Below are 54,749 nucleotides of genomic sequence, written 5' to 3' on the forward strand. Positions count from 1 at the left end.
CCTCGTGGGTCATGGTGGCGCCGGGCGACTGCTCGCCGTCGCGGAGCGTGGTGTCGAAGATCTTGACGCGGTCGGTCTGGGTCATGACGTGCTAATCCTTGGGGTTTCTCCTGATCCGGCGCCGATGACCCCCCTGAGCGGCGCGCCGGAAAGGCCCGCTCAGAGGCGGCTAAGGAGAAGGAGGAGGGCGCGCGTCGTCATGGAGGCGGACCATAACGGCATCTTCCGTGGGGGGAAAGGGGGCTCGGCCCGTTCCGTCCGATCATCGCTCGCCTTGCGTCGGCCCTTGCCGGCCCGGTCCGGAATTGTAGCCTGAGGGCATGGAAAAAGGACTGGTGATCGGGGCGTCGGGGGGTGTCGGGGCCGCACTGGCGGAGGCTCTTGAGGCGCAGGGGACCGATGTCGTTCGGCTCTCGAGGTCAAGCCACGGCCTCGACCTTCGGGACGCCGATTCGATCGAACGAGTCATGGGGCAGGTTCAGGGGCCGTTCGAGGCCGTCCTGATCGCGACCGGCCTCCTGGCCCCGCCGGGCGAGGGACCCGAAAAGGCGCTGGCCACCATCGATGCGCGCAGCATGGCCGAGGTCATCCAAGTGAACGCCATCGGGCCGTCCCTCCTGTTGCGCCATGCTCCGCGACTTCTGCCGCGGGGGCGGCGCTCGGTGCTGGGGGTGCTCTCGGCCCGGGTGGGATCGATCGGAGACAACCGGCTGGGCGGCTGGCACAGCTACCGCGCCTCGAAGGCGGCGCTGAACCAGATCGTCCGGGGCGCGGCCATCGAGCTGGCGCGGACCCACCGGGAGGCGGTTGTCGCGGCCCTTCACCCCGGAACGGTCGCGACCCCCTTCACCTCGGCCTATGAGCCGCCGCGAGGCAAGCTGTCGCCGGACGAGGCGGCGCGGCGGCTGCTGGCCGTGCTGACCCGGTTGACCCCGGCCGAGACCGGCCGCTTCTGGGACCACGAGGGGCGGGAGGTGCCCTGGTGAGGGCGCTCAGGGTGCGGGGTTCGTGGGGGCAGGGACCGGACTGGCGGGCGCGTCCGGCGACTCGGCGGGGACCGGGGCCGGCGGGGCCGATCCGTCCGAGGGAACCGTGGTGGCCTGGGCGGGAGCGGCCCCTGCGGGAACATAGACGCCGTCCTGCCAGCGGCCCTGTTCCACCTGGCCCGAGGCGTAGCGCATGGTGCCCTGGCCCTGGCGGCGGCCGCCCGCGAACTCGCCCTCGTAGACATCGCCATTCGCGTAGGTGGCGATCCCGCGTCCGCTGATCGCGCCGTCGGCCCAGTCGCCTTCGTAGCTGAAGCCGTCGCGCATCGTGATCCGTCCATGGCCGTGGCGCTGGCCGTCCTTGAACCCGCCCGTGTAGACGGTGCCGTCCGCGTAGGTCGCCGTGCCCTCGCCGTTGCGCTGGCCATCGGTCCACTGGCCGTCGTAGGTGTAGCCGTCCGGGTAGGTCATCTTGCCCTGGCCATGGTTGCGGGCTTGCCGGAACTCGCCTTCGTAGACCATGCCGTTGGCGTAGGTCGCCTTGCCGCGCCCGTCGATCTGGCCGTCCTTCCATTCGCCTTCGTAGGTCGAGCCGTCGGCGTAGGTGATGCGGCCGGGGACGACCGGGCAATCGGCGCCCCCGGGCGCAGAGGCGGCGGTGGCCGGCTGGTCCGTCGCGGCGTCGCAGGACGGGGTGGTGTCCGCCAGGTCGTTGCGGAACGGCCCGACATAGACCGAGCCGTCGGGATAGGTCGCGGTGCCCTGGCCTTCGATCCGGCCCTCGACCCAGGCCCCCTCGTAGCGGTAGCCGTCGGCGCCGGTGAACAGGCCGCGGCCGTGGCGGAGGTCGCCGTGGAACTCGCCCTCGTAGCGGTCGCCGTTGGCGTAGGTCGCGACGCCCTGGCCTTCGCGCTTGCCGTTCACGAACCCGCCTTCGTAGGTGTCGCCGTTGGGCTGGGTGAGCTTGCCCCGGCCTTCGATCCGGCCGTCCACCCAGTCGCCCGTGTAGGTGAGCCCGCCGGGCACGGTCAGCGTGCCCTGGCCCTCGCGGTCGCCGCCGGTGAACTGACCCTCGTAGGCCGAGCCGTCGGGATAGGTGATCCGGCCCTGGCCTTCCTTGACGCCGTTGACCCAGTCGCCCTCGAAGACCGTTCCGTCGGGCGAGGTCATCTTGCCCTGGCCATGGTGCATCGCGTTCTGGAAGGTGCCTTCGTAGCGGACGCCGTTGGCATAGACGGCGACGCCCTGGCCGTTGATCTTGCCGTCGTGCCATTCGCCTTCGTAGGTGCCGCCGTCGGCGAAGGCGATCCGGCCCTGGCCCTCGGGCTTGCCGCGGGCGAACTGGCCTTCGTAGACCGAGCCGTTGGGGAAGGTCGCCCGGCCCTGGCCGCGGATCTCGCCCTCGAACCATTCGCCGGTGTATTCGTAGCCGTTGGGCAGGCGGTAGGTGCCCTGGCCATGCTGGCGGCCGTTGAGGAACTGGCCCTCGTAGATGCCGCCATCCTCGTACTGCTTGGTCTCGACCGACTGCGCCGCCACGGAGCTTCCGAGCAACGCCAAGGCCAAAGTGAGTCCGATGCCCCGCATGGTCGATCCGTGTTTCGCTGTTCCTGCCCGAGGCGGGACACTACCCGCAGCGGACAGGGGTGACAACAACGGGCCAAACGCATTGCCGCGAGCCGTGGCGGCGAAGCCCGGGCCGTCACGCCGGGTCCGGATCGGACCCGGGTCGCGCCCGGAGAGCCGCAGGGCCGGCCGCCACGCCGGTCCCCGCGGGGGGCGTGTCCCGACACGCGGCGGCTGGGTCTTTGCGGGGGCGGGACGCCCCCTCCCAGTGGGACGCGGCACCCGTGCGTCCCCCAAAGAGCATCCCCGGCGGGACCAAAGGGCGGGCGCGGATCCACAAGATGCCTGCGCCGGCCGGACCGGGGTGATGGGCGGCAGGATGCGGCGGAAAGGTTAACCGGGCCTGAGACCACCGCGCGCCCCACGCAACGGCGGGCGGGCAGCCCCCGCGGTCAGATCGGGAGGGTGGGGCAGAGGAGCAGGAGCCGCTCCACGTCCTCGCGGCGGCAGAGGGCCGTGCCTTCGGTCATCACGGCCGCCGAGGCCCCGGCCACCCCCCGCTTCAGAGCCTCTTCCAGGGGCTCGCCGCGCGCGAGGGCCAAGGTGAAGGAGCCCACGAAGGTGTCGCCCGCCCCCACCTTGCTGCGGACGGGCACGTCCGCCGCCCGCGAGTGGAGCCGCTGGCTGTCGGTGGCCAGGACCGACCCTTCGGGCCCGCGCGCGACGATGACCAGCCGCGCCACGCCGCGCCGCACGAGGGACTGCGCGAAATCGGCGCTGTCCTGGAGGTCGAGGAGCCGGCGCCCCGCGAGGTCGTCGGCCTCCTCCTGGTTCATGCGGAGAAAGTCGGGCTGGGCGGGACCCCGGGCGCGGGCCAGCAGGTGGAGCGCGGGGCCGGAGGTGTCCACGACCACCTCGCAGCCCCTGGCCTGGAGCTTGCCGCAGAGGTCGGGGATCAGGTCCGGCAGCACCCCCGGCGGCATGGTGCCGGAGATGACCACGAGCCCGCCGGGCTGGGCCGATTCCACGATGGTCTGTTCCGCCGCGATCACGTCGAGGGGACCCCAGGGCGGGCCGGGGAGCATGAAGCGATACTGCTCGCCCCGCTTCTCGTCGCGGACGGACAGGGAGGAGCGGGTCTCGCCGGGGGCCTTGTGGACGATGAGCTCGATCCCGGCGGCGCGGAGGAGCTCGGCCAGCGCCTCGCCGTTGCGTCCGGCCAGGGCCACGAGGCAGCGGGAGGTGCCCCCCAGCAGGGCGATGGCGCGGCTGACGTTGATGCCCCCGCCGCCCGGGTCGGTGCGCGCCGGGGCGCAGCGGAGCTTGACCCCTGGCATGACGCTGTCCACGGCGGTCGCGAAGTCCAGGGCCGGGTTCAGGGTGACGGTGAGGATGTCGCGCATGGCAAGCCCCTTTGAGGTCGCGCGGACCATGCCGGGCGCGGTCCCGGGATGCAATGGGCGGGGAGGGCGGAGGGCGGGCCGGCCCCCCGATGGGCGGGGAGGGCGGGCGCCCCCCGGCCGGGGTCACATGAACTGGTAGGTGGCCGGCACCCAGCGGAAGCCGTCGTCCCTGGCTTCGACGAAGCCCACGCCCGGGGCGGGCATGTGGTAGCCCATCATGGGGATGCGGTCCTGCGCCAGCATCCCGAGGACGCGGCGGCGGGTTTCGGCGGCCATGGGCTTGTCCATGTCGTAGGCCACCTCCCAGTCGGGATGCTGCATCGACCAGACGTAGTGGTTCACGATGTCGCCGGTCATCAGGAGCCGCCGGTCGCCGCTGGACAGCATGAAGGCCATGTGGCCGGGCGTGTGACCGAAGGTTTCCATGGCGGTGATGCCGGGCGCGACCTCGTCGCCCTCGGCGACGAAGGTCATGCGGTCCTCGAAGGGGCGCACCTTGGATTCGAACATCTCGTCGTTCATGGCGGCCCAGGCGTCGAACTCCTGCCGGCCCGCGACATAGGCGGCCTCGGGGAAGGTCGGGGCGCCGGAGTCGTCCGTCAGCCCGCCGATATGGTCGGGGTGCATGTGGGTGAGCACGACATGGGTGACGTCGGCGGGGGCGAGGCCCGCCTCCTCCATGGCCGCGAGGAGGCCGCCCGCCATCATCCCGCTGTCGAACAGGATGCGGTTGTCCCCGGCCGTGACCAGCGTCGGCTGCATGAAGCCCACGGTGCGGTCGGCGGGGATGAAGTTCTCCTGGCTGGCCTGCTCGAAGGTGGCGTCGTCGACGTTGAGGCCGAAGATCTCGTGCGGGTTGTCCTGCTGGCCCGCCCCGGCCAGGAGGACGGTCATCTGCAGGTCGCCCAGGTTGAACACGCGGTGCAGGGGGAAGGGCACGGCGGCGGAGGCCCCGTGATCGTCCTGCGCGGCGGCGGGCGTGGCCCGCAGCGCAAGGTAGGGCGTGGCGAGCGGCAGCGCCGCCCCGGCGATCATCAGCCGGCGTCGTGACAGCTTCATGGTGGAGCCTCCCTGGCGTCGTGGATGGCCGGGAGCCTAGGGCGCGCCAAGCCGCAGGCCAGCGGGGGCGGCGCGCAGGGGTCTGTTCACCCCCGCACGGCGCGCGGCGGGGCCGGGGACCTCAGTGCCACCACTGGTCGATGGCGGCGATGTCGTCGTCGGACCAGCCGAAGTGGTGGGCGAATTCGTGGATCGTGACATGGTGCACGAGGTCGGCGATCGTGACGTTCCCCCGCTCGGCCCATTCGTCGAGGATCGGGCGGCGGAACAGCCAGACCGTGTCGGGACCGTTGGGCTGGTCCCAGTTCGATTTCTCGGTCATGGGGATGCCGTCATAAAGCCCGGTGAGGTCAAAGGGGTCCATCTCCATCTCGGCCAGCATCTCGTCCGAGGCGAAGTCGGTGACGCGGATGACCACCGCCTGCGCGGCCTCGCGGAAGGCGGGCGGGAGATTCGCGACGGTGTCGCGGGCGAGCTCCTCGATCTCGTCAAGGCTGGGTGCGATATGGTCCATGGCGCTTCATATGGACAAAGCAGGGCGTCTGTGGAAGGGCTCGGCCACCTTCGAAGGACCGTGCCCATGACCGTCACCCGCTTCGCCCCATCCCCCACCGGCTGGATCCATATCGGGAACCTGCGCGCCGCGCTGTTCAACTACGCCATCGCGCGACAGAACGGCGGGACCTTCATCCTGCGCCTCGACGACACCGACCCGGTTCGATCCAAGGAGGAGTACGTGCAGGGCCTCAAGGAGGACCTGGTCTGGCTGGGCCTGACCTGGGACCGGGAGGAGCGGCAGTCGCTGCGGACGGACCGCTACGAGGCCGCCAAGCAGCGCATGATCGCGGCGGGCCGGGTCTACGAGTGCTTCGAGACGGCGACCGAGCTGGACCTCAAGCGGAAGAAGCAGCTCTCGATGGGCAAGCCGCCGGTCTATGACCGGGCGGCGCTGAAGCTGTCGGACGAGGAAAAGGCCCGGCTGCGCACGGAGCGTCCGTCGCATTGGCGGTTCCTTCTCGATCCCGGCCGGATCGAGTGGGAGGACGGCATCCTCGGCCCGATCAGCATCGATGCGGACAGCGTGTCGGACCCCGTGATCCAGAAGGAGGACGGGCAGTGGCTTTACACCTTCGCGTCCTCGGTCGACGACGCGGAGATGGAGGTCACCGATATCGTGCGCGGCGCCGACCACGTCACCAACACCGCGACGCAGATCCAGATCATCCGCGCGCTGGGCGCCGAGCCGCCGCGCTTTGCCCACCATTCGCTGCTGACCGGCCCGCAGGGCGAGGGGCTGTCCAAGCGGCTGGGCACGCTGTCGCTGCGGGACCTGCGGGCGCAGGGGCTCGAACCCATGGCGGTGCTGTCGCTGATGGCGCGGCTCGGGTCGTCGGACCCCGTGGAACTGCGAGGGAGCGTGCAGGAGGTCGTGGACGGCTTCCGGCTGGACAGCTTCGGCGCGGCGCCCACCAAGTTCGACGCCGAGGATCTTTGGCCGCTGACGCAGCGCGTGCTGTCCGCCAAGCCGCTGGACGCGATCGCGCCAGCGCTGGCCCGGGCGGGCGTGCCGGAGCATCTGCAGGCGGCCTTCTGGACGGTCCTCCACGAGAACGTCGCCCGGGAAAGCGAGATCGCCGAATGGTGGCGCGTGCTGTCGCAGGGCGGCGTGGGCGTGGCCGCCGAGGAGGACCGCGAGTTCGTCGGTCAGGCGCTGGCCGCCCTGGGCGAGCCGCCCTACGGCGAGGGGACCTGGGGCGAATGGACCAACGGGCTCAAGGCCAGCACGGGGCGCAAGGGCAAGGGCCTGTTCCAGCCGCTGCGGCGCCTCGTGACCGGGCGCGACGCCGGGCCGGACATGGGGGCTCTGCTGCCGCTCCTGCAGGTCAAGCCGTCGCTGGCCGGCTGAGGGCCCGCGATCCCGCCCGGACCCCGGCCTGCGGGTTCGAGCGCGGCTACGCGCCCTTGTCCATCTCGTGCATGGACCAAAGGTAGCCCACGAAGGCCCCCTTCACGAGCCGGAGCACGACCAGCGTCAGGATGGTGATCGAGACCGTCAGGATCAGGGCCAGAACCAGCGGGTCGGGGCGCAGGATGACGAAGCTCCATCCCAGGATCGGCACCAGCAGGAGCCCGACGATGCTGATGGTGAAGAAGGCCGGACCGTCCGCCGCGCGATAGCGGCCCAGTTCCTCGCCGCATTCGGGGCAGGTGGGCGAGATCCTCAGGTAGCCGGCGAAGAGCCGTCCCTGCCCGCAATTGGGGCACCGGCCGATGAGGCCGCGCCGCATCGCCCGTCCGCTGTCCCGGTCCGTGCTGGCGGAAGGCATGGTCCGTCCCCGCGCTGGTTGCCCGCCCCCAACGCCCTGGGGGCGCCGACGTTCCGTGGGGGTCCGGGTCCGGGACCGGGTCCGAGTCTAGGCCCGTTCTATTCCCGCGCGCGGAGGATCCGGGCGGGGCGGGCGGCGAGGGGACGGAGGGCGAAGGCCAGGCCGGCGAGGAGCGTCGTCAGCGTGCCGCCCAGGATGATGCCCACCGCGTTGCCCCAGACGACGCGGAAGTCCGCGTCCATCACGAAGCGCATCACCGCCCAGGCCCCCAGAAGGCCCGCCGCCAGGGCCACCACGCCCGCCGCCAGCCCCAAGAGGGCCGCGCGCAAGGCGAAGCTGCCGAGGATCAGCCGCCGTTCCGCGCCCAGCGTCTTGAGGATGGCGGCCTCCCAGGCGCGGCTCCGTTCCCCGGCGGCGGCGGCCCCGACGATGACCAGGAGACCGGTCGCCAGGGTGGCGAGCGCCGCCACGCGGATCGCGGCGGTGACCCCCTCGATGATGCGCTGCACCTCCTCGACCGCGTCGCGGATCCGGATCGCGGTGATGTTCGGATAGGCCTGGGCGAGGTCGCGCAGCAGGGGGCCTTCGGCGGCCTCGGTGGCGTGGATCGTGGCGATCCAGCTATGCGGCGCGCCGGCGAGGGCCGACGGGTTCAGGGACAGGATGAAGCCCAGCCCGGCGCTTTGGAAATCGACCTCGCGGAAGTTGGCGATGGTCGCGTCGATGTCGCGTCCGAGCACGTTGAGCGTGAGCGTGTCCCCGATCCTGAGCCCGATCTCCTCGCCGGCCTCGGCGGCAAAGCTCACCAGGGGCGGGCCGTCGTAGTCCTCGGGCCACCATTCGCCCGCGGTGATCGTGGTGCCGGGCGGCGGCGCGGCCGAATAGGTGATGCCCCGGTCACCGTTGACCGTCCAATGGCCATGGGCGACCTCATCGGCGGGGCGGCCGTTGATCTGGGTGATCAGCCCGCGGAGCATGGGCGCGGCCTCGACCCGCTCCACGCCGGGGCGGGCGGCGAGGCGGCTGCGCAGGTCGTCGATCTGGTCGGGCTGGATGTCCAGGACGAAGTAGGAGGGCGCGACCTCGGGGAGGTCGCCGGAGATGGCGCGCCGCAGGTTGCCGTCGATCTGGCCGACGGTCGCCAGCACCGACAGCCCCAGCCCCAGGGACAGGACCACGGGCACCGCCTCGCCGCCATGTGCGCCGATGGCCCCGAGCGCCAGCCGCAGCGCCGGCCGCCCCCGCGCCCGGCCCGAGAGGCGTCGGGCGAGCCGCCGCGCCAGCGTGGCCGACAGCGCGAGAAGGAGCAGAGCCCCCGCGATCCCGGCCGCCGTCCAGAGCGTCAGCGCCGGAGAGCCCTGGAACCACGAGGCGACCGCCAGGAGCGTGGCGAGGATGAGGCCCGTCGCCAGAAGGTAGGGCAGGCGCGGCAGCCTGGCCCCGCCCGCGAGCGCATCGCGGAACAGCGTGGCGGCCCGGATGTCCCCGGCGCGCGCCAGGGGCCAGAGCGTGAAGAGCAGCATGGCGAGCAGGCCGTAGACCAGCGCCTCGCCCAGGGGAGCCCAGTAGAGGCCGAATACGGCGGGCACGGGCAGTTGCGCCTCGATCCAGGGCGCGAGGAGCAGGGGCCCGCCCACGCCCAGCATCAGGCCCAGCGCGATGCCGGCAAGGCCGAGCGTCCCGATCTGGAGGAAGTAGCTCCCGAAGATCGTCGCGCGGGAGGCGCCCAGCGTCCGCAGGGTGGCGATGACCTCGGTCTTGGCCGAAAGGTAGGCGCCGACCGCCGCGGACACGCCGACGCCGCCCACCGCCAGACCCGAGAGGCCCACGAGGACGAGGAACCGGCCCAGGCGCTCCACCACCTCCTGCGTGCCGCCCGCGCCGTCCCGCGCGTCGCGCCAGCGCATCCCCCGGTCCTGCCACAAGGTCGCCGCCTCCTGCGCGAGCGCGTCGAGGTCCGCGTCCGGGGGCAGGTCGAGCCGATACAGGGTGTTGAAGAGCGTGCCCTCGGCCAGGAGCCCGGACTGGGCGAGATCGGCGCTGAGGACGATGGTCTTGGGGCCGAGCCCGAAGCCGGCGGTGGAGTTGTCCGGAAAGCGCAGGATCAGCGCGGCCAGCGTGAAGTCCTGCCGCCCCAGCCGCACCTTGTCCCCGACCGACAGCCCGAGCCGGTCGGCCAGCACGCGCTCCATGACGAGGCCCGGCAGGCCCCCCCCGTCGAGCGCCTGCGCCAGCGGCATCGGCGGATCGAGCTCCACCTCGCCGATCAGGGGATAAGGGTCGTCGACCGCCTTGACCTGGGTCAGCGCCCGGTCGGCCCGGCCCTCGGGGTCGGCGACCGCGAGGCTGCGGAAGTCCACGACCTCGGACAGGCGGCTGCCGCGGGACTCGAGCCAGGCGCGCTCCTCCGGAGTGGCGAAGCGGTAGGTCAGCTCGGCCTCGGCGTCGCCGCCCAGGAGCCGCGCGCCCTCGCGCTCCAGTCCGGCCTCGATGGCGGTGCGGACGGTGCCCACGGCGGCGATGGCCGCGACGCCCAGGAGCAGGCAGAGCAGGAAGATGCGGAACCCGCGCAGGCCGCCCTTGAGGCCGCCCCGCAGCTCGCGCCAGGCCAGGCGGGCGGCGACGGTCATTCGGCGGCCCGCGCGGCGGCAGGGTCCTCGGCGAGGCGTCCGTCGCGGAGGCGGACCACCCGGTCGCAGCGCCCGGCCAGCCGTTCGTCGTGCGTCACGAGGACCAGCGTCGCGCCGGCCCGTTCGCCCAGGCCGAACAGCAGGTCCACGATGGCCTGGCCATTCGCCTCGTCGAGGTTGCCGGTGGGCTCGTCGGCGAGGAGGAGCCGGGGCCGTCCGACCAGAGCGCGGGCCAGGGCCACGCGCTGCTGCTCGCCCCCGGACATCTGCGACGGATAATGGTCGGCCCGGGCCGCGAGGCCCACGGCCTCCAGCTCGGCCCGGGCGCGACCGAAGGCGTCGCGCACCCCCGCCAGTTCGAGCGGGGTCGCCACGTTCTCGAGCGCGGTCATGGTCGGGATGAGGTGGAAGCTCTGGAAGACCACTCCCATATTCTCACGGCGGAAGCGGGCGAGCCCGTCCTCGTCCATCCGCGTGAGGTCCTGGCCCAGGGCGCGGACCTCGCCCCCGGTCGCCCGTTCGAGGCCGCCCATGAGCATGAGGAGCGACGACTTGCCCGATCCGCTTGGACCCACGAGCCCCACGCGTTCGCCCTGCGCCACGCCGAGCGTGATGCCGCGAAGGATCTCCACCGGGCCCGCATTGCCGCGCAGCGTGAGCCGCGCCTCGGACAGCGAAAGGGCGGGGTCTGTCATGGAGTCTCCTGTCCGGCGTGCGTTCCGGCTGGGATATGGAGGGTGGCGGCGCATCCGCAACCTCGCTCTCGCGGTGTTGCTCGCTTCGCCCGCCGCCGCGCAGGAGCCCGCCACGCTGGTCGCGCTGGGGGACAGCCTGACGGCGGGTTACGGCCTTGCCCCGGAGGACGGCTTCGTGCCCCGGCTGGCGGACTGGCTGGAGGGTCACGGCGCGCAGGTCGAGGTCAGGAACGCCGGCGTGTCGGGCGACACCACGGCCGGAGGGCGGGCCCGCCTGGACTGGGCGCTGGGCGAGGACGCCGACGCGATGATCGTCGCGCTGGGGGGCAACGACTTCCTGCGGGGCATCGACCCCGCCGAAAGCCGCGAGAACCTCCGCGCGATCCTTCAGACGGCGCGGGACCGCAGCGTCCCCGTGCTGCTGGTCGGGATCGACGCATCGTCGCAGTACGGGCCGGACTACGAGGCGGCGTTCGACGCGATGTACCCGGAGCTCGGGCGCGAGTTCGGGGTAATGGTGGAGCCCGATTTCTTCGCGGGCCTGCGCAGAGACGGCGCCGGGCTGGCCGAGGCGCGGGACCGGTATCTCCAGCCGGACGGCATCCATCCCAATGCCGAGGGCGTGGAGCGGATCGTGGACCAGCTGGGTCCGCGGGTGCTGGAGCTGCTGGAGGCGGCGCGCTGAGGCGGGCCTAGTACCAGGGCTCGCCGGTGGACTGTTCCCAGGCCAGGAGGTCGTTGTAGCTCATGACCGGCCGCAGCGGGCCGTCGTCGGCGGCGATGTAGTTCGGGTCCTGCGGCAGGCAGCCCCGCCCGCAGAGCTGGCGGACCGTCATCGTGTCCGTGTCCACGTGCCAGAGCCGCCCGCCCGGCGTGGCGATGTAGCCGTCGATATCGTCGATCGCGTCGGTGGCGACATCCTGCGAGGTCGGCCATTCCGACGCATAATACGGGCTGTAGGTCGAATGCGTGTGGAACGAGGCCACGAGCCGCATCTCGGGCGGGATCCGGGGCAGGGGGCAGGACGCCTCGGTGCCGCCCAGGATCGGAGTGGACATCCAGGTGCCGTCCGGGGCCAGCCCGATGTAGCCGCAGAACTCCCGGTTCTCGGCGAAAGAGCGGTGCTGGAGGTCGGTGAGGATCGCGGTGACGAAGGCGCGCTCCGTCCCGGTGGCGGTCGCCTCGACGACGTCGTGGCGGCGGGCGCCGGGGAACGGGCCGGTGGTCACGATGCGTTCGGACGGGTCGGGACCGGGCGCGTTGCCGGTCATGTCGGGATAGGGGGCGGCGCAGGCGGCAAGGGCCGCCAGCGCCACGAGGGAAAACGCGGCCAGGCGCGTCATCTGCGCCCGCCGCCTCCCGGCTCAGGCCAGCTGAAGGTTGACAGCGGATTCGCGGCCGTCGCGGCCGGATTCGATGTCAAAGGTGACCTTCTGGTTGTCCTTGAGGCCGGTCAGGCCCGAACGCTCAACGGCGGAGATGTGGACGAACACGTCCTTCTTGCCGCCATCGGGGGCGATGAAGCCGTAACCCTTGGTGGTGTTGAACCATTTCACGGTGCCAGTGGCCATCGTGGTCTCCATTAAGTTCACTCCGCTCGCGGGATGCAGCGGACCGGCTCGTCAGTGCTGATCGATGCCCTGGGCCGTAACGGAGACAGTGGTCGATTGAAGGTAACGTCGCAGTGACGACTATGCCTTGGGGGGAGTCGAAAAACAAGCGTCTCGTGCGGGCGAGCGAATCCGGTCGTGCCATCGATCGTGGCCCGCTTCCATCCTGTCCCCTGCCGGCATTCTGCCATGCGTTCGGCGCGCACCTGCATCATCTGACTGTGGCGATTCAAGGGCGGGTCCGCGCCAAGCTCAGGGCGGTGTGGCCGCCGAAGCCCATATGTCCGGGATGGCCCGCCAGCGGTCGGGAAAGGCGGCGCGGACCTGGGGCGACGGATGCGCCGAGGCGAGCACCCGGAGAGGCGCGGGAAGCAGCCCTTCCAGCCTCTGCGCCCGCCGACCGACCAGGATCACGGTGTCGAGCCGTGGCAGGAGCGAGAGCAGCGGCGGCAGCTCCGCCGCTCCTCGGGCCAGTTCCGCGCCGGTGACCCGGATGGTGCCGTTCCAGGCCGGGATCGAGTTCCAGATCAGCGTGTCGCGGCGCGCCAGGCCCGCCTGATCGAGGAAGGCCCGGATGGCGGCGGAGGTCGGGCTGGGATTGTCGCGGGAGACGAAGCCCGTCCGCGCGGCCTGCGGGCCGGGCTTTTCCAGGAGGAGCAGGACGCGGGCCGCGGTTCCTCCGTCCAGGGGGTCCATGTCCGGCACGAGACCCTCCAGTCGGGTCCGGAGCGCGCGGACATGGGCCGCCAGGGGCGCGTTCGCGGGATCCCCGAGCCGCGCGCGGCGGCGGGCGACCTCGGCCGGGGATGCGAGAGAGGGGGCCGTCATGGCCAGGAGCTAGGGCGCGGTTGCCGGATCCCAGCCTGTCGGGCCGACGACCGCGAGCCGCGACCCGGTCAACGGGCCGTGTCGCGGCAGGCCGTCCGGCAGGGCCGTCGTGGCGTCGACCCGCTGCGGCAACCACCACTGGCTGGGACGAGGGCGTCGTGGCGACGCCCAGGGTCGGCCGGACGGATCAGCGACGGATCGGGGACCTGTTCGCGATGCTCTCCATCGCCCGCAGCTGGCCAAGGGTGACGGCAAGCGCCGCGCTGAGCGTGCCGCCGAAGGACCATACCGCAAGCGCGGACATCCAGCCCAGATCAAGCTCGATCACGCCGATCATTGCCCCGATGATGCCGAGGAAGCTGGCCAACAGAACAAAACCCATCTTCATCCCCACACTGATCGCAGGCCACAAGATGGTTGGGAATGTGGTTTGATTGTGGCGGTCGCGCGTCCTTGCTGTGACGGGACTGCTGCTTGGCACCAGTCCGCCGGGACGCGGCTCCCCCCGTGACGGCGGTCGCGGGAGAACGCCGGATCAAAGGGCAGGCCGCCCCGGCGGGCGACGGTCGAAACATGGGGGAGGACTGCGCCAGGGCGGGGGTGGCCCGGCGCAGTCCCGAAGCGTCAGCGGACGAACTTCTTGAACTTCGGCCGCTTGGGTTCGAGGGCATCGACGCCGAGGCGGCGCTTCTTGTCTTCTTCGTAGGCGGTGAAGTCGCCCTGGAACCACTCCACATGAGCCTCGCCCTCGAAGGCGAGGATGTGGGTGCAGATCCGGTCGAGGAAGAAGCGGTCGTGCGAGATCACCACCGCGCAGCCGGCGAAGTCCATCAGCGCATCCTCGAGGGCGCGGAGGGTTTCGACGTCGAGGTCGTTGGTCGGTTCGTCGAGGAGGAGGACGTTGCCGCCGGACTTGAGCAGCTTGGCCATGTGGACGCGGTTGCGCTCCCCGCCCGACAGCAGCCCGACCTTCTTCTGCTGGTCGGTCCCCCGGAAGTTGAAGGCCCCGCAGTAGACGCGGCTGTTCACCGTCGCGTCGCCCAGCGCGATGATCTCGGCGCCGCCCGAGATCTCCTCCCAGACGTTGGCGTCGGGGTTGAGCGAGTCGCGCGACTGGTCCACGTAGGCGAGCTTGACGGTGTCGCCGAAGCTGACCGTCCCGGCGTCGGGCTGCTCCTGGCCCGTCAGCATCCGGAAGAGCGTGGTCTTGCCGGCGCCGTTGGGGCCGATCACGCCGACGATGGCGCCAGGCGGGATGGAGAAGGTCAGATCCTCGATGAGGAGCTTGTCGCCCATGTGCTTCTTGAGGCCCTCGACCTCGATCACCTTGCCCCCCAGGCGCGGGCCGTTGGGGATGATGATCTGGGCGGTGCCGATGCGCTCGCGCTCGGACTGGTTGGCCATCTCGTTGTAGCGGTCGATCCGAGCCTTCTGCTTGGCCTGCCGGGCCTTCGCGCCCTGGCGGATCCAGGCGAGCTCGCGCTCGAGGGTCTTCTGTTTGGCCTTGTCCTCGCGGGCCTCCTGCAGGAGGCGCTTGGCCTTCTGGTCGAGCCAGGCGGAATAGTTGCCCTCGTAGGGGACGCCGCGGCCGCGGTCCAGCTCGAGGATCCAGGACGTGATGTCATCCAGGAAGTAGCGGTCGTGGGTCACGCAGAGGATCGTGCCCTTGTATTCGATCAGGTGGTTCTGGAGCCAGGCGATGGTCTCGGCGTCGAGGTGGTTGGTGGGCTCGTCGAGAAGCAGCATGTCGGGCGCCTCGAGCAGGAGCTTGCAGAGCGCGACGCGGCGACGCTCGCCCCCGGACAGGTCGCGCACGTCGGCGTCGTCGGGCGGGCAGCGCAGCGCCTCCATGGCGATGTCCACGCGGGCGTCGAGGTCCCACAGGCCCTCGGCGTCGATCTGGTCCTGGAGGCGGGCCATCTCGTCGGCGGTCTCGTCGGAGTAGTCCATCGCCAGTTCGTTGTAGCGGTCGAGGATCGCCTGCTTGGCCTTGACCCCCTCCATCACGTTGCCGCGGACGTTGAGCATGTCGTCCAGCACCGGCTCCTGGGACAGGTAGCCGATGCGCGCGCCCTCGGCGGCCCAGGCCTCGCCCTGGAAGTCCTTGTCGAGGCCGGCCATCAGCTTGAGGAGGGTGGACTTCCCGGCGCCGTTGACGCCGACCACGCCGATCTTCACGCCGGGCAGGAAGTTCAGGCGGATGTTCTCGAAGACCTTCTTGCCGCCCGGATAGGTCTTGGACACCTGGTCCATGTGGTAGACGTACTGATAGCTGGCCATGGGGGCTCTCCTCGGGCGCGGCGTTCGGATTTTGCCCCTCCATAGCCAAGGCCCCGGCCCGGGACAACCGGCGGGGCGAGTTCATGGCCCTCGCCGGAACCTGCCGTGCGTCCCGATTGTTCGAAGAAGAGTCCCGGGGAGGTGCAAGCATGGCCGAGAGCCTGGCCAACGAGGTCGAGGACGATATCGAGGAGCAGCAGCTCGAGGTCGCGGAGGACAGCAACGTCGAGCTCCGACGGATCCGCCGGGTCCTGATGCTCACATTCCTGATGGCGCTGTTCACCGCCGTCTACTTCGCCCGCAGCGTACTTCTGCCCATCGTGCTGGCCATCGTGCTCACGCTCACGCTGCTGCCGGTGATCCGCGCGGGCGAGCGGCTGAGGATCCCGCGCGCCGTCACGGCCATGGCGCTGATGGCGGGGCTGGCCATCACGCTGTTCGTGCTGGGCTACTTCCTGTCGGGCCCGGTCACGCAGATGGTCGAGGACGCCCCCCAGGTCGCCCAGGAGGTGCGCGAGAAGTTCGCGGGCATCATGGACCGCGTGTCCTCCATCCAGGAAGCGACGACGCAGGTGACCGACGCAGCCGCCGCGGCGGCCAACGGCGGCGAGGTCCCGCCCGAGCCCGAGGTCGTGACGGTGGTGGACAGCGAGCCCGGACTCGTGTCGCAGGCGGTGAGCGGCCTCGCCTCGGCGTCGGGGTCGCTGGCGGCGGCGCTGCTGCTGACGCTGTTCCTGCTGTCCTCGGGCGACTTCTACCACCGGCGGATCGTCGAGGCCGCGCCGCGGCTCAAGGACAAGAAGAAGGCGCTGACCATCATCCGCGACGTGGAGCGGCAGATCTCGCGCTATCTGGGCGCGATCACCGTCATCAACATCGGGCTGGGCGTCCTGTCGGGGCTGTCTCTCTGGGCGCTGGGCATGCCCATGGCGGCGGTCTGGGGGCTCATGACCTTCCTGCTGAACTACATCCCCTTCGTGGGCAACCTGCTGACGGTGGGGCTGGTCGGGGCGGTGTCCCTTGTCACCTTCGACAGCCTCTGGGACGCCGCTCTGCCGCCGCTTGCGCTCATCATCCTGTCGGGGCTCGAAAGCAACGTCGTCACGCCCATCCTGGTCGGGCGGCGGCTGGAGCTGAACCAGGTGGCGCAGCTCATCATGCTGGCCTTCTGGACCTGGCTCTGGGGCGTGGCGGGGGCAATCCTGGCGGTGCCGTTCCTGGTGGTGGTCAAGGCGGTCTGCGACAACGTGGACAGCCTGCAGACGCTGGGCAGCTTCCTGTCGGGCGACCCGGGCACCAAGCCGGACGAGGCGCCGCAGAAGGCGACGACCGGCCCGGCGCTGGACAGCGCGCCCTACCGCACCCAGGCCGAGGCCCGCGAGGACAGCCCCCCGACCCAGGCGCCCGGTGACGTCCGCGTCACGCCCCTGGTGGCGGAATAGGAGCCCACGGCTCCTCTGGACGGCGCGGCGCGGCTGTGGCCACATCGCGCCGACGTGAGGAGGACATTGCATGACCTATCATCCGCGCGAGGATCGTTATTCCCGCATGGTGTACAACCGCTGCGGCCGGTCGGGCCTGATGCTGCCCGCGATCTCGCTGGGGCTGTGGCACAACTTCGGCCACGACACGCCGCACCAGACCAAGCGCGACATCCTGCGGACGGCCTTCGACTACGGGATCACGCATTTCGACCTGGCCAACAACTACGGCCCGCCCCCCGGCAGCGCCGAGGAGGCCTTCGGCGAGATCCTCAAGTCCGACTTCCACGGGCTTCGGGACGAGCTCATCATCTCCTCGAAGGCGGGCTACCACATGTGGAACGGCCCCTACGGCGAATGGGGCAGCCGCAAGTACCTGATCGCCTCGTGCGACCAGTCGCTGAAGCGGATGGGGCTGGACTACGTGGACATCTTCTACTCCCACCGGCTCGACCCCGACACGCCGCTGGAGGAAACGATGGGCGCGCTGGACCAGATCGTGCGGTCGGGCAAGGCGCTCTACGTGGGCATCAGCAGCTACAACTCGGAGCGGACGAAGGCTGCGCACGCGATCCTCAGGGACCTGGGGACGCCGCTGGTCATCCACCAGCCCAGCTACAACATGCTGAACCGCTGGGTGGAGAAGGACGGCCTCAAGGACACGCTTCGGGACCTGGGCGTGGGCTCGATCGCGTTCACGCCGCTCGCGCAGGGGATGCTGACCGCCAAGTACCTGAACGGCGTGCCGCAGGACAGCCGCGCCATGCAGGACAAGAGCCTCGATCCCCGCCTCCTGGCGCCGGGGGTCATCGAGAACCTGCGCAACCTCGACAGCATCGCGCAGCGGCGCGGGCAGACGCTGGCGCAGATGGCGCTGGCCTGGGTCCTGCGCGAGGGCGGCATCACCAGCGCCCTGATCGGCGCCTCGCGCCCGAGCCAGGTCGAGGACTGCGCCAAGGCGGTCGAGAACCTGGAGTTCACGCCCGAGGAGCTGGCCGAGATCGACCGTTTCGCGCGGGAGGAGGACATCAACCTTTGGGCGCGTTCCTCCGAGACGGTGATGTGAGCCGGGGATGATCCGCAATCCCGTGCTGCCGGGCTTCAACCCGGACCCGTCGTTCTGCCGGGTCGGCGAGGACTACTACCTCGCCACCTCGACCTTCGAATGGTACCCGGGGGTGCAGATCCATCATTCGCGCGATCTCGTGAACTGGCGGCTGGTGGCGCGGCCGCTGGCCCGGGCGGGGCTCCTCGACATGCGGGGGGCGCCCGATTCCTGCGGGGTCTGGGCGCCCTGCCTGTCCCACGACGGGGACCGGTTCTGGCTCGTCTATACGGACGTGAAGCGGTTCGACGGGGCCTTCAAGGACGCGCACAACTACATCACGTCCTGCGCGACCATCGACGGGGCCTGGTCGGACCCGTGGTACGTCAACTCCTCGGGCTTCGACCCGTCGCTGTTCCATGACGACGACGGGCGCAGGTGGTTCGTCAACATGCGCTGGAACCACCGGGGTCCGGGATCGGGCTGCAACCCGGCGAACGACGCCTTCGACGGCATCCTGTTGCAGGAATGGTCGCCCGAGAAGGGGCTGACCGGAGAGGCCACGATCCTCTATGCGGGGACGGACCGAGGGCTCACCGAGGCGCCCCACCTCTTCAAGCGGGACGGGTGGTACTACCTGACCACCGCCGAAGGGGGCACGGGCTACGATCATGCCGTCACCCTGGCGCGGTCGCGGGACATCCGCGGCCCCTACGAGACGCATCCGCAGAAGCACGTCATCACCACCCAGGGCACCGGCGGCCCCATCCAGCGGGCCGGGCACGGCCAGTACGTGGAGACCCACTGGGGCCGCCATTACCATTCCTTCCTGATGGGCCGTCCCATCGCGGGGCCGGACGGGACCGGGCGCTACTGCCCCCTTGGCCGCGAGACGGGGCTGGAGGAGGTGGTCTGGCGCGACGGCTGGCTTTGGCTGGCCGAGGGCGGCACCGTCCCGCGGGAGGAGGTGCCCTCGCCCGTCGCGGCGGAGCCCCGGCCCGCCGCGCCCGTGGTCCGCGAATCCTGGGACGCCCTGCCGCCGGAGTTCCAGTGGCTCCGGACCCCGCATCCCGAGCGGCTGTTCCGCTGCGAGGCCGGGGCGCTGGTGCTGGTCGGCCGCGAAAGCCTGGGGAGCTGGTACGAGCAGTCGCTGGTCGCGCGGAGGCAGGAGCACCTGACCTATGCCGCCGAGACGGCGCTGGAGTTCGACCCCCGGACCTACCAGCAGGCGGCGGGGCTCGTGACCTACTACAACCGCCACAAGCTTCATGCGGCGGTCCTGACGCGGGAAGGGGACCAGCCGGTTTTGACGATCCTGTCCTGCCCGGGGGACTGGCCCGAGGGGCGCCTGACCTATCCCGCCGAGCCCGTCCCGGTCGCGCCGGGTCCCGTGGAGCTGCGGGTCGAGGTGACCGGGGCCACGCAGCGGTTCCTTTGGCGGCAGGGCGGCGACTGGCGGCCGCTGGGGCCGGACCTGAACGCGGCCGTCATCTCGGACGAAGGCGGGCGCGGCGAGCATGGCTCCTTCACAGGCGCCTTCGTGGGGATGTTCGCCATGGATACGTCGGGGCAGGGCCGGGAAGCGCGCTTCCGCCGCTTCGGATACTGGCCGGGGGAGTGACCATGCGCAGCGAACTTTGCATCCACGACATCGCGACCGGGGACACGTCGGTGATCCTGACCCATGACGGGATCATCGAGGCCCCGAACTGGCATCCGGACGGGTTCCTGCTGGTCAACGGCGACGGGCGGCTGTGGCGCGTCCCCCTCGACGAGCCCCGGCTGGAGCCGTTCCCGACCGGCCGGATCGGCCAGCTGAACAACGACCACGGCCTGTCGCCGGACGGTCGGACGCTGGCGATCTCGGGCAAGACCGAGACCGAGAAATCCTGCATCTACTGCATGCCCATCACCGGCGGTGAGCCCGTGCGCGTCACCGAAAAGGTGCCGTCCTGGTGGCATTCCTGGTCGCCCGACGGGCAGCGGCTGGCCTATGCGGGGGTGCGCCGCGACGGGGCCCCGGTCTCGCTCTACACCTGCGCGCTGGACGGGTCGGACGAGGTCTGCGTGGCGGACGACTTCGACCACATCGACGGGCCGGACTATTCCGCCGACGGCCGCTGGATCTGGTTCAACGGCGAAAAGGACGGCCGCGTGGACCTTTGGCGGATCCGGCCCGACGGGTCGGACCGCGAGCGGATGACCGGCGGCGAGACGGTGGACTGGTTCCCGCATCCTTCGCCGGATGGACGGCACGTCGTCTACATCGCCTATCCACCCGGCACCCGGGGGCATCCGGCCGGCCTGAACGTGACGCTGCGCCTCCTGCCGCAGGAGGGCGGCGAAAGCCGGGAGCTTCTGCCGCTGTTTGGCGGGCAGGGGACGATGAACGTGCCCTGCTGGGCGCCGGATTCCCGCCGCTTCGCCTTCATGCGGTTCGCGCCCTGATGGGGCCAGGCGCGCCCTTCGCGGGGCGGGGGCAGGTCGTTGGGCTGCTCGGCGGCTCGTTCGACCCGCCCCATGCCGGGCACCTGCGGATCACCGAGGAGGCGATCCAGCGGCTGGGCCTTGATTGGGTGTGGTGGCTGGTCAGCCCGGGCAACCCGCTCAAGCGCGAAGGACCCGCGCCCATGGCCCGCCGCATCGCGGCCGCGCGGGCGCTGGTCCGGAACCCGCGCGTGAAGGTCACCGACCTCGAGGCGCGGATCGGCACGCGCTACACCGCCGAGACCCTGGAGCGGCTGGCCGCCCGCTATCCCCACGTGACCTTCGTCTGGCTGATGGGATCGGACAACCTGGCCCAGTTCCACCGCTGGCGCGACTGGCGCAAGATCATGGCCGAGGTCCCGGTCGCGGTGCTGGCGCGGCCCGGGGCGCGGCTGTCCGCCCGGTTCGCCCCGGCGGCCCGCGCCTTTCGCGGGGCGCAGATCAACGAGCGCGACGCGCGGCTGCTCGCCCGGCGCGAGCCCCCGGCCTGGGTGGCGCTGAACCTGCCGCTGGTCCCCCTGTCGTCTTCGGCCATCCGCGCCCAGGGTGGCTGGACGCGATGACGCAGGCTTCCCGAAGCCTTGAACGCGTTCGCCCCGCCGCCCCTTGCGCCGCCGCAAGGCCCCGCTAACGTCCGCCGGACCTGGAACGGGGGATGCTGGGGCATGTTGGCACGGGGCAGGATCACGCGGCGCGGGCTACTGGCGGGGGGGCTGTCGGCCGTCGCCGGGCTGGCCGCCGCCGAGGCACCGTCCGCGGTTCCCCGGCCCTTGCTGCGGGGGGCCGTCGAGGACGAGACGCCCGCCGCACTCCTCGGCCCGCCCGAGGCGCGGCCGATCGCCCGGCAGGAGATCGAGGCCCTTATCCAAGACGCGGGGCTGGAGGGGCAGGTCGCCGTGGCGCTGGTGAACATGCGCGACGGGACCATGGTGGCGTCGCAGGACGCGCAGGCGGCGTTCCCGCCCGCCTCCGTCACCAAGTCGCTGACGACGCTTTATGCTCTCGATGCCCTGGGGCTCGAGCATCGGTTCGCGACGCGCCTGCTCGCGTCGGGGCCGGTGGTGGACGGGCGCCTGCAGGGGGACCTGATCCTGGCCGGGGGAGGGGACCCGGAGCTCACCACCGACCGGCTCGCCGAGCTTGCGGTCGCGCTCAGGGATGCGGGCCTCACCGAGGTCGGCGGCTTCCGCGTCTGGGGCGGCGCTCTGCCCGAGCTTCGCGAGATCTCGACCGAGCAGCTGCCGCATCTCGACTACAACCCCGCCATCTCGGGCCTGAACCTCAACTTCAACCGGGTCTATTTCGAATGGGAGCGGGCGGGCGCGGACTACCGCGTCCGGATGGAGGCGCTGGGCGACAACCATCGCCCGGACGTGACCATCGCGCAGATGCGCGTGGAGCCCCGGACCTTGCCTGTCTACACCTACACCCGCGCGGGGGCGGCGGACCTGTGGACCGTGGCGCGCGACCAGCTTGGCGCGGCGGGGAGCCGATGGCTGCCAGTGCGGAGCCCGGCAATGTACGCCGGGCAGGCCTTCGTGGGGCTCGCCAACGAGCAGGGGCTGGTGCTGCCGGCGCCGGAGGTCATCGCGACCCTGCCCGCCGGGGCGACCGAGATCGCCCGCATCGAGAGCGACCCCCTGGAGGACGTGCTGCGGCGGATGCTCCTGCATTCGACCAACCTCACCGCCGAGGTGGTGGGCCTCGCGGCGAGCCTGGCGCGGGGCCTCGCCCCGACGACGCCGGCCGAATCCGCCAGGGCCATGACACGCTGGCTGCGCGACGCCACGGGCGCCCGGGTGCATCTGGTGGACCATTCCGGCCTGGGCAGCGAAAGCCGCGTCTCGGCGCAGGAGATGGCGGTGGCGCTGGCCGCGCGGGGGGTGATGGAGCGGCTCCGGCCCCTGCTCAGGAACATCGCCCTGACGGATTCGGGGGGCGACCCGCTCGCCATGCCGCCGGGCCTCGTGCGGGCCAAGACGGGGACGCTGAACTTTGCCTCGGCGCTGGCGGGCTACGAACGGACGCTGGCCGGAACGGATCTGGCCTTTGCCTACTTCTCGGCGGATCTGGAGGCGCGTGCCGCGGCCGCCGGATCGCAGGACGAGATCCCCGAAGGGAGCCGCGACTTCCTGGCCCGGTCGCGGAGGCTGCAACAGGTGCTCCTCCAGCGGTGGGGTCTTTCGGCCGCCTGAGGGGCCGCGACGGCCGCCGCCCGGGACCGGGCAGCGGACCCTGTCAGATCGTCTGGAAACGCGCCCGGGCGCCCCGTTCGATGGCGGCGGCGTGGAGACGGTCGATGTCGAGCTCCTCGCGGATCTCCTCGAGGATCTGCCCTTCGGGACCGGTGATGAAGCCGTCGGCGGCGGCGACGTCGCAGGCCAGGGCGTAGGCCGTTTCCCAGAGACGTTCGGGCAGGTAGCGGTGGACCAGCTCGAAGAGCCGGTCGAGCCCGTCGTCCTCGTTCATCAGGCGCATCATCATCGGACCCATATCCTGAAGCTTGGCCTGGTCGTACTGGGCGAAGACGGGAAGGTTCTCGATGAGGTTGGTGATCTGCACGAGCTCGGCCGTGCGGATGCTCCCGTCGGCCACGGACACGGCGAGCATGATCGCCACAAGCGCGTCCTGAGGGGAAAGGATGGTGTTCTCGGGCATGGGGGGCCTTTCTGGGATCGGGGTCAGGTTTATTGACGCCGGGCCACCCCGGCAATAGGGAGGCCCCCGTTCATTCAAGGAGCGCAACTCATGTCCTCTCTCCGCGACGCGGCGATGGTGTCCAAGGCCTGGCCCTTCGAGGAGGCGCGCGCGCTGCTCAAACGGGTCGAGAGCGGCCCGCCCAAGGACCATGTGCTGTTCGAGACGGGCTACGGGCCATCGGGCCTGCCGCATATCGGCACCTTCGGCGAGGTGCTGCGGACGACCATGATCCGCCGCGCCTTCGAGGTGATCTCGGACATTCCCACGCGGCTCGTGGTGTTCTCGGACGACCTCGACGGGATGCGGAAGGTGCCGGAGAACGTGCCGAACCTGGAGATGCTGCGCCTGCACCTGCAGGAGCCGCTGACCACGGTGCCGGACCCGTTCGGGGAATATCCGAGCTTTGGCCACCACAACAACGCGATGCTGCGGCGGTTCCTGGACACCTTCGGGTTCCAGTACGAGTTCGTCTCGGCCACCGACTTCTACCGTTCGGGCGCCTTCGACGAGACGCTCCTGAAGGCGGCGGAGCGGTACGACGCGATCATGGAGATCATGCTGGCCTCCCTGCGCGAGGAGCGGCAGCAGACCTATTCCTGCTTCCTGCCGATCCATCCGGAGACGGGCCGCGTGCTTTACGTCCCGCTGAAGGAGGTGAACGCCAAGGAGGGCACCATCACCTTCGACGACGGATCGGGGCGGGACTGGACGCTGCCGGTGACGGGCGGGCATGTGAAGCTGCAATGGAAGCCCGACTTTGGCGCGCGCTGGGCGGCGCTGGGCGTGGACTTCGAGATGTACGGCAAGGACCATTCCACCAACACGCCGATCTATGACGGCATCTGCGAGGTGCTGGGAGGCCGTGCGCCCAACCACATGGTCTATGAGCTGTTCCTGGACGAGGTGGGGGGCAAGATCTCCAAGTCCAAGGGCAACGGCCTGACCATCGACGAGTGGCTGGAATACGCGGCGACGGAGTCGCTGTCCTATTTTATGTACCAGAAGCCCAAGACGGCGAAGCGGCTGCACTGGGACGTCATTCCCAAGAACGTGGACGAGTATCACCAGTCGCTGCGCGCCTACCCCGCGCAGGACGAGGCCGGAAAGCTCCAGAACGCGGTCTGGCACATCCATGGCGGCAACCCGCCCGCCTCGGACATGGTGGTGCCCTTCGCGATGCTCCTCAACCTCGCTTCGGTCGCCGGAGCCGAGGAGAAGGAGACGCTGTGGAAGTACCTGCGCCGCTACGCGCCCGAGGCCTCGCCCGAGACGCATCCGGGACTGGACGCGGCGGCAGGCCATGCCGTGCGCTACTTCCAGAACCATGTGAAGCCCACGCGGGTCTTCCGGGCGCCTTCCGAGAAGGAACGCGCGGCGATGGAGGATCTGGCGAACCGGCTGCGCGCCTGGGACGGACCCGCCGACGCGGAGGCGCTCCAGACCGTCGTCTTCGCCGTCGGGAACGAGCACCAGTTCCAGCCGCTGCGGGACTGGTTCAAGGGGCTCTACGAGGTCCTGCTCGGCGCCTCGGACGGGCCTCGCTTCGGGGGCTTCATCGCGCTCTACGGGGTCGACGAGACGATCCGGCTGATCGACGGCCGCCTCGGGGCCGAGCAGGCGGCCTGAGCCCGTCCCGGGGTCGCCCGGAAGGGGGACCCTTGGCGGGACCGGGTCAGGCCGATCCCCGAAGGGACCACCACGTGCCCCAGCGGCGCGTGAGGCCCTCGGCGTCGCCGGCGAACAGGCGGCGCCCCAGCGGGACCACCTGGGCCATCAGCTCCGCATGACGGACGGTGGCCAGGTCCTGCGCCTCGGACCGCAGGGCGGGGGACAGGTCCGCCGCGTCGAGCCGTTCGCGGAACACGGCCAGGTCGTTCACCTGGCCCAGCATCTCGCCCAGGTCGTCGGCGGCCGAGATATGGGGATCCATCATCCCGGCCCAGAGATGGCGGAGGAGGCGGGCCTGATACCAGTGGTCCTTGGTCCTCTTGCGCCATTCATGGAGCGCCTCGGGATCGGGGTCGCGGCGGGCGGCCTTCATGGCCTTGCGCGCGGCCTCCCAGGTCTGGACCAGCCCCGGCTCGAGCGCGTCCCAGCCCTCCTTCTTCAGGCGCCAGCCCTCGCTCCGGCTGACGAGCGAGGACATCGCGTCGGCGAACGGGGGCAGCATCTCGGCCTCGGCGCGGGCGTCGTGATGACGGGCCGCCTCGCGGAACGGGGCCAGCAGGGCCGTCCGGCGGTCGTCCGGCAGGGGCTCGGTCAGCCGTTCGGCGGTGGACAACTGCACGGCGGCGTCACGAAGGGCCGACAGCCCGCGCCCGGCGTCGCGCAGCACCGCGTTCTCGGCGCCGGCGTGCGGAAAGACGGGGCGGACGAGACGCAGCAGGCCCCGCAGCTTCTTGACCGTCTTGCGCATCGCGTGGACGCGAGGCCCCAGGTCGCCGTCGCCGCGCACCTGGGCCAGCGCGCCCTCGGCCTCCTCGCGGGCGATGCGGCGCAGGGCCGCTTGGACGGATTCGTCCTCGGGCAGGATGGCGTAGGGCATGAAGGGTCCGAATGGCGCGTTGGTCGTGAAACTTATTTGCGGTCCCGGTCGTGTCAGACAAGTGACAGCGCCCCAACCGGAGGACACCGCCATGCGCCCCCTGATCACCCTGGCCCTGATGACCCTGCCGTTCGCGGCCGCCGCGCAGGACGACGCCGACCGCGCCGCCATCGAGGCGGTCATCACGGACCAGCTGGCCGACTTCAACGCGCGCGACGTCCAGGGCGCCTGGGGCCACGCGAGTCCCTCGATCCAGGGAATCTTCGGCACGCCCGAGAACTTCGGCCGCATGGTCGAGCAGGGCTATCCGATGGTCTGGACCAACAGCGACGCGGATTTCCTCGAACTGCGCGACGAGGGTGGCGAGCTGCACCAGAAGGTCATGGTGGACGACGCCGAGGGCCGGGCCTGGATCCTCGATTACGACATGATCGAGCTGCCCGAAGGCTGGAAGATCGACGGCGTCCAGGTGCTCCCCGCGCCGGACGTGACCGCCTGAGACTGTGACCTTCCTGCGGTCGATGTCCGGGTGCTGCGCCGCAGCGCTGGCCCTTGGCGCGGAGCTTCGGGCATAAGGGCCGCATGGATGCCCCGGACCTGACCGCCCGCCTGCCCAGCCCCCCCCAGCCTCCGCGCGCGAGGGGGGAGGTGGCCGTGACCGTCCGGCGCGACGGACCGGTCATGCGGCTTCGGCATCTGAGGCAGCAGGGGTCGCTCAAGGCGCTGTTCCCCCGGTCCGGAGGCGAGGCGCTGGAAATGGTCACGCTCAACACCGCGGGTGGGCTGACCAGCGGCGACCGCATGAGCCTGGAGGCGACAGCCGAGGCCGAGGCGCGGCTCCTCCTCACGACGCAGGCGGCCGAACGGGCCTACCGCGCCGCCGGCGATCCGCCCGCCCGGGTCGAGGCGCGGCTCGGGGCGGGCGAGGGCGCCCGGATCGACTGGCTCCCGCAGGAGACCATCCTTTTCGACGGCGCGCGGCTCGACCGCAGGCTGTCCGTCGATCTCGCGCCCGGGGCGACGGCGCTCCTTGTGGAGCCGCTGATCTTCGGGCGGCTGGCCCGCGGGGAGCAGGTCCGGAGCGGCCGCCTGCGCGACCGCTGGGAGGTGCGGAGGGACGGACGGCTCCTGTTCGCCGACGTCCTGCGGATCGAGGAGGACATGGCCGCCACGCTGGATCGGCCGGGCGTCGCGGCGGGCGGGCGGGCGATGGCCTCGCTGCTGTTCGCGGGCGACGCGGCCGGGGGGCACCTTGCGGCCGTGCGTGCCCTTTTGCCGGGCAGCGGCGGCGCGAGCCTGATCGAAGACGGGCTGCTGTTCGTGCGGATGGTGGCACCGGATGGCTTCGCCTTGCGAAGCGTGCTGGTTCCCATCATCCTGCGCCTGACGGGCGCGGCCCTCCCTAAAGTCTGGAAACTCTGATGCAGCTCACCCCCCGCGAGAAGGACAAGCTTCTCATTTCCATGGCGGCCGAGGTCGCACGGAAGCGCCTGGCGCGCGGCGTCAAGCTGAACCACCCCGAGGCGATCGCGCTCATCACCGATGCGGTGGTCGAGGGGGCGCGGGACGGCCGCTCCGTCGCCGACATGATGGAAGCGGGGGCGCAGGTCGTCACGCGCGGCCAGGTCATGGAAGGCGTGGCCGAGATGATCCACGAGGTCCAGGTCGAGGCGACCTTTCCCGACGGCACGAAGCTCGTGACCGTGCACAACCCGATCCGCTGAAGGAGCCCGCCGATGATCCCCGGAGAGATCGTGACCGCCGAGGGCGACCTCGTGCTGAACCAGGGCCGCGAGGCGATCACGCTGATGGTGGCCAACACCGGCGACCGTCCCGTGCAGGTGGGATCGCATTACCATTTTGCCGAGACGAACCCGGCCCTGGACTTCGACCGGGCGGCGGCACGGGGGATGCGGCTCGACATCGCGGCCGGGACCGCCGTGCGGTTCGAGCCGGGGCAGCGGCGCGAGGTTTCGCTCATCCCTTATGCGGGCGAGCGGGTGGTCCATGGCTTCAACGGGCAGGTCGGGGGCCGCCTGTGAGATCGTTCGCGGCGGCGCTGGTCCTTCTCGCCGCGCCGGCGGCGGCGCAGGAGGCGGATTGCAGCACGCTCATCACCCAGGCCGATCTCAACGCCTGTGCCGTGGATTCCTGGCAGGCGGCCGACGCCGACCTGAACGGTGCCTATCAGGCCGCCGTGGCGCGGGCGCGGGTCTTCGACCGGGATGCGTGCAAGACCGGGGCCACGCCGGATGCGGAAGCCACCCTGCGCGACGCGCAGCGCGCCTGGGTCGCCTATCGGGATCCCGCCTGCCTGGCGCAGAGCCGGTACATCGAGTTGGGGTCGGCCTATCCGATGGTGTATTACGGATGCCTGGAAGGGCTGACGCGCGACCGCACCGACATGCTTCGGGACTATGCAGGGGAATGAGATGAATTCATACCAGCCTTGGAGGTCCGCCTTCGCGTTCTGGTCGATGATGGCGCAGGCGCAGACCGTCGTGACGCTCCGGATGTGGGGCATGATGGGCCTTCTGCCGGCCTCGAAGCGCGAGAATCACACCATGGTCAGCGAAAAGGCCCCGGCTTTCGCCAAAGCCGCGGTGGCCGCCGGGGCCGCGGCCATGGCGGGCAAGTCGCCCGACCAGATCGCCGCGGCGGCGATCCGTCCCATCAAGCGCCGGACCTCGTCGAACGTGAAGCGGCTGACCAAGCCCAAGCGTCCGCCGCTCTCCTGAGCCCAGCGTTCCCCGGAAAGGATCCGTCGTGAAGGTGATCGTCGTCGGGGCCGGAATCGCCGGCCTGTCCTCGGCTTGGGCGCTGACCAAGCGCGGCCACCGCGTGACTCTGCTCGAGCAGGGGCCCGTGCCCAATCCGCTCGCCGCCTCGGGCGATCATCACCGGATCATCCGGCGGGCCTATGGGCGCGGGAACGGCTACGGCCGCATGATCACCGAGGCCTATGAGGCCTGGGACGAGATGTGGGGCGACCTGGGCACGACCCATTACGACCATCGCGGGTTCATGTGCATCTCCCGCGAGCCGGGGGACGAGGCGGAGGATTACCGCGACGGCCTGCGCGAGGGAGGGTGGCCCTTCGAGGTCTTCGATCCGGCCGAGGCGGCGGCCCGCTGGCCGTTCCTCGAGCCCGGGACGTTCCGTTATGCCATCCTGTCGCCCGAGGGCGGCGCGCTGCATTGCCGCCGCATCGCCTCGGACCTGGCCGCCTGGCTGCGCGCCAACGGCGCGGAGATCCGGGACGGCGTGCGCGTCACGGCCGTGAACGCCGAGCGGGGCGAAGTCCTTCTGGCCGAGGGCGAGCCTCTCCATGCGGATCGGGTCGTCGTCACGGCGGGCGCCTGGGTGACGAAGCTGTTTCCGGACCTGGCCGGGCGGCTTAGCACCTATCGGACGGCGCTGGCCTACCTGGAGCCTCCGGCGGATCTCAAGGCGGCCTGGGACGCCGCTCCGGTGATCCTCGACGTGGGCGGGGACACCGACGGCTACATCATCCCGCCGACCGGAGGCGGTGGCCTGAAGTTCGGCACGGGCCGGCACAAGGTGCCGTCCGCCGACGCCGACATGGACCGTGCGCCCTGGCCGGACGAAGGACGCGCGATCCTGCGCCACTTCGCGCCGCCCATGGCACGGCTGGACGATTACCGCGTCGCAAGCGTCGTGACCTGCGCCTACACCTTCACCGCGGACGAGCGGTTCACGTCGCTCGCACGGGGGCGCTGCCTCGTGGTGTCGTCCTGCTCGGGCCATGGCTACAAGTTCGGCGCCGCGGTGGGCCGGCGGGTGGCCATGGCGGTGGAGACCGGAGCGCACGACAGCCTCCTGGCCTGGCTGGAGGCGCGCGCCGCCTGAGTTCAGGCGGCCTCCCGACCGCATTTCGGCGCCTGCCTCAAAAGCAGGCGCTCTGCCGCCGACAGGTCAGGAGTGACGCGGTTTCCCGGAGGTCCGGCGGCCCGGGCCTTTGACAAGTCCGGCCACCCGGGGCCTTGTGGGCCCGCACGACCCTACGGAGTCCTCCATGCCTGCCATCATCTCCCGCCGCGACTACGCCGCCATGTTCGGGCCCACCACGGGCGACAAGGTGCGGCTCGCGGACACCGAGCTTTGGATCGAGGTGGAGCGGGACCTGACCACCTATGGCGAGGAGGTGAAGTTCGGGGGCGGCAAGGTGATCCGCGATGGCATGGGGCAGTCGCAGCGCGGGCGGGCCGAAGGGGCGGTGGACACCGTCATCACCAACGCCCTGATCCTGGACTGGTCCGGCATCTACAAGGCGGACATCGGGCTCAAGGACGGGCGCATCCACAAGATCGGCAAGGCGGGCAACCCCGACACCCAGCCCGGCGTGGACATCATCGTGGGCCCCGGGACCGAGGCCATCGCCGGCGAGGGGCGCATCGTCACCGCCGGGGGGATCGACAGCCACATCCACTTCATCTGCCCCCAGCAGATCGACGACGCGCTGCATTCCGGGCTGACCACCATGATCGGCGGCGGCACCGGCCCGGCGCATGGTACCCTGGCCACCACCTGCACGCCGGGGCCGTGGCATCTGGGGCGCATGATGATGGCCGCCGATGCCTTTCCGATGAACCTGATGTTCGCGGGCAAGGGCAACGCCTCGCTGCCGCTGGCACTGGAGGAGCAGGTCATGGCCGGGGCGGCCTGCCTCAAGCTCCATGAGGACTGGGGGACGACGCCCAAGGCCATCGACACCTGCCTGACCGTGGCGGACGACCTCGACGTGCAGGTGATGATCCACACCGACACGCTGAACGAATCCGGGTTCGTGGAGAACACGGTGGCGGCGATCAAGGGCCGCACCATCCATGCCTTCCACACCGAAGGCGCGGGCGGGGGGCACGCGCCCGACATCATCAAGATCTGCGGCGAGTCCTTCGTGCTGCCGGCGTCCACCAACCCCACGCGGCCCTTCACGGTGAACACGGTGGACGAGCATCTCGACATGCTCATGGTCTGCCACCACCTCGACAAGTCGATCCCCGAGGACGTGGCCTTTGCCGAGAGCCGCATCCGGCGCGAGACCATCGCGGCCGAGGACATCCTGCACGACATGGGGGCGTTCAGCATCATCGCCTCGGACAGCCAGGCGATGGGCCGGGTGGGCGAGGTCATCACGCGGACCTGGCAGACGGCGCACAAGTTGAGGGTGCAGCGCGGGCGGCTGGCCGAGGAAACGGGCGCGAACGACAACTTCCGCGCTCGCCGCTACGTGGCCAAGTACACGATCAACCCGGCGCTCGCGCACGGGATCGCGCACGAGACTGGGTCGGTGGAGGAGGGCAAGCGCGCCGACCTCGTGATCTGGAGCCCCACCTTCTTCGGCGTGAAGCCCGAGATGGTGCTGATCGGCGGCACCATCGTGTCGGCGCAGATGGGCGACCCCAACGCCTCGATCCCCACGCCGCAGCCGGTCTATTCGCGTCCCATGTGGGGCGCCTACGGCCGCAGCGTGGAGCGGAGCGCGGTGACCTTCGTCTCGGCCGTGGGGCATGACGCGGGCATCGGGCGGACGCTGGGGCTGGCCAAGGACACCGTCGCGGTGCGGAACACGCGGGGCCTGTCCAAGGCGGACCTCAAGCTCAACGATGCGCTGCCCAAGGTCGAGGTGAACCCCGAAACCTACGAGGTGCGCGCCGACGGGGAGCTGCTGACCTGCGAGCCGCTGGACCGTCTGCCGATGGCGCAGCGTTACTTCCTGTTCTGACCGATCGGACGGCCCCATGACCCTTTCCAGCAAATTCCTCGGCCTTCTTGCGATGGCCCTGGCCGCGGCCCCCGCCTGGGCGGCCCCTTGTCCCTCTGCGGCGGACCTCGTGGCCGGCATCCGCGTGACACGGGCCGACGGCGTTGCCACGACCGTCCGGGCGACCGCCGATCCTGTCGTCCTGCGGGTTCGGACGGACCGGCCGGACGGTGGGCACGTCACCCAGGCGATGGCCTGGGGGTTCTTTGATCTGGAAACCCTCGAGGGCAGCGCCGGCGAGGCGCAGGGTTCGATCGATTACGGGGTCATCGGCTCCAAGCTGCCCCATCCCTCGCCCGAGTCGCGGTTCACGTTCCCCCGCGTCCGCTACCTGGGGGAGGGTGAGCCATTCGAGGTCCGCGAGGTCTACGAGATGGGACCCTGGGAGAACGTGACCCTGGCGGGCTGCCCCTTCCGGGCCTTCGAGATCACGCAAACGCAGGACGACCCCGTGGCGGACGGGGGCGATGAGCCCGTCGAGGAGGGGGAACCCGCGCGGGCGTGGCTTTATCTCATGGACCTGGGCTTTGCGGTGGACCTTTGGCGCACCTCGCCGGAGGGGCGCGCGCCGGCCGCCGACATCGCCGCCATCGAGGCCGTTCCATGACCGACCTCCCCCCGGCCCGAGGGTTGCGCCGGTCCCCGCTGCCCGTGGCGCCGCATGGCTCGGTGACGCTGGCGCATGATGACCGGCTGCTCCGGCGGCGGCGGCTCGTGACCGCGTCGGGCGAGGGATTCCTCGTGGATCTGCCGCAGACCACCGGTGTCGAGGACGGCGACGCCTTCGAGCTCGCGGACGGGCGGCTCATTGCCGTGGTCGCGGCGGCGGAGCGGCTTCTTGAGGTGCGCGGCGACCTGCCCCGGCTGGCCTGGCACATCGGCAACCGCCATGCGCCGTGCGAGTTGCTTGGCGACCGCGTCCGGGTTCTGGCCGATCCGGTGATGGCGCGGATGCTGAAGGGGCTCGGGGCCGAGGTGGCCGAGGTCGTCGCGCCCTTCCGGCCGGAGGGGGGCGCCTACGGCGAAGGTCGCGTGATGGGACATTCCCACGGGCACGCGCCCGAGCACGATCATCGGCTCGGGATCGGCAGTCTCGGGCATCACGAGCCTTCGCATGGGCATGGCCACGACCACTGAGCCCGATGCCGGGCTCGGACCCTTGCAGCTTCTGACGCTGGCGCGCTGGCTGTCGCCCGCGTTCCCGACCGGGGGGTTCGCCTGGAGCCACGGCCTGGAGCAGGCGGCGCGCGACGGCACGGTGCGGGATGCCCCCACCCTGGAGGATTGGCTTAATGCCGTGCTGCGGCATGGGGCCGGGCGAACCGATGCCATCCTGATCGGGGCGGCGCACCGGGCCGGGGAGGGCGACCTTCGCCACCTCGCCGACCTCGCCAGCGCGCTCGCCCCCTCGCGTGAACGACGCGCCGAGGCGGCGGGCCAGGGCGCGGCTTTCGCCGGAACCTTGCGCGCGCTTCATGGCTGGACCATCCCCGACATGCCGTTTCCGCTGGTGCTCGGACGGGCGGCGCGGCTGGGCGGGCTGCCCGCGCGCCCGGTGGCCGAGGTCGCGCTGCAGGCCTTTGCCACGACGCTGGTGCAGGCCGGGCAACGGCTGATGCCGCTGGGCCAGACGGCGGCCCAGGGCATCCTCCTGCGGCTTGCTCCGACCTGCGCCGACGTCGCCGGGGCGGTGGAGCTTGGACCGGACGAGATCGGGTCCTGCGCCGTGGCCATCGACCTTTGCTCCATGCGGCACGAGGTGCTGGAGCCCCGCATCTTCCGGTCCTGACGGCCGGCCTTGCCCATCCCTGATCAACGGATTCACGCCATGCACGACCATTCGCCCCACGGCCCGCTCAAGATCGGGATCGGCGGTCCGGTAGGGGCCGGAAAGACGACGCTGACGGCTTCGCTGGCCCGGACCCTGAAGGACGAGCTGTCCCTCGCCGTCATCACGAACGACATCTACACCCAGGAGGATGCCGAGGCGCTCATGCGGATGCAGATCCTGCCGCAGGATCGGGTCCTGGGCGTCGAGACGGGCGGCTGCCCGCATACCGCCATCCGGGAGGATGCCTCGATCAACCTGGCCGCCGTGGCCGAGCTTCGGTTCCGCCACCCGGACCTGGACCTCGTGCTGATCGAGTCCGGCGGGGACAACCTGTCGGCCACCTTTTCACCCGAGCTTGCCGACCTCACGATCTACGTCATCGACGTCGCGGCCGGCGAGGAGATCCCCCGGAAAGGGGGGCCGGCCATCACGCGGTCGGACCTGCTGGTGATCAACAAGACCGACCTCGCGCCTTATGTCGGCGCCTCGCTGGAGGTCATGGAGCGCGACGCCCGGCGGATGCGTGGGGACCGCCCGTTCCTGTTCGCCAGCCTGCGCCACGGAAAAGGGGTGCCCGAGATCGTGGCGCACCTGAAGGCGATGGGCGGGCTCTGAGGCCCGTTCACCATTCGGTGGAGGCGATGGGGTTCGCGTCCCCGCCCTCCTCGAAGGCCTGCGCAAAGGCGTCCGACCCGATGTAGTCCAGGACCAGCGCCGCTCCGGTCTCGGTGTCCGGGTCGAACCCGTCCGCCTGCGGCGTCGCGAGGAAGGCCTCGATGGCGGCGACGGTGGCCTCGGTCCAGGTGCCATCCGCCGGCCCTTGCAGGAAGCCCGCCTCCGTAAGGTTGACCTGCAGGTGCGAGCGCTCCTCCCGCGAGAGGTCCATGAAGGCCCAGGACAGAGGCGTGTCGAAGGGGGCCATCCCTTCCAGCTTCGGAGCTTCGTCCGACGAGGTGAGCTGTGCGTCCTCTATGGCCGCCTCGATCTCATCGGACGATGGGGCGCGTTCAAGGGAGGGGCGATCGGACCCGCCCGTGTCGGGCTCGAGGATGCGACTGTTGGCCACTTCGGCCGGGAGGTCGATCTCCCGCTCCGGGCGAATCGGCGGGATCAGGGACGGACGGGACCGCTCGGTTATTGCACCCTCGGAGGTCGGCCGCGGTTCGGTGGAGCCTGCCGTCTCGTTTGACGCCCGGGTGGTTGCGGACCGTGCCCTTTGGTCGAAGACCTCCATCGAGATCAACAGCCGCTCGGCGATGCAGGACTGGTCCCTGCCACAGGCCTGACGGCGGACGAGCAGGTCGTCCGCGATGCGCCGGGCTTCCCGTTCCCCGATCCGGGCCGCCAAGCTCTGGTAGGCGGCGAACATCTGAAGTTCCAGCTCTGCCAAGGCCGGGCTGCCGCAGATCGTGAGTTCGGTTTCCGTGCTCGCGTAGCGGCAGTCGAACGAGGGGAGGACCTGAGCGTGGCCCGCACCCGGCCAAGCGGCGGAAAGGAGCAAAAGCGCGGCAAGGCGGGTCATGGAGCCTCCGTTTCCCCTGAAACGTCCGGGGTGGCCGGGCGTTCCGCCAGGGCAGCGGGATCAGGCGCTTCGATCCGGATCGGAGCGCCCGACGGCGGCATCGCTGGGTCGGGACGGATCGTCGCTTTGGGAAAGCCCGAACAGCAGTTCTTCGATCATGGAGGCCAGCACGGTGTCGGAGATCCCGCCTGACCGACGCCCCACGACCTCGCGCCAGATCCGGACCGCCTGGGGGAGGTCCTCCGCAACCGCGGCCGGGACCGGGACCGGTTCGGCAGGAACCGAAGGCGTCGGCAGAGCGGGCTCGCCGACGTCTGCGGGCAGGTCGCCAGGGGCCGGTCCTGGGGCAGGCCGGATCGCATACTCGTCGGGCAGCCCGGGCGGGTTGCCGAAGGCCTCCGCCTCGTGGCTGTGGTCTGCCGGCTCCTCCCGAACGGAGATCCAGGCCGGATCAGGATGCGCGATCAGATCCTCCAGGCTGCGGATCGGGGTCGGAGCCTGAGCTTCCACCTCGGGCGGCGCCGGGACGGGGCGGACCTGCGCCGGTTCGTCGGGCTCCCGGGCCAGCAATGACCGGCCGCCGTCATTGTCAGGGAGCGCGACCAGAGCTGTCGCCCCGAAACCCGATCCTCCGGCGTCGTACGTGACACGGGCGTCAGGTTGCGACGGCCCGGCGGAGACATAGCGGCTGAGCAGCGTCTTGCGTTCGTCGGAGATGTCCCGAAGCGCTTGCCGGACTGCATCCTCGAGCGCCGCAGCGCCGCTGGCCGTTCTGGCCTCGCTCCCGACCATGGCCCGGTGAGGGCCACCACCGGCGGTCACGGGGCGGGCCAGCGGGATCAATGCGCCGAACAGACCCTCGGTCGCGCGACGGACGCGATGCGTGACTTCGGCGAGATCCTTCTCGGCCAGGAGGTCGGTGCCCGTCATCACGAGAAGGCTCCGCGCATGGAAGCGCTTGGGCAGGCTCAGCCAGGCCTGCCGTTCGCTGGCGCGCCAGGCGCGCGGGGCCGGGCTGCACCAGAGGATCAGGTTCGAGAACGCCGCCGCGCTACGCCACAGGTCCGGCCCGCCCGCCGGGTTCGACAGCCCCGGCGACTCGATCAGGTCGCAGTCCCGGAGCAGGGGCGCCGGGGTGAACACATGCAGATGAAGGGCTGACGCGGGCACACTGGCCAGATCGGCAAGGGCGATCGGATGCTGTGCGCCGTCCTGATCCACCCAGTGCGCGGCGGATTCCCCATAGCTGACGAGGATGGGCGGCGACTGGCTGGCCGTGACCGACACGGGCAGGAGAGGCTGGCCGAGCAGCAGGTTGGCGACGGTCGAGCGGCCGGAGTTTGCCTCGCCCATCAGGGCGATCCGGGGCTTGCGCCGGGCCCGGGCCGTCAGGCGCGACAGCTTCGCGTCGCTGATGAAGCGGGTGGTGTCCGTCATGGCCAGGATCCCTTCGTGGCATCAGGCATGGGCAGGGAGGGCCTTCAGGGAATCCGCGGCGGCCTGGATCTGCTGGCGCAGGACCTGTTGGCGGTCGGCTCCGGTCGCGGATCGAAGGGCCGTGCCGCTGGCCTGTCCGGCCCGCGCGAAGGCCACGAGATGCCGTCCATGCTCTTCGAGGAAGGCTTCGAGGGTCGAGCGCAGGGCCGATTCCGCGGCGCTGGCCAGCCCTTCCGTCTCGGCCAGGATTGCCGATGCCGCCTGAGCGATTCCGATGCGGTAGGCGGGTGCGAAGGCCTGCGCGCCCCGTCGCAGCTTGATCCAACGCTTCCACCAGCCGCCCCCGAGGTCCACGCGCACGGGCTGGCCGATCGCCTCGGGCGCGGGGAAAGGTGGCATCGCGGGCGGCGCGATGACCACGCCCCGGCCCGGGTCGCCCAGAAGGTCGCGGTACAGCCGGCTGGTGTCTTTGGCCGCGCTCCCCAGGATGTCGTCGCCGTTGGCGCGGAGATCGCGGGCAAAGGTCATGAAGGCGGCCCGGACCTGAACCCGCAGGCGGGTCGGATCACAGGTCCACTGACCCTCGATCCCGTAGACCTCGATATGCCTCAGCATCTCGGTCACCGTGCTTTCCACGAACTGGTCGGCGGCGGCGGCGAGGCGGGTCTTGAGCGCCTGCCGTGCCTCGGCGGAGTCGTGGCGCAGTTCGGCCAGGAGCTGCTGGGACATCGCCTTGAAGCGGGCCTGCACCTCCGGCTCGCCGAGGTTGAGGCCAGCGATGTCGTCGGACGGCACATCGCTGGCCGGCAGCGCCGCGAGTGACCGGGTGGCGACGACCCCGAGCTCGTCCCGAACCCGGTCCAGAACGCGCCGTGTCGGACCGGCCGACAGGCCATCCCCGATGGCGGCCAGCAGAGCGGGCAATCCGGACAGATGCCAGACGGACGTGCAGGGATCGGCGCCGTCCAGGACGGGCAGGTCCACCGCCCGCGCCCAGTCGAGCAGCCCCGCCTGTGCCCGCTCCGGCAGGTCGCCGGGCCGGCCGGACAGCGCCCCTTCGGCCCACAGCGCCGATCCGAAGACGATGCCGGCCAGGGGACCCACGCCCTGGGCCTGGAGAGCGGTCTCCAGGGCGGCGCGGATCTGCGGGACCTGCTCGGCGGGGGCGTCGAGTTCGTCCGTGCGGTTGACGAACAAGATGAGGGGCCGCCGCTCCTGCGGACCGAGCAGCCGGAGCAGCCCGAGGTCCACCGAGGTCAGCGCCTGCATCGCCGGCACCACCAGCACGCAGATCTCGGCCCCCCGGAGGCAGCGGAGAGTCACCTGCTCGCGCATGAGCGACGCCCCGTTGACGCCGGGCGTGTCCTGAAGCGCGAACGGGAACGGCAGGCCGGGGCGGGTCAGGTAAAGGTCGGCGGAGCGCACGATCCCGGCGTAGTCCACCTGTCCGGAGGCGGCCTCGGCCCCGTCGTGCCGCGCGCCCAGGTATCGCCGGAGAACGAGGGGATCCGCCTGGTCGTAGGTGTGCATCTGACCGAGCAGCAGGTCGAAGTTGCGGCCCAGCCGTTCCCGCATGGCCTGTCGCTGGGCAAGGATCTCGGCGCGGATGAGCTCGGGCTCCTCGCGGAAGTTGATCCGTTGCGCCAATTCGCCCAGCCGTCCGCGCCCGGTCAGCAGACGGTCCCATTCGTCACGTTCGAAGAACTGGAACGTCGCCTCGACATGCGGGCGGGGCGGGGGCCGGTTCAGGTGGGCCGTGGTGATTACGGCGGTGGTTGGCGTCGGCCCCGTCGGGAAAAGGCCCGGCACCCCCAGCAGGGCATTGACGACCGAGGTCTTGCCCGCGCCGACCTGACCCACGACGGTTATGGTGGCGGCATGGGTCCTCAGATCGTGGCCGAGCGCGCGCAGCCGGTCCTGACCGGTGCCGTCCGCCGCGGCCGCCAGCGTGGCGATGATGTCGAGCAGCTCGTCCCGTTCCTCGTTCAGCGCGCAAAGGGCGTCGCTGCCAAGGGCCAGAAACGCTGCCTCGGGTTTCCCGGCCATGGCTGGCCTGCGACCGGGCGCGCCGGCCGGATCCGCGATCACGCCCACGGACGTTGCTCCTGCCGGGTGATCCGGGTCGGGCGGCAGGGGCGGCCTGCGCCATCGGTCGCCGTCAGCCTGGCGCTTCTCACCTGTGATCCTCCTCCAGGCGCCGGCCGGACGGCGGGCGCTGATCGCACAAGGTCGAAAGCCGACCCCGTTCGGAGCAGGAATGATGAACGACCTTGAAGCCTGTTTGGCTCGAATCGTGTTTTTTCAGGGCGTGTGCTTCAATCTCGCGGCATTTCGCGATTGGCGCCAACATCGAAATGGTGTGACGCTCAGGCTGGCGCGATGGCCGATTGACGGATGGCCTGTCCCTGGACTTCACTGCCTCAGGGGAGTTGTCCCGGACAGGACATGACAGCGCGACTGCACCTGACAGATGTCGTCAGCCCGGGCGAGGGGATCGAACGATCCTCGCGCGCCGTGCTGGACGCGTTGCCCTCCATAGCCTTCGTCACCGATGCCGAAGGCGGCACCGTCTTCGCCAACTCGCGCTATCAGGACTACACGGGCCTGCCGATGGAGGCCCTGCTGGGCCACGGCTGGGCGCCGCTCGTGCATCCGGAGGACCGTGCCCGCACCGAGTCGGCCTGGCTCCTGGCCCTGCGCGACGGCGGGGGCGTCGAGGTCGAGTATCGGCTTCGCGGGGCGGACGGGCGTTTCCGCTGGTTCCAGGGACGCGTCGCCCCGCAGCGCGACCGGTCCGGCGGGATCCAGTTCTGGGTCGGCACCTGCACCGACATCCATGACCTGAAGACCGCCGAGGCCGCGGCGCGCGAAGCGGAGGCCTTTCTTCGCCTCGCGCAGGAGGCGTCGGGCGCCGGGACCTTTGCCTGGATTCCCGAAACGCACGAGCTGCACTGGTCCGCCGAGTTGAAGGCGATGTTCGGTCTGTCCGCCGACGCGGAGATGACGGAGAGCCTTTTCGAGGCGCGGATTCATCCTGATGACCGCGCCGCCACGAACGAAGCCGTGGCCCGCGCCTTCGATCCGGCCGGGGACGGCCTGTATCGGAACGAGTATCGCGCGCTCTGGCCCGATGGGACGGTTCGCTGGGTGGATGCCCGGGGCCGGGTCATCTTCGACGAGGTCGACGGCCTCCGGCGCGGCGTGCGGTTCATCGGGACCGTGCTGGACGTCACGGAGGCGCGTCGCACACGCGAAGCCCTGGCCCAGGCGCTCGAAAGCAAGGAGGCGCTGCTCTACGAGGTCAACCACCGCGTCAAGAACAACCTTCAGATGGTCACGAGCCTCCTGGCGATGCAGGCCAACCGCAGCCAGAACCCGGAGGTGCGCCGCCATCTGTCCGAGGCCCGGGCCCGCATCGGCGTCATGTCGTCCATCCACCAGAGCCTCTACACGTCGGGCGCGCACGGCGACGTGGACGTGACGGGATTCCTGAAGGGCCTTGCCGAGGATACGGTCGCCTCGCAGGGGAGCGGGCGGGTCGTTCTCGACTTCACGGACGCCGGCAGCGCCATGCTTCCGCTGGTCCAGGCCTTGCCCCTCGCGCTGATCGTCAGCGAACTGATGACCAACGCAATGAAGTATGCCTTTGCCGGGGGGCGGGGCGGAATGATCCGCGTTGCCGTCGGGACGGTGGAAGGCCAGCTCCAGGTCGAGGTGACGGACGACGGCATCGGGCTTCCCGAGGCGTTCGACATGAGGCAGTCGACCGGCGTCGGGATGCGGATCATCTCCTCGCTGGCGACCCAGCTGCGCGGCACGCTCGAGGTTGGCGCTGCCCGAGGGGCAGGGGCCTCCTTCACGATCCGGGTCCCGCTCGACGGCGTGGACCCCGCAGCGCCGGCCGCCTGACCTTTCCGTTCTTCGATCCCGCGCGGCGCCATCGTCCGCGGCCTTCGGGAGGGCTCAGGCCCGGCCCAGGACGTCGAGGATGCGTTCTGCGAGATCCTCGCCTCTGAACGGCTTGGCGACCACCATCTCCCCGTCCAGGGTCCGTTCATCCATGTGCCCGGTCAGGAACAGCACTGGCAGGTCGCCCCGTTGCGACCGGACCGCGTTGGCGAGGGTCAGCCCATCCGTGCCCTGCATGATCAGGTCGGTCAGGAGCAGGTTCACGGCCCCGCCCTGCGCGATCGCAAGGGCCTCGGTGGCGTCCGACGCTTCCAGGACCGAATAGTCCAAGTCGCGCAGATAGGCCGCCGTCACCGCGCGGGCGCGGTCGTCATCGTCCACGAGGAGGATCGTCGCCCCTCCGTGTCCCGCGGCAGCGGAGCCCAGCGTCGACGCCTGGGCGTCCACGTCCAATTGCGACCGGGGCAGCCGGATCAGGACCTTGGTGCCCTGGCCCGGTGTGCTGTCGATATGCACGGACCCTTGGTTGGCCAGGGCGAAGCCATGGACCTGCGCCAGGCCAAAGCCCGTGCCCTTGCCGGCCTCCTTGGTGGTGAAGAACGGCTCGAAGGCATGGGCGATCGTCCAGTCGTCCATCCCCGATCCCGTATCGGCGACGATGATCTCCACCTCGTCCCCCGGGCCACCGCCCGGGGCGCGGCCAATGGCGCCAGCAGAACGGTTGCGGGCGCTGACCGTCAGCGTGCCCCCCTCGGGCATGGCATCGCGTGCGTTGACCGCCAGGTTGAGCAGGGCCAGTTCGAGCTGCTGCGGGTCGGCCAGGACCGGCCAGACGCCTGCCTCGACGTCCATGACGCAGGCCACGCGGGGACCGACCGCATGGCAGATCATCCCGGTCAGGTTCGGCAGCATGTCCGAGGGACGGATGACCCGCAGCGTGGGGGCCTCCCGCCGGGCGAAGGCCAGCATCTGGCGCACGAGGGCGGCAGCGCGGTCGCCGGCCTTGCGGCCTTCCTCGATGATGCGCCGCAGGGCCTGATCGTCCACGCGCCGCTCGAGCAGCGAAAAGGAGCCTTGGACTGCGGTCAGGACGTTGTTGAAGTCGTGCGCCACGCCTCCGACAAGCTGGCCCAGCGCCTCCATCTTCTGGGCCTGGACGAGGTTGGTCTGCACCTCCTCGCGCCGCTTCACCTCGATCTCGGCAAGCCGTGCCGCTTCCATCAGCGATGCCGTCCGTTCGGCGACCCGGGCCTCGAGGTCGGTGTTCAGCTGGCGGAGCGCCTCGCGCGCCTCCACGGCGTCATGGATGTCGAGCCCCGCGCCGATCCACTGGACGATGCTGCCGTGGTCGTCGCGCAGGGGCGACCCCCGGAACAGGTGCCAGCGGTAGGTGCCCTCGGCGTTCCTGACCCGGTATTCGGCGGCGTAGGGCTGGCCGCTGCGCCAGCTTGCCTCCCAGGTCGCGGCGGCCCGGACGCGGTCGTCGGGGTGAAGCGTGTCCGTCCAGCTATCCCCCAGGAGCCTCTCGGCCTCTCCGCCGACATATTCCTGCATCCGGCGGTTCGTGTAGGTGTTCCGGCCTTCCCGGTCGGACACGAAGACCAGCGCCGGCATGGTCTCGGCGAGGTTGCGGAAGCGTGCTTCGCTGGCCTGCAGCGCGGCGCCGGCGCGGACCCGGTCCGTCACGTCCTGCGTGACCCCGAAGAGCTTGGCGGCCCGTCCGTCCGGCCCATAGGTGACGAGGCCGACGGCCTGCCAGTGCCGTCCCTTGCGATCTTCGAACTCCCACCGGCAGGTGCGTTCGCGCCGGGTCAGCGCCCCCGCCAAGGCGTCGTCCAGCCGGACCTTGCCGGAAGGGGCGAAGAAGTGGCTGTCCGCCACTTCGCAGGGCAGCTCCTGCGGATCGCAGCCGATCACGCGGGCCGCATTCGCGCTCCAGGCCAGGGTTCCGGCGGCAAGGTCGGCTTCCCAGATGAACATGTCGGCGGCATCGGTCGCGAGTCGGAGCCGCGTCTCGCTTTCGCGCAGGCGGTCCTCGGCCTCGCGGCGCTCGGTGATGTCGGCCACGAAGCCGACCATGCGCTCGACGCGCCCGTCGGGCCCACGGAAGATGCGCCCGATGTCGGAGACCCAGAGGAGGCGCCCATCCCGGTGCCGCACCCGGTACTCGCTGCGGAAGGCGTCGCCCGAGGCGAGCGCCGCCACGACGGCGCTGTCGAACATCGAAAGGTCGTCGGGATGGATGTGCCGACGCCAGCCGTCCCGCTTGCCTCCGATCTCCTGGGGCGTCCAGCCGATCAGCTCCTGGAGGGTTTCGCTCCGGAACACGCCGTCCGTGCCGGGGACGAACTCATAGAGCATCGCGCGGGCCGCCGACTGCGCCACGGCAGCCCGTTCCAGGGACCGCGCGAGAGCCGTCTCCGCACCCTTCCGGTCGGTGATGTCCTCAATGACCGACACGAAGTGGTCCGGCCGGCCGCCCATGTCCTGAACCAGCCCGACGGTCAGGTTGACCCAGACGATGCCACCCGCCTTGGTGACGTACCGCTTCTCGAGGCTGTAGGCCTCGCGCTCGCCCCGGATCAGCGAACGGACCTGGGCGAGGTCGGACTCGAGATCGGCGGGGTGGGTGATGGCCTGGAACCCTCCCGCCAGCAGGTCGTCGCGGTCATGACCCGTGATCGCGCAGAACCGGCCATTCACCTCGAGGAAGCGCCCGTCCAGGGCCACCCGCGCGATGCCGACGCTCACGTTCTCGAAGACGCCGCGAAACCGCGCCTCGTCGGCGGCGGCGGCGCGGGCCTGGGCGTCCTTGACCTCGGTGATGTCCTCGACGGCGCCCACGACCTGCGTCGCCCGCCCCTCGGCGTCGAAGATCGGATACGCGAGGTCGCGCACATGGCGCAGGGAGCCGTCCGGCCGTATGATCCGGTATTCGCAGCGCGTGGCCTCGCCCTGTCGCTGCCGTTCGAGGGCGGACCGGACCTTGGCGCGGTCGTCGAAGTGCACCGAGGCCATGAACGCCTCGGGGTCCTCCTCGAACTCCTCGGTCCCGCGGCCCCAGACGGAGGCATAGGCCGGACTAAGGTAAAGCACGCGCCCTGTCAGAAGGTCGGTCTGATAGAAGACCTCCTTCACCGTTTCGGCGATGAGTCGAAAGCGTTCGGTGGCTGTCTTGAACTCGGTGACGTCGCGGGAGACGCAAAGCAGGCGCTCTGGCGCCCCATGGGCATCGCGCACCGGCGTGACCGCCACGTTCCACCAGCGCCCGCGCCCGGTGGGGCTGCGGTGGAAGCCCACGAACCGGCCGGTGCCGCCTGCGCGGGCCGCGTCCAGGGCGGCCTCGGCCGCCAGGTGGAACCCGGTGGCGCGCCAGCCTTCGGCCCAGGGGCGTCCCAGCACGGGGCCGGGGGATTCGACGTCCAGCGCCACAAGCCCGGCGGCGTTGACGGAAACCACGCGGCCATCCAGCGACAGCGTCTTGACGCAATCGGCCGTCGCGTCGATCAGCCGCGCGGCGAATTCCTCGGCGCTGTGCCGGTCCGCGGCCTGCTGTTCGGCGGCGGCGGACAGTGCGGCGGTCCGGGCCGCCCCTTCGCGCGTGGCATCGTCGATGTTGGTGGCATGCCCGACCCAGCGCATGACGCGTCCGTCTTCCCGCAGGGGCGTGGCGCGGACCAGGTGCCAGGCGTAGTCGCCCTCGGCCGACCGGAGCCGGTACTGGATCTCGTAGGGCTCGCCGGTGGCGACGGCACCCGCCCAGGCCCGCGCCGCCCCGGGGCGGTCCTCGGGATGCAGGCCGTCGAGCCACCGTTCCCCCAGCCAGGACTCGGCGGGCAGGCCGGTGAACTCCTGGACGCGGCGGTTGGTGAAGATGCAGGAGCCCTGCGGGTCGCAGACGAACACCAACGCGGGCAGGCAGTCGGCCAGGGCACGGAAATCGACCTCGCCCGCCCATTGATGCGCGGGCTTCCCCGATCTCGACTTTCGTTCAGGCGGCAGGTCCTGGGAACTGGGCACAATGATCACCGATGTTGGTCAGCGAAGCCGACCGTTACCTCCGCATTATCTATGAAATGGGTACAGTGGCGGCAAGCAGCCGTTCAAGCCGAGGTTGCCGGTCGGCACCCGGACGCATCGGCGGGGACCGCTCCGGCTGCTCCCGAGGCCACCGGAGGCCGGGCCCGCACGTGAACCGGTGGGATCGTCCCGGCAAGGTAAGACCTTGCTAACCTTGACGAATGATTCCGGACGATTTCCGCGGCTTTGGGGCGCCCCCTTAATCGCGCGTTAGAGGCTGGGCGCGACTGGTAAGGCATTGCGGAAGCCATCTTCGCCGGGCCACCGCCATCAACGCCAATAAGAGAAACCTCATGCGCCTGACGCTCAAACTGAAGTTGGCTGGAACCTTTGCGGTCCTGGTCCTCCTGTCCGCCGGCGGGTCGTTCGTGGCCCTCCAGAACATGAACAACGTCACCGGCACGACGACCGACCTCATCACCGTGGACGCCGAACGGGCCGGCCTGATGCAGTCCATCATGGTCAACCGGCTCAAGCTCCAGCTCGAGATCCGCGAATACATCCTCACGTCGGATGCCGCGGAACGGGCCAGCATCAAGGAGCGGATCAGCGCGCTCCGCGACGCCCACGACCAGTTGCGCGAGGAGCTGGACCAGGTGCTCGGTGCGGACGTCAGGGAACGCATCAAGGACTATGACGCGCTCCGCACCCAGATGCGGGACATCAACAACCACGTCCTGGAGCTCCTGGACGCCGGGCAGGCCGAAGAGGCCATCCGCATCACCACGACCGATGGCGAGGATACACTCAAGCAGACCATCGCGATGCTGGATGACCTCGTCGCCACCGACCACAAGGAGATGCGGGCGGAGATGGCCGCCACCTTCGAGCAGGCCGACCGCGCCGACCAGATCATCATCGGGCTTCTGATCGCGGCGGGCCTTCTGGGCGCACTGAGTGCGTTCTGGAACATCCGCGCGATCTTCCGGGCGCTGGAGCGTGCCGTTGGCCTCGCCGACAAGGTGGCCGCCGGGGACCTGAGCGAGACCGTGACCGTCAAGGGCAACCACGAGGTCAGCGATTTGCTGCGTCGTCTCAACACCATGGTCGAGCGTCTCCGGGTCGTTGCCGGCGGGGCCGGTGAGAACGCCCGCGGCGTCGCCGGCGGATCGGTGGAACTCGCCAGCTCGGCCCAGCAACTGAGCCAGGGCGCCACCGAGCAGGCCGCCGCGACCGAGCAGGCCTCCGCATCGGTGGAACAGATGACCGCCAATATCCGGCAGACGGCGGCCAACGCCACGGAGACCGAGTCCATGGCGGCACGGTCCGCGACCGATGCGCGCGCGTCCGGTGAGGCTGTGGCCGAGGCCGTTGCGGCCATGCGGACCATCGCCGAGCAGATCGGGGTCGTCCAGGAGATCGCCCGTCAGACCGACCTCCTGGCCCTGAACGCCGCCGTCGAGGCTGCCCGGGCCGGCGAGCACGGGCGCGGCTTCGCGGTCGTGGCCTCGGAGGTGCGCAAGCTCGCGGAACGCACGCAGGCCTCGGCTGCCCAGATCAGCCAGTTGTCGGCCCGGACGTCCCAGGCCGCCGAGGCGGCAGGACAGCGGCTGGATCACCTCGTGCCCGATATCGAGCGGACGGCCAGCCTGGTCGCGCAGATCAGCACCGCGAACCAGGAGCTCGCGACCGGCGCCGCGCAGGTGAATCAGGCGATCCACCAGCTGGACCAGGTCACCCAGCAGAACTCGTCTGCCGCAGCCGAAGTCTCCCGGACGGCGGAGGGTCTGGCGGCCCAAGCCGAGTCCCTCCGTTCCGCGGTGGCGTTCTTCCGTCTGGGTCCGGATGCGGTTCAGGTCGCGCCACCCGCCGAGCGTCCCACGCGTCTGCCGTCCAGCCCCGTTCGCCCGGTTGCCCCGCCAGCCGCCGATCTGGGGGCAGGGGGCATCTCCCTCGACCTCGGCGAGGATGCGCTCGATGCCGAATTTACTCGGGTTCGCCGGGTGGGCTGATCCAGCATCCGGCCGCCCGTCGCTTCTCGTCCTGCCGGGGTGGGGCAAGAGGCAGCGGCCGGGGTGAGGGCGTCGTAGGCAGGGACTTTCTGCCCAGAATGCCTGCTGTTGGGGGCGGTCGCGTCAGGCGACCGCCCTCTACTTCTTGGCGGTCAGGGCTACGGCGCCGCCGGATGCATCATGTGGCACGGACGGGCCGGAATAGGGCTGATCGAATCCACGCTGTCATGGGCCCAGGACGCCTTGGCCCGGCACCTTGGCCGACCGCAAGTTCCTGCCAGAATCGCGGCTTAAGGGACTCCGGCGTCCTCTTTCCTGAAAGGATAATTGAATCAACCTCAGGTTGCCAGTTACGCAGCGTCATAATTCAGGCTCAATCTTGCGGCCAAGCTGCTCCACAGATTAATGCACAGTTAATAAAGCACGATGGTCAGTGCGTTGGCCCATCGTAATTTGGAACGGTACGGGGACGACATGGCCGCCCAGGGAAGGCTTCAACGGTTGCAGTATTTCTGGGATCACCTGTCCCGGAAGCGCGACGTGTTCTTGCAGAATCAGGAGGACGCCGACGCCGCCGCTGCGCTCGACTACGCCTCCGCGCTGCGTGAGTTCAACGACCGGCTGTTCGCCTGCCTGCCGAGCGAGATCCGTGACCTGCTTGGCCCGACAGTCGATACGGCCGACGCCCTGTGGAACGCGATGGAGCTTTCGGACGACCGCTTCCACTGCCTCGGCGAGGTGGCGACCTTCCGCAGGCCTCTCGTCCGGCTGCCATCCAGGCGCAGCCGGCCGGCCTATGCCAACGACGTTCACGTCTTCTACAGCCGGTTCGGCGCGGATGCGACCGAGCGCCGGAACGCGACCAGCGAGCCCCGTTTTGCGATCCACAACGCAGGGCACCAGATGAGCTTCGACGACTGCGCCGAGGCCCTCTATGTCAGGTGGCACGATCTTCTCGTGGCTTTGACGGGGCGGGTGACGTGGAGCTGGCCCTACGATCTGGCCACGGCCGTCTGATCCAGGTCCTCTTGTGGCGGCAACCGGGCACGTCGGTGCCCAGCCCGCCAAGCCCATCCCGGTCCGAGTGGCCCTAAGACCGCTTGCGGCGGCCGAGTGCGACCAAACCCGCCAGCCCTGCAAGACCGAGCCAGCCCGCGGCTGGCAGGGGGACAGGCGCCACTGTCACCATCGCCGCCTTGATGCCCCACCCGTCGTTCAGGCGTGTCGAGAAGTGGACGTTGGCCGACGTGGTCGGCTTGTCGAAGGCCACCGTGATCCAGTGCAAGGTCCCGTTGGCCTCGCGCGCATCGATGGTCCATTCCGCATCGTCCACGCTGAGCGTGAAGAAGCTTTCGCCCAGCAGTTCGCTGACCGGTTGGTCGAAGGCATCGGTCAGCGCAAAGGTCAGGATCTGAAAGGCCCGGCCCGGCTCCACCGTCCAGATGACATCCGAAAGGTCCTGGCTGTCGATCCACGTGCCGCCCCAGGGGTCATAGCGCCCATAGGCGTCCCGCGAGTACGGGTTCGACTTCATCGTCACCGAGCAGCCGTCATTGATCACCGAGTCGCCGTAGCCGCACCGACCTGACCCGACGAAGTCCGCTGGGTTCAGATCGATCAGGGTGCTGCTGTCCTTGTACGAGGAACCTTCGGAAATTGTTGCGGCCTGAACTGATCCGGCAAGAAACAGAAACGCGAGAGCGGCGAAATTGGTGACGTTTCGGATCAATTCGATCACTCCTATTCCACGAAGTCCGCGCCATTCAGAAATGTCTGTTGGGACACTGACTCTTAATGATACAGACTGTTTCCGTATCTATAGCAAAACTTCGCCGAGGCGAAAGTGTTTTGTTGACAGGGTGGAGACAGTAGGCGTCGTGGTGGAAGGCCGCCGAAGCAGCGGCGAAACACGCCTATTCCCTGGATTCCCTATGTGGGAAGGGGTCCGGCGCGTCGCAAAGCCGCCGGAGCAGCGAGCGGTCCGTTCCGATCTGTTGCCGAAATGCGGCAGGCGACCATGGTTCCTCGCAGGAATCGGAACGAGGAGAGATGTCCTTAACGGCCGCAAGGAGAGGTCCCCAGCCATGGTTTGGGGAATCTCGAATCCTGCTGCCAAGAACGTCGCTGGCAGAGAGGCCCTCCAACTCACGACCCAAGGCACCTTGGTCGAGGGCAGCAGCCGTTTCGGGACCGTCAGCGCCACGACGGGACCGATTGCCAGAAGCACCCAAGAACCATCTCGGACGGTCCAGCCGGTCACCTTTGGCGCACGGGAAAGGCACTCGCCTGTACCAAAAGGCGTCTGCTCAGGCCTTAAAGAGTTCTAGGCCCTATCGAGCACGATCGTGGATCGTGCCTGAGGCTGAAACAGTGATGAACTGCAATGGTGGACCCGAGGGGGATCGAACCCCTGACCTCGTCATTGCGAACGACGCGCTCTCCCAACTGAGCTACGAGCCCACGGCGGCGTATTTGGACTTTGTCGCCGGAAGTGTCAACCCGCCGCGGACGGCCCCATGAGATCCTCTGGGACGAGCCGGTACGCCTGTCCGAACCCCCCATTCAGGTAGGCGCCCCGCACGGCCAACCGCAGGAGGATGAAGTCGGAAAAATTGAAGTAAAGCTTGGCCTTGGGATGCTGCGACAGCCAGCCTTCGCGATGGTCCGCCTTGTCCGCCTGCTCGGCCCGGGTCACCAGCGTCAGACGGGGATGGGTAAGCGGATCCCCCTTGGGCCCCGGCTCCCCCACCAGCAGCGAGGACGCCGGATTCGCGAGCAGGGCGCGCGTGTGCATCGCGAGCGTGGAGACCAGAATCAGGGGTGCGGTTCCCGCCCACCCGACGGCAACCCGGGTGACAAGGGGCGACTGGGTGTCCGGGTCCACGACGCCAAGCGCCCCGAAGCGGGCGTCCTGCACGAGCCGTCGGCCAAGCTCGCGGGCCGCATCGTCGGTGGGGCGGATCGGGTCGGGGCGTTCGTTGGTCATGGCCGAAAAGGTGCACGGCCCCGGGACGCCTTGCAAGGTGGTGGGCCGCGCAGCAGGACCTGAACTCTGGCCCGTGGTCCCCCGTCGCTCGCCTTTCTTGCGGATGACCCGGCAGCTTCCTACCTGACCCTCCAGAACAGGGAGGATTAGACATGAAATGCCCAGTGGATGGGACCACGCTGATGATGACCGAACGCTCCGGCGTGGAGATCGACTATTGCCCCCAATGCCGGGGCGTCTGGCTGGATCGGGGAGAGCTGGACAAGATCCTCGAACGAGCGGTTCCGTCAGTCACGCTTCAGGAACCTGCCCACGACCTCCGGCAGGGGGATGATCGGCCACAGAGACGCGACGACTTTCGGACCGAGCGTCATGGTCATGACTCGGACGATCAGTATCGGAAGAAGCGGCGCAAGAGCTTGCTGAACGACATCTTCGACTTTTGACCATTCAAGGCAACCCGGCGACACTCTGTCCCCCGCCACGAAGCATCAGGGCCGCCCGGCGCTCATGGAACCGAGAGAAGCCGGTGGAGCCCAGCCGGCGCCGGCCGGACGTCCTGTGCTGCGCGCCGGAGGGAACTACCTCCAGGGCTCAGCCGATCAGAGTGCGGCAATGGGACAGGAGCGCGGGGATGCGAACGGCCGTCCTCATCGTGGACATGCAACGGAGCCTGATCGAGGACGAGACCTGGGAGCCCGAGCGTCTGGTCGAGCAGGTCCTGTTCCTGGAGCGTCAGGCCCGGAGCGCAGGGGCGCCGGTCATCTGGATCGTGGACGTCCGTGTCGGGCCGCATCCCGAGCTGGACGCCCGACTGGTTCCCGTCCAGGGCGACGGCATTGTCCAGAAGTCTGACTGCGACTCGTTTGCCGGCACGGAGTTGCAGGCCCTGCTCCGGGCCTGCGGTGTCGATCGGGTGGTCGTGTGCGGGCTCCAGACGGACTTCTGCGTGGATGCAACCTGCCGAGCCGCCCTGAGGCTCGGCTATGACGTCGTCCTGGCCGCCGACGCCCATTCCACCTTTGACCGGGACACGACCTCGGCCGCCCAGGTCATCGAGGACCAGAACCGACGATTGCCTTTGATCGCGATCGATGGGCGACGCGCAGAGGTGATGCCGGCCCAGGCCGTCCGGCTTGTGTGAGGAAGCGGAGATCTATCTCCGCTTCCGCTTGACGTTTCCACCGCGCTGGCCGGGCCGACCGGCCGTGCTGCGTCCCGCGGCCTTCTCCACATCCTCGACCGCGCGCTCCACGGCCTGCTGACGCGCCATCGGGTCGTCGTGGAGGACGAGGTCCACGGTCTCCAGTCGCTTGATCTCGTCGCGGAGGCGGGCGGCCTCCTCGAACTCCAGGTTCTCGGCGGCCTTGCGCATGTCGGCGCGCAACCCCTCCAGCACGGCCTGCAGGTTCGAGCCGGAGGTGATCCGGTCCACCTTGGCGGTGATGCGGGCCTGGTCGGTATCACCCTTCCAAAGGCCGGCCAGCACATCCTCGACGTTCTTCTTGACCGTCTGCGGCGTGATGCCGTGCTCAAGGTTGTAGGCCATCTGCTTCTCGCGCCGACGCTCGGTCTCGCGCATGGCGCGCTCCATGGAGCCGGTGATGCGGTCGGCGTACATGATGACGCGGCCTTCGGCGTTCCGCGCGGCGCGACCGATCGTCTGGATCAGCGAGGTTTCGGACCGCAGGAACCCCTCCTTGTCCGCGTCGAGGATCGCGACCAGACCGCATTCCGGGATGTCGAGCCCCTCGCGCAGGAGGTTGATCCCCACCAGCACGTCGAAGGCCCCAAGGCGCAGGTCGCGCAGGATCTCGATCCGCTCGATGGTGTCGATGTCCGAGTGCATGTAGCGGATCTTGATGCCCTGCTCGTGCAGGTACTCGGTCAGGTCCTCCGCCATGCGCTTGGTGAGCGTCGTGACGAGCGTGCGATAGCCGTCGCGCGACACGCGGCGAATCTCGTCCAGGAGGTCGTCCACCTGGGTGTTGACGGGGCGGATCTCGATCTGCGGGTCGAGCAGGCCGGTGGGGCGGATGACCTGCTCGGTGAAGACGCCGCCCGCCTGCTCCAGCTCCCACGCCGCGGGGGTGGCGGAGACAAAGACCGACTGCGGGCGCATGGCGTCCCATTCCTCGAACTTGAGGGGGCGGTTGTCCATGCAGGAGGGCAGGCGGAAGCCATGCTCGGCCAGCGTGAACTTGCGCCGGTAGTCGCCCCGGTACATGCCGCCGATCTGGGGCACGGAGACGTGGCTTTCGTCCGCGAAGACGATGGCGTTGTCGGGGATGAACTCGAAGAGCGTGGGCGGCGGCTCCCCGGGGGCGCGGCCGGTGAGGTAGCGGGAATAGTTCTCGATGCCGTTGCAGACGCCGGTCGCCTCCAGCATCTCGAGGTCGAACTGGGTGCGCTGCTCCAGCCGCTGGGCCTCCAGCAGCTTGCCTTCGCCCTGCAGTTGGGCCAGCCGGACGCGGAGCTCCTCCTTGATGCCTTTGATGGCCTGCGCCATCGTCGGGCGGGGCGTCACATAGTGGCTGTTGGCGTAGACGCGGATGCGGTCGAAGGACCCTTCCTTGTGCCCCGTGAGCGGGTCGAACTCGGTGATCGACTCCAGCTCGTCGCCGAAGAACGACAGGCGCCAGGCGCGGTCCTCGAGGTGGGCAGGCCAGATCTCCAGCGCGTCGCCGCGCACGCGGAAGCTGCCCCGCGCGAAGGCCGCGTCGTTGCGCCGGTACTGCTGGGCGATGAGGTCGGCGAGGACCTGCCGCTGCTCGTAGGTCTGACCGACGAAGAAATCCTGCGTCATGGCCGAGTAGGTCTCGACCGACCCGATGCCGTAGATGCAGGAGACCGAGGCCACGATGATGACGTCGTCGCGTTCAAGGAGCGCCCGGGTGGCCGAGTGGCGCATCCGGTCGATCTGCTCGTTGATCTGCGATTCCTTCTCGATGTAGGTGTCGGACCGCGGCACGTAGGCCTCGGGCTGGTAATAATCGTAGTAGCTGACGAAGTACTCGACGGCATTGTCGGGGAAGAAGCCCTTGAACTCCCCATAAAGCTGGGCCGCGAGCGTCTTGTTGGGGGCCAGGATGATCGCCGGGCGTTGCGTTTCCTCGATGATCTTGGCCATCGTGAAGGTCTTGCCGGTGCCGGTCGCGCCGAGGAGCACCTGGTTGTGCTCTCCGTCCAGGACTCCGCGCGCCAGCTCGGCAATGGCCGTGGGCTGGTCGCCTGCGGGGGCGAAGTCCGACTTCATCAAGAAGCGCTTGCCACCCTCGAGCTTCTCGCGCTTCTCGGCGAGCGGCTTTCGGGGCCCGAAAAGGATCGGCATCTGCTCGGGCGAGTTGTTGTGCATGGACGGGGACCGGACCTGGGGGAAGGCCTCTATATTTGGTCCCTTTTCGTTCCCATGCAAGCGGCGTGCTTGCGTGTGCGACGCCCCTGCGGCACAAGGCCCCGGACCGGTTCAGGAGATGACATCATGCGCGGACGCATCATCAAGATGCCCCGGAACAACACCCAGATCGGGAGCAACATCAAGGGCGACTGGGTGCTCGACTTCGAGCCCGCGTCAGAGCGGCACATCGACCCGCTGATGGGCTGGACTTCGACCTCGGACATGCAGTCCGAGGTGCGGCTCACCTTCGACAGCAAGGAAGCCGCCCTGGCCTATGCGCTCAAGCACGGGATCGAGGTCGTCGTTCAGCCCGAGCAGGGACGCAAGCCCAACATCCGCCCCGGCGGCTATGGCGAAAACTTCTCGGCGTCGCGGCGCAGGCCCTGGACGCACTGAGCGGAGCAGGCCCGGCCTGATGCCGGCCGGGCCGTCCTCACGTCACTGGGCGGCAGGTTCGCCGTTCGCGCCCTGGCCCTCGGTCCCTTCGTCGGTCTGGGCTTCGGCTCCGTCCTCGAGGGCCGGATCCTGGGCTTGCGCCCCCTCGTTGCTGTCCTGCACGTCCTCATCGAGGTCGCCGCCCGCAGGCTCGCCGCCCACCACCGAGGCGTCGGTCGTGTCGTCGTTCATCGTGCCCGGCGCGGCCTGGATGACGGCGCAGGCGATCCGGTCGCCCGAATTGCCGCCCGGCTGAGTCGTGTAATCATCGGGGTCCGAATGGACGATCAGGGCGCTTCCGTCCTCGTCGAATACCATGTCCATGGTGAGGCCGATGGCGATCGCCTCCATGTCGAGCACGCCATCCGCACCGATATGGGCGTTCGGCAGGTCCCCTGGGTGCGGCCCGGTGTCCGTCATGATGCCGTGTTCGTCGCCGCCCGAGATGTGCTCTCCCGCGGTCTCGAACCCGGGCGCGTCACAGGCTCCCACAAGGTGGAGGTGAACGCCGTGGATGCCTTCCGGCAGACCTTCCGCGTTGATGAGCACAAGAGCGTGCCCGGATGGCGTCGCCGACACCGAGACGTTGCCGAGCTGGTTCCCCTCCGCATCCACAAGCCCCCCCGTGCCGCCCTGGCTGTCCTCAGAGAAGGGCATCGCGTCCTCGGGCTGGTCGGCGTCGGCCTCGCGTTCGGTCTGGCCTTCGGTCGTCTGCTGGCTGGTCTGGTTCGTGGGCCGGGTCTCCTGGCTTTCGGTTGCGGGCTGGTCCTCGGCGGGCCGGGCCGCGTCCTGTGCGAGGGCGGGGGTGACCAGGGCGCTCAGGGCCAGGGCCAGGATGGGGAAACGGGTCATGGGGGCCTCCTCCGGAGTTGACCCGCCCCAACGGAGATCGAGGGCCTCGCGTTCCCGGCGCTTCCCCTCCGACCCGAACCGGGATAGGTGACGGACGACCGGTCCCGTAGCTCAACCGGATAGAGCAGCCGCCTTCTAAGCGGCTGGTTGGGGGTTCGAGTCCCTCCGGGATCGCCACTAGCCTACTAAGGCTTTGCTTTCGCTATATGTTTACGGCCCGATCTGGCAGGTTTTACAACTCCGCCCTCCAGCATCATGCGGCGACGGTCTGCGCGTTGGGTGTAGTCGTTCACTTCTTCGAGCGTGACGTGACCCACCCACGCCTGCATGGCGAGCAGCGGGACCCCGGCCTCGGCCAGGGCGTTCATGCGGTATTTCCGCAACCCATGGGCCGTCAGATCCTCCAGCCCGGCCTTCCGCGCAGCCTCCGAAAACCATTGGCTCGCCGCCTTCACCGAGCGGGGCTTGCCGTAGTCCGTCAGCATGAACACCAGCGCCCGCACCTCTGCCGTCAGCCGACGCAGCGTCTCGCGCTCATCCTCCAGGCCGAACGCCGGGCTGGCCCATGGCACCATCGCCGGGTTGCCGGTCTTGATCTGGATGTAATGTAGAAGGCCCTCGCGCCCGACCATCTGCGGCCCCAGGCGCACGGCATCGCTGATCCGCGCGCCGGTCCATTGCAGCAGCTCGCAGGCTAGGCGCTGCGCTGTTCCTTCCGGCCAATGGGCGCGGAAAGCTTCCAGATCGGCGCGGGTCCATTCCTTGTGGCCGTCCGTCTGCGGCAACCGCTTCCGGGAGACGCCCGCCGTCGGGTCGGTCTGGGTGCGTCCTGTCGCCTTCCAGAAGGCCCCGAGATGGCGCCAAGCCTTCATGCGGGAGGACGCCACGGCGGGCGTCAGGGGTTCCAGGTCGGAGCTGACG

The 54,749-nt window shown here is 69.9% G+C and carries 52 protein-coding genes and 2 tRNA genes (2 of these 54 only partly in view); 29 read left to right on the plus strand and 25 right to left on the minus strand.

Going from position 1 to position 54,749, the window contains the following annotated elements; translation table 11 throughout:
- Positions 1-85, minus strand: the start of a protein-coding gene (locus J3P31_RS00515; RefSeq protein WP_210526231.1) for a 2-isopropylmalate synthase. 1,478 nt of this gene lie to the left of the window's left edge; the window shows 85 of its 1,563 coding nt (coding positions 1-85); it begins with the start codon at positions 83-85; its stop codon lies beyond the left edge, outside the window.
- A gap of 235 nt (positions 86-320) precedes the next feature.
- On the opposite strand from J3P31_RS00515, the gene J3P31_RS00520 reads away from it, so the two are divergent.
- On the plus strand, positions 321-986 hold the full coding sequence (locus J3P31_RS00520; protein WP_210526232.1) for an SDR family NAD(P)-dependent oxidoreductase: 666 nt from the start codon (positions 321-323) through the stop codon (positions 984-986).
- A 6-nt stretch (positions 987-992) separates the two neighbouring features.
- Here the strand turns inward: J3P31_RS00520 and J3P31_RS00525 are convergent, their stop codons facing one another.
- The 4 genes from J3P31_RS00525 to J3P31_RS00540 form a co-directional block, all read right to left on the minus strand.
- Positions 993-2,573: an MORN repeat-containing protein gene (locus J3P31_RS00525; RefSeq protein WP_210526233.1), complete on the minus strand. Its 1,581-nt coding sequence runs from the start codon at positions 2,571-2,573 to the stop codon at positions 993-995.
- Between the two features lie 431 nt (positions 2,574-3,004).
- A complete protein-coding gene (locus J3P31_RS00530) occupies positions 3,005-3,955 on the minus strand; it encodes a 1-phosphofructokinase family hexose kinase (RefSeq protein WP_210526234.1) in 951 nt (316 codons plus the stop codon).
- 123 nt (positions 3,956-4,078) lie between these two features.
- Positions 4,079-5,014 (minus strand): MBL fold metallo-hydrolase, encoded by a 936-nt coding sequence (locus tag J3P31_RS00535; protein ID WP_210526235.1) that lies wholly within the window; start codon positions 5,012-5,014, stop codon positions 4,079-4,081.
- 121 nt (positions 5,015-5,135) lie between these two features.
- Entirely contained in the window at positions 5,136-5,528 is a 393-nt protein-coding gene (locus J3P31_RS00540; protein WP_210526236.1) for a metallopeptidase family protein, read from the minus strand.
- A 66-nt stretch (positions 5,529-5,594) separates the two neighbouring features.
- Between J3P31_RS00540 and gltX the strand changes: the two genes are divergently transcribed.
- A complete protein-coding gene (gene gltX / locus J3P31_RS00545) occupies positions 5,595-6,920 on the plus strand; it encodes a glutamate--tRNA ligase (protein ID WP_210526237.1) in 1,326 nt (441 codons plus the stop codon).
- A 46-nt stretch (positions 6,921-6,966) separates the two neighbouring features.
- On the opposite strand, the gene J3P31_RS00550 is transcribed toward gltX, so the two are convergent.
- From J3P31_RS00550 to J3P31_RS00560, 3 genes are all read right to left on the minus strand, one after another.
- The gene (locus J3P31_RS00550) at positions 6,967-7,341 is read right to left on the minus strand and encodes a DUF983 domain-containing protein (RefSeq protein WP_210526238.1); all 375 of its coding nucleotides are present in this window, start codon (positions 7,339-7,341) and stop codon (positions 6,967-6,969) included.
- Positions 7,342-7,439: 98 nt separating this feature from the next.
- Positions 7,440-9,971 (minus strand): ABC transporter permease, encoded by a 2,532-nt coding sequence (locus tag J3P31_RS00555; RefSeq protein ID WP_210526239.1) that lies wholly within the window; start codon positions 9,969-9,971, stop codon positions 7,440-7,442.
- On the minus strand, positions 9,968-10,666 hold the full coding sequence (locus J3P31_RS00560; RefSeq protein ID WP_210526240.1) for an ABC transporter ATP-binding protein: 699 nt from the start codon (positions 10,664-10,666) through the stop codon (positions 9,968-9,970). Before J3P31_RS00560 ends, J3P31_RS00555 begins: the two co-directional genes overlap by 4 nt.
- Between J3P31_RS00560 and J3P31_RS00565 the strand changes: the two genes are divergently transcribed.
- Positions 10,665-11,351 (plus strand): arylesterase, encoded by a 687-nt coding sequence (locus J3P31_RS00565; protein WP_210526241.1) that lies wholly within the window; start codon positions 10,665-10,667, stop codon positions 11,349-11,351. The genes J3P31_RS00560 and J3P31_RS00565 overlap by 2 nt on opposite strands.
- A gap of 7 nt (positions 11,352-11,358) precedes the next feature.
- Here J3P31_RS00565 and J3P31_RS00570 read toward each other — a convergent pair whose 3' ends face one another.
- The 5 genes from J3P31_RS00570 to ettA all read right to left on the minus strand — a co-directional run bounded on the left by J3P31_RS00570 (position 11,359) and on the right by ettA (position 15,384).
- Positions 11,359-12,009: a DUF4329 domain-containing protein gene (locus J3P31_RS00570; RefSeq protein ID WP_210526242.1), complete on the minus strand. Its 651-nt coding sequence runs from the start codon at positions 12,007-12,009 to the stop codon at positions 11,359-11,361.
- A gap of 21 nt (positions 12,010-12,030) precedes the next feature.
- Positions 12,031-12,237, minus strand: coding sequence for a cold-shock protein (locus tag J3P31_RS00575; RefSeq protein ID WP_210526243.1), 207 nt, complete (start codon positions 12,235-12,237; stop codon positions 12,031-12,033).
- Between the two features lie 291 nt (positions 12,238-12,528).
- Positions 12,529-13,104, minus strand: coding sequence for a uracil-DNA glycosylase family protein (locus J3P31_RS00580; protein WP_210526244.1), 576 nt, complete (start codon positions 13,102-13,104; stop codon positions 12,529-12,531).
- A gap of 187 nt (positions 13,105-13,291) precedes the next feature.
- Entirely contained in the window at positions 13,292-13,486 is a 195-nt protein-coding gene (locus tag J3P31_RS00585; protein ID WP_210526245.1) for a hypothetical protein, read from the minus strand.
- Between the two features lie 242 nt (positions 13,487-13,728).
- Positions 13,729-15,384: an energy-dependent translational throttle protein EttA gene (gene ettA / locus J3P31_RS00590; RefSeq protein WP_210526246.1), complete on the minus strand. Its 1,656-nt coding sequence runs from the start codon at positions 15,382-15,384 to the stop codon at positions 13,729-13,731.
- A 149-nt stretch (positions 15,385-15,533) separates the two neighbouring features.
- On the opposite strand from ettA, the gene J3P31_RS00595 reads away from it, so the two are divergent.
- The 6 genes from J3P31_RS00595 (at position 15,534) to J3P31_RS00620 (ending at position 22,592) form a co-directional block, all read left to right on the plus strand.
- On the plus strand, positions 15,534-16,826 hold the full coding sequence (locus tag J3P31_RS00595) for an AI-2E family transporter (RefSeq protein WP_246849207.1): 1,293 nt from the start codon (positions 15,534-15,536) through the stop codon (positions 16,824-16,826).
- Between the two features lie 70 nt (positions 16,827-16,896).
- Entirely contained in the window at positions 16,897-17,931 is a 1,035-nt protein-coding gene (gene mgrA / locus J3P31_RS00600; RefSeq protein WP_210526247.1) for an L-glyceraldehyde 3-phosphate reductase, read from the plus strand.
- Between the two features lie 7 nt (positions 17,932-17,938).
- Positions 17,939-19,531 carry a glycoside hydrolase family 43 protein gene (locus J3P31_RS00605; RefSeq protein WP_210526248.1) on the plus strand — a complete coding sequence of 531 codons (1,593 nt, stop codon included), beginning with the start codon at positions 17,939-17,941 and terminating at the stop codon, positions 19,529-19,531.
- Positions 19,532-19,533: 2 nt separating this feature from the next.
- Positions 19,534-20,358, plus strand: a complete 825-nt coding sequence (locus J3P31_RS00610) for a TolB family protein (RefSeq protein ID WP_210526249.1) — start codon at positions 19,534-19,536, stop codon at positions 20,356-20,358.
- The gene (locus J3P31_RS00615; protein ID WP_210526250.1) at positions 20,358-20,960 is read left to right on the plus strand and encodes a nicotinate-nucleotide adenylyltransferase; all 603 of its coding nucleotides are present in this window, start codon (positions 20,358-20,360) and stop codon (positions 20,958-20,960) included. The genes J3P31_RS00610 and J3P31_RS00615 overlap by 1 nt, the downstream gene beginning before the upstream one ends.
- Positions 20,961-21,062: 102 nt before the next feature.
- The gene (locus J3P31_RS00620; protein ID WP_210526251.1) at positions 21,063-22,592 is read left to right on the plus strand and encodes a D-alanyl-D-alanine carboxypeptidase/D-alanyl-D-alanine-endopeptidase; all 1,530 of its coding nucleotides are present in this window, start codon (positions 21,063-21,065) and stop codon (positions 22,590-22,592) included.
- Between the two features lie 43 nt (positions 22,593-22,635).
- On the opposite strand, the gene J3P31_RS00625 is transcribed toward J3P31_RS00620, so the two are convergent.
- Positions 22,636-23,055, minus strand: a complete 420-nt coding sequence (locus tag J3P31_RS00625; RefSeq protein WP_210526252.1) for a tellurite resistance TerB family protein — start codon at positions 23,053-23,055, stop codon at positions 22,636-22,638.
- 90 nt (positions 23,056-23,145) lie between these two features.
- Between J3P31_RS00625 and J3P31_RS00630 the strand changes: the two genes are divergently transcribed.
- The gene (locus J3P31_RS00630) at positions 23,146-24,723 is read left to right on the plus strand and encodes a lysine--tRNA ligase (protein WP_210526253.1); all 1,578 of its coding nucleotides are present in this window, start codon (positions 23,146-23,148) and stop codon (positions 24,721-24,723) included.
- Between the two features lie 46 nt (positions 24,724-24,769).
- Here J3P31_RS00630 and J3P31_RS00635 read toward each other — a convergent pair whose 3' ends face one another.
- A complete protein-coding gene (locus J3P31_RS00635; protein WP_210526254.1) occupies positions 24,770-25,642 on the minus strand; it encodes a CHAD domain-containing protein in 873 nt (290 codons plus the stop codon).
- Positions 25,643-25,733: 91 nt separating this feature from the next.
- On the opposite strand from J3P31_RS00635, the gene J3P31_RS00640 reads away from it, so the two are divergent.
- The 12 genes from J3P31_RS00640 to ureG all read left to right on the plus strand — a co-directional run bounded on the left by J3P31_RS00640 (position 25,734) and on the right by ureG (position 33,873).
- Positions 25,734-26,141: a DUF4864 domain-containing protein gene (locus J3P31_RS00640; protein WP_210526255.1), complete on the plus strand. Its 408-nt coding sequence runs from the start codon at positions 25,734-25,736 to the stop codon at positions 26,139-26,141.
- Positions 26,142-26,224: 83 nt separating this feature from the next.
- Positions 26,225-27,064 (plus strand): urease accessory protein UreD, encoded by an 840-nt coding sequence (locus tag J3P31_RS00645; protein WP_210526256.1) that lies wholly within the window; start codon positions 26,225-26,227, stop codon positions 27,062-27,064.
- Positions 27,064-27,366 carry an urease subunit gamma gene (locus J3P31_RS00650; RefSeq protein WP_210526257.1) on the plus strand — a complete coding sequence of 101 codons (303 nt, stop codon included), beginning with the start codon at positions 27,064-27,066 and terminating at the stop codon, positions 27,364-27,366. The genes J3P31_RS00645 and J3P31_RS00650 overlap by 1 nt, the downstream gene beginning before the upstream one ends.
- Before the next feature lie 12 nt (positions 27,367-27,378).
- A complete protein-coding gene (locus J3P31_RS00655) occupies positions 27,379-27,684 on the plus strand; it encodes an urease subunit beta (protein ID WP_210526263.1) in 306 nt (101 codons plus the stop codon).
- Positions 27,681-28,073, plus strand: coding sequence for a lysozyme inhibitor LprI family protein (locus J3P31_RS00660; protein ID WP_210526265.1), 393 nt, complete (start codon positions 27,681-27,683; stop codon positions 28,071-28,073). Before J3P31_RS00655 ends, J3P31_RS00660 begins: the two co-directional genes overlap by 4 nt.
- Position 28,074: 1 nt before the next feature.
- The gene (locus J3P31_RS00665) at positions 28,075-28,380 is read left to right on the plus strand and encodes an antifreeze protein (RefSeq protein WP_210526267.1); all 306 of its coding nucleotides are present in this window, start codon (positions 28,075-28,077) and stop codon (positions 28,378-28,380) included.
- Positions 28,381-28,408: 28 nt separating this feature from the next.
- The gene (locus J3P31_RS00670; protein WP_210526268.1) at positions 28,409-29,512 is read left to right on the plus strand and encodes an NAD(P)/FAD-dependent oxidoreductase; all 1,104 of its coding nucleotides are present in this window, start codon (positions 28,409-28,411) and stop codon (positions 29,510-29,512) included.
- 166 nt (positions 29,513-29,678) lie between these two features.
- Positions 29,679-31,388: an urease subunit alpha gene (gene ureC, locus J3P31_RS00675; RefSeq protein ID WP_210526270.1), complete on the plus strand. Its 1,710-nt coding sequence runs from the start codon at positions 29,679-29,681 to the stop codon at positions 31,386-31,388.
- A 16-nt stretch (positions 31,389-31,404) separates the two neighbouring features.
- Entirely contained in the window at positions 31,405-32,034 is a 630-nt protein-coding gene (locus tag J3P31_RS00680; RefSeq protein WP_210526272.1) for a hypothetical protein, read from the plus strand.
- On the plus strand, positions 32,031-32,564 hold the full coding sequence (locus tag J3P31_RS00685) for an urease accessory protein UreE (RefSeq protein WP_210526273.1): 534 nt from the start codon (positions 32,031-32,033) through the stop codon (positions 32,562-32,564). Before J3P31_RS00680 ends, J3P31_RS00685 begins: the two co-directional genes overlap by 4 nt.
- The gene (locus J3P31_RS00690; RefSeq protein ID WP_210526275.1) at positions 32,548-33,216 is read left to right on the plus strand and encodes an urease accessory protein UreF; all 669 of its coding nucleotides are present in this window, start codon (positions 32,548-32,550) and stop codon (positions 33,214-33,216) included. The genes J3P31_RS00685 and J3P31_RS00690 overlap by 17 nt, the downstream gene beginning before the upstream one ends.
- A gap of 39 nt (positions 33,217-33,255) precedes the next feature.
- A complete protein-coding gene (ureG, locus tag J3P31_RS00695) occupies positions 33,256-33,873 on the plus strand; it encodes an urease accessory protein UreG (protein WP_210526277.1) in 618 nt (205 codons plus the stop codon).
- A gap of 7 nt (positions 33,874-33,880) precedes the next feature.
- On the opposite strand, the gene J3P31_RS00700 is transcribed toward ureG, so the two are convergent.
- From J3P31_RS00700 to J3P31_RS00710, 3 genes are read right to left on the minus strand one after another with little or no spacing between them, the layout of a single operon-like run.
- Entirely contained in the window at positions 33,881-34,780 is a 900-nt protein-coding gene (locus J3P31_RS00700; protein WP_210526279.1) for a hypothetical protein, read from the minus strand.
- 60 nt (positions 34,781-34,840) lie between these two features.
- A complete protein-coding gene (locus tag J3P31_RS00705; RefSeq protein ID WP_210526280.1) occupies positions 34,841-36,217 on the minus strand; it encodes a hypothetical protein in 1,377 nt (458 codons plus the stop codon).
- Between the two features lie 21 nt (positions 36,218-36,238).
- Complete coding sequence (locus J3P31_RS00710; RefSeq protein WP_210526282.1) at positions 36,239-38,311, minus strand: dynamin family protein; 2,073 nt, start codon at positions 38,309-38,311, stop codon at positions 36,239-36,241.
- Between the two features lie 351 nt (positions 38,312-38,662).
- Between J3P31_RS00710 and J3P31_RS00715 the strand changes: the two genes are divergently transcribed.
- The gene (locus J3P31_RS00715; protein ID WP_210526284.1) at positions 38,663-40,126 is read left to right on the plus strand and encodes a sensor histidine kinase; all 1,464 of its coding nucleotides are present in this window, start codon (positions 38,663-38,665) and stop codon (positions 40,124-40,126) included.
- A 54-nt stretch (positions 40,127-40,180) separates the two neighbouring features.
- Here the strand turns inward: J3P31_RS00715 and J3P31_RS00720 are convergent, their stop codons facing one another.
- On the minus strand, positions 40,181-44,146 hold the full coding sequence (locus J3P31_RS00720; protein ID WP_210526286.1) for a PAS domain S-box protein: 3,966 nt from the start codon (positions 44,144-44,146) through the stop codon (positions 40,181-40,183).
- Positions 44,147-44,499: 353 nt separating this feature from the next.
- On the opposite strand from J3P31_RS00720, the gene J3P31_RS00725 reads away from it, so the two are divergent.
- Together J3P31_RS00725 and J3P31_RS00730 are read left to right on the plus strand one after the other, a co-directional pair.
- The gene (locus J3P31_RS00725; RefSeq protein ID WP_210526288.1) at positions 44,500-46,158 is read left to right on the plus strand and encodes a methyl-accepting chemotaxis protein; all 1,659 of its coding nucleotides are present in this window, start codon (positions 44,500-44,502) and stop codon (positions 46,156-46,158) included.
- Between the two features lie 474 nt (positions 46,159-46,632).
- Complete coding sequence (locus tag J3P31_RS00730; protein WP_210526289.1) at positions 46,633-47,175, plus strand: hypothetical protein; 543 nt, start codon at positions 46,633-46,635, stop codon at positions 47,173-47,175.
- 73 nt (positions 47,176-47,248) lie between these two features.
- On the opposite strand, the gene J3P31_RS00735 is transcribed toward J3P31_RS00730, so the two are convergent.
- The 3 genes from J3P31_RS00735 to J3P31_RS00745 all read right to left on the minus strand — a co-directional run bounded on the left by J3P31_RS00735 (position 47,249) and on the right by J3P31_RS00745 (position 49,144).
- Positions 47,249-47,896: a VPLPA-CTERM sorting domain-containing protein gene (locus J3P31_RS00735; protein WP_210526291.1), complete on the minus strand. Its 648-nt coding sequence runs from the start codon at positions 47,894-47,896 to the stop codon at positions 47,249-47,251.
- 646 nt (positions 47,897-48,542) lie between these two features.
- Positions 48,543-48,618 (minus strand) — tRNA-Ala (locus J3P31_RS00740).
- A 34-nt stretch (positions 48,619-48,652) separates the two neighbouring features.
- Positions 48,653-49,144 carry a HugZ family pyridoxamine 5'-phosphate oxidase gene (locus J3P31_RS00745; protein WP_210526293.1) on the minus strand — a complete coding sequence of 164 codons (492 nt, stop codon included), beginning with the start codon at positions 49,142-49,144 and terminating at the stop codon, positions 48,653-48,655.
- 152 nt (positions 49,145-49,296) lie between these two features.
- Between J3P31_RS00745 and J3P31_RS00750 the strand changes: the two genes are divergently transcribed.
- Both J3P31_RS00750 and J3P31_RS00755 read left to right on the plus strand, forming a co-directional pair.
- On the plus strand, positions 49,297-49,590 hold the full coding sequence (locus tag J3P31_RS00750) for a TFIIB-type zinc ribbon-containing protein (protein WP_210526295.1): 294 nt from the start codon (positions 49,297-49,299) through the stop codon (positions 49,588-49,590).
- 188 nt (positions 49,591-49,778) lie between these two features.
- Positions 49,779-50,288, plus strand: a complete 510-nt coding sequence (locus J3P31_RS00755) for an isochorismatase family protein (protein WP_210526297.1) — start codon at positions 49,779-49,781, stop codon at positions 50,286-50,288.
- A 12-nt stretch (positions 50,289-50,300) separates the two neighbouring features.
- On the opposite strand, the gene uvrB is transcribed toward J3P31_RS00755, so the two are convergent.
- Complete coding sequence (uvrB, locus tag J3P31_RS00760) at positions 50,301-52,499, minus strand: excinuclease ABC subunit UvrB (RefSeq protein ID WP_210526298.1); 2,199 nt, start codon at positions 52,497-52,499, stop codon at positions 50,301-50,303.
- 126 nt (positions 52,500-52,625) lie between these two features.
- Between uvrB and J3P31_RS00765 the strand changes: the two genes are divergently transcribed.
- A complete protein-coding gene (locus J3P31_RS00765) occupies positions 52,626-52,937 on the plus strand; it encodes an ETC complex I subunit (protein ID WP_210526300.1) in 312 nt (103 codons plus the stop codon).
- A 42-nt stretch (positions 52,938-52,979) separates the two neighbouring features.
- Here the strand turns inward: J3P31_RS00765 and J3P31_RS00770 are convergent, their stop codons facing one another.
- Positions 52,980-53,828 (minus strand): superoxide dismutase family protein, encoded by an 849-nt coding sequence (locus tag J3P31_RS00770; protein ID WP_210526302.1) that lies wholly within the window; start codon positions 53,826-53,828, stop codon positions 52,980-52,982.
- A 100-nt stretch (positions 53,829-53,928) separates the two neighbouring features.
- Here J3P31_RS00770 and J3P31_RS00775 point away from each other — a divergent pair.
- A tRNA-Arg gene (locus J3P31_RS00775) sits at positions 53,929-54,005 on the plus strand.
- An 8-nt stretch (positions 54,006-54,013) separates the two neighbouring features.
- Here the strand turns inward: J3P31_RS00775 and J3P31_RS00780 are convergent.
- A protein-coding gene (locus J3P31_RS00780) for a tyrosine-type recombinase/integrase (protein WP_246849206.1) crosses the window boundary here: on the minus strand, positions 54,014-54,749 show its 3' portion. 350 nt of this gene lie beyond the right edge of the window; only the last 736 of its 1,086 coding nucleotides appear in the window; its start codon lies off the right edge, out of view; the stop codon is at positions 54,014-54,016.

The organism is Rubellimicrobium arenae, from assembly GCF_017916275.1.
GTDB lineage: Bacteria > Pseudomonadota > Alphaproteobacteria > Rhodobacterales > Rhodobacteraceae > Rubellimicrobium > Rubellimicrobium arenae.

Bases quoted from the DNA above. Each gene is read 5' to 3' on its own strand.
- J3P31_RS00680 (WP_210526272.1), top strand. From the start codon at position 31,405: ATGACCCTTTCCAGCAAATTCCTCGGCCTTCTTGCGATGGCCCTGGCC.
- J3P31_RS00560 (WP_210526240.1), bottom strand. From the start codon at position 10,666: ATGACAGACCCCGCCCTTTCGCTGTCCGAGGCGCGGCTCACGCTGCGC.
- ureG (WP_210526277.1), top strand. From the start codon at position 33,256: ATGCACGACCATTCGCCCCACGGCCCGCTCAAGATCGGGATCGGCGGT.
- ureC (WP_210526270.1), top strand. From the start codon at position 29,679: ATGCCTGCCATCATCTCCCGCCGCGACTACGCCGCCATGTTCGGGCCC.
- J3P31_RS00630 (WP_210526253.1), top strand. From the start codon at position 23,146: ATGTCCTCTCTCCGCGACGCGGCGATGGTGTCCAAGGCCTGGCCCTTC.
- J3P31_RS00650 (WP_210526257.1), top strand. From the start codon at position 27,064: ATGCAGCTCACCCCCCGCGAGAAGGACAAGCTTCTCATTTCCATGGCG.
- J3P31_RS00605 (WP_210526248.1), top strand. From the start codon at position 17,939: ATGATCCGCAATCCCGTGCTGCCGGGCTTCAACCCGGACCCGTCGTTC.
- uvrB (WP_210526298.1), bottom strand. From the start codon at position 52,499: ATGCACAACAACTCGCCCGAGCAGATGCCGATCCTTTTCGGGCCCCGA.
- J3P31_RS00635 (WP_210526254.1), bottom strand. From the start codon at position 25,642: ATGCCCTACGCCATCCTGCCCGAGGACGAATCCGTCCAAGCGGCCCTG.
- J3P31_RS00745 (WP_210526293.1), bottom strand. From the start codon at position 49,144: ATGACCAACGAACGCCCCGACCCGATCCGCCCCACCGACGATGCGGCC.
- J3P31_RS00765 (WP_210526300.1), top strand. From the start codon at position 52,626: ATGCGCGGACGCATCATCAAGATGCCCCGGAACAACACCCAGATCGGG.
- J3P31_RS00625 (WP_210526252.1), bottom strand. From the start codon at position 23,055: ATGCCCGAGAACACCATCCTTTCCCCTCAGGACGCGCTTGTGGCGATC.
- J3P31_RS00770 (WP_210526302.1), bottom strand. From the start codon at position 53,828: ATGACCCGTTTCCCCATCCTGGCCCTGGCCCTGAGCGCCCTGGTCACC.
- J3P31_RS00580 (WP_210526244.1), bottom strand. From the start codon at position 13,104: ATGACGGCCCCCTCTCTCGCATCCCCGGCCGAGGTCGCCCGCCGCCGC.
- J3P31_RS00705 (WP_210526280.1), bottom strand. From the start codon at position 36,217: ATGACGGACACCACCCGCTTCATCAGCGACGCGAAGCTGTCGCGCCTG.
- J3P31_RS00690 (WP_210526275.1), top strand. From the start codon at position 32,548: ATGGCCACGACCACTGAGCCCGATGCCGGGCTCGGACCCTTGCAGCTT.
- mgrA (WP_210526247.1), top strand. From the start codon at position 16,897: ATGACCTATCATCCGCGCGAGGATCGTTATTCCCGCATGGTGTACAAC.
- ettA (WP_210526246.1), bottom strand. From the start codon at position 15,384: ATGGCCAGCTATCAGTACGTCTACCACATGGACCAGGTGTCCAAGACC.
- J3P31_RS00570 (WP_210526242.1), bottom strand. From the start codon at position 12,009: ATGACGCGCCTGGCCGCGTTTTCCCTCGTGGCGCTGGCGGCCCTTGCC.
- J3P31_RS00585 (WP_210526245.1), bottom strand. From the start codon at position 13,486: ATGGGTTTTGTTCTGTTGGCCAGCTTCCTCGGCATCATCGGGGCAATG.
- J3P31_RS00725 (WP_210526288.1), top strand. From the start codon at position 44,500: ATGCGCCTGACGCTCAAACTGAAGTTGGCTGGAACCTTTGCGGTCCTG.
- J3P31_RS00665 (WP_210526267.1), top strand. From the start codon at position 28,075: ATGAATTCATACCAGCCTTGGAGGTCCGCCTTCGCGTTCTGGTCGATG.
- J3P31_RS00715 (WP_210526284.1), top strand. From the start codon at position 38,663: ATGACAGCGCGACTGCACCTGACAGATGTCGTCAGCCCGGGCGAGGGG.
- J3P31_RS00655 (WP_210526263.1), top strand. From the start codon at position 27,379: ATGATCCCCGGAGAGATCGTGACCGCCGAGGGCGACCTCGTGCTGAAC.
- J3P31_RS00685 (WP_210526273.1), top strand. From the start codon at position 32,031: ATGACCGACCTCCCCCCGGCCCGAGGGTTGCGCCGGTCCCCGCTGCCC.
- J3P31_RS00530 (WP_210526234.1), bottom strand. From the start codon at position 3,955: ATGCGCGACATCCTCACCGTCACCCTGAACCCGGCCCTGGACTTCGCG.
- J3P31_RS00535 (WP_210526235.1), bottom strand. From the start codon at position 5,014: ATGAAGCTGTCACGACGCCGGCTGATGATCGCCGGGGCGGCGCTGCCG.
- J3P31_RS00615 (WP_210526250.1), top strand. From the start codon at position 20,358: ATGGGGCCAGGCGCGCCCTTCGCGGGGCGGGGGCAGGTCGTTGGGCTG.
- J3P31_RS00540 (WP_210526236.1), bottom strand. From the start codon at position 5,528: ATGGACCATATCGCACCCAGCCTTGACGAGATCGAGGAGCTCGCCCGC.
- J3P31_RS00610 (WP_210526249.1), top strand. From the start codon at position 19,534: ATGCGCAGCGAACTTTGCATCCACGACATCGCGACCGGGGACACGTCG.
- J3P31_RS00520 (WP_210526232.1), top strand. From the start codon at position 321: ATGGAAAAAGGACTGGTGATCGGGGCGTCGGGGGGTGTCGGGGCCGCA.
- J3P31_RS00750 (WP_210526295.1), top strand. From the start codon at position 49,297: ATGAAATGCCCAGTGGATGGGACCACGCTGATGATGACCGAACGCTCC.
- J3P31_RS00640 (WP_210526255.1), top strand. From the start codon at position 25,734: ATGCGCCCCCTGATCACCCTGGCCCTGATGACCCTGCCGTTCGCGGCC.
- J3P31_RS00620 (WP_210526251.1), top strand. From the start codon at position 21,063: ATGTTGGCACGGGGCAGGATCACGCGGCGCGGGCTACTGGCGGGGGGG.
- J3P31_RS00700 (WP_210526279.1), bottom strand. From the start codon at position 34,780: ATGACCCGCCTTGCCGCGCTTTTGCTCCTTTCCGCCGCTTGGCCGGGT.
- J3P31_RS00645 (WP_210526256.1), top strand. From the start codon at position 26,225: ATGGATGCCCCGGACCTGACCGCCCGCCTGCCCAGCCCCCCCCAGCCT.
- J3P31_RS00565 (WP_210526241.1), top strand. From the start codon at position 10,665: ATGGAGTCTCCTGTCCGGCGTGCGTTCCGGCTGGGATATGGAGGGTGG.
- J3P31_RS00525 (WP_210526233.1), bottom strand. From the start codon at position 2,573: ATGCGGGGCATCGGACTCACTTTGGCCTTGGCGTTGCTCGGAAGCTCC.
- J3P31_RS00555 (WP_210526239.1), bottom strand. From the start codon at position 9,971: ATGACCGTCGCCGCCCGCCTGGCCTGGCGCGAGCTGCGGGGCGGCCTC.
- J3P31_RS00550 (WP_210526238.1), bottom strand. From the start codon at position 7,341: ATGCCTTCCGCCAGCACGGACCGGGACAGCGGACGGGCGATGCGGCGC.
- J3P31_RS00595 (WP_246849207.1), top strand. From the start codon at position 15,534: ATGGCCGAGAGCCTGGCCAACGAGGTCGAGGACGATATCGAGGAGCAG.
- J3P31_RS00755 (WP_210526297.1), top strand. From the start codon at position 49,779: ATGCGAACGGCCGTCCTCATCGTGGACATGCAACGGAGCCTGATCGAG.
- J3P31_RS00575 (WP_210526243.1), bottom strand. From the start codon at position 12,237: ATGGCCACTGGCACCGTGAAATGGTTCAACACCACCAAGGGTTACGGC.
- J3P31_RS00730 (WP_210526289.1), top strand. From the start codon at position 46,633: ATGGCCGCCCAGGGAAGGCTTCAACGGTTGCAGTATTTCTGGGATCAC.
- gltX (WP_210526237.1), top strand. From the start codon at position 5,595: ATGACCGTCACCCGCTTCGCCCCATCCCCCACCGGCTGGATCCATATC.